Source organism: Cytophagales bacterium (assembly GCA_019456305.1).
Taxonomy (GTDB): domain Bacteria; phylum Bacteroidota; class Bacteroidia; order Cytophagales; family VRUD01; genus VRUD01.
This window is the reverse complement of record VRUD01000006.1, coordinates 1-57,671: the sequence shown is the minus strand read 5'-3', so window position 1 is coordinate 57,671 and position 57,671 is coordinate 1. Positions and strand designations below refer to the sequence as shown.

47 protein-coding genes and 2 pseudogenes are annotated in these 57,671 nt (G+C 39.0%); 27 read left to right on the top strand and 22 right to left on the bottom strand.

The window, feature by feature from the left end; all coding sequences use genetic code 11:
* Positions 1-50: 50 nt before the first annotated feature.
* The 14 genes from FVQ77_02270 to FVQ77_02205 form a co-directional block, all read right to left on the bottom strand.
* Positions 51-1,217, bottom strand: coding sequence for a GNAT family N-acetyltransferase (locus FVQ77_02270; protein ID MBW8049166.1), 1,167 nt, complete (start codon positions 1,215-1,217; stop codon positions 51-53).
* Entirely contained in the window at positions 1,204-1,590 is a 387-nt protein-coding gene (locus FVQ77_02265; GenBank protein ID MBW8049165.1) for a hypothetical protein, read from the bottom strand. Before FVQ77_02265 ends, FVQ77_02270 begins: the two co-directional genes overlap by 14 nt.
* Complete coding sequence (locus FVQ77_02260; protein MBW8049164.1) at positions 1,587-1,832, bottom strand: hypothetical protein; 246 nt, start codon at positions 1,830-1,832, stop codon at positions 1,587-1,589. The genes FVQ77_02265 and FVQ77_02260 overlap by 4 nt, the downstream gene beginning before the upstream one ends.
* Positions 1,833-1,851: 19 nt before the next feature.
* A complete protein-coding gene (locus FVQ77_02255; protein ID MBW8049163.1) occupies positions 1,852-2,055 on the bottom strand; it encodes a hypothetical protein in 204 nt (67 codons plus the stop codon).
* A gap of 78 nt (positions 2,056-2,133) precedes the next feature.
* The gene (locus tag FVQ77_02250) at positions 2,134-3,915 is read right to left on the bottom strand and encodes a long-chain fatty acid--CoA ligase (protein MBW8049162.1); all 1,782 of its coding nucleotides are present in this window, start codon (positions 3,913-3,915) and stop codon (positions 2,134-2,136) included.
* 2 nt (positions 3,916-3,917) lie between these two features.
* Entirely contained in the window at positions 3,918-4,253 is a 336-nt protein-coding gene (locus FVQ77_02245; GenBank protein MBW8049161.1) for a type II toxin-antitoxin system HicB family antitoxin, read from the bottom strand.
* Between the two features lie 4 nt (positions 4,254-4,257).
* Positions 4,258-5,031 (bottom strand): 4'-phosphopantetheinyl transferase superfamily protein, encoded by a 774-nt coding sequence (locus tag FVQ77_02240; GenBank protein MBW8049160.1) that lies wholly within the window; start codon positions 5,029-5,031, stop codon positions 4,258-4,260.
* A gap of 41 nt (positions 5,032-5,072) precedes the next feature.
* Complete coding sequence (locus tag FVQ77_02235) at positions 5,073-8,936, bottom strand: amino acid adenylation domain-containing protein (protein ID MBW8049159.1); 3,864 nt, start codon at positions 8,934-8,936, stop codon at positions 5,073-5,075.
* Positions 8,937-8,945: 9 nt separating this feature from the next.
* Positions 8,946-11,090, bottom strand: a complete 2,145-nt coding sequence (locus FVQ77_02230; protein ID MBW8049158.1) for an MMPL family transporter — start codon at positions 11,088-11,090, stop codon at positions 8,946-8,948.
* Positions 11,091-11,159: 69 nt separating this feature from the next.
* Positions 11,160-12,560, bottom strand: a complete 1,401-nt coding sequence (locus FVQ77_02225; GenBank protein ID MBW8049157.1) for a hypothetical protein — start codon at positions 12,558-12,560, stop codon at positions 11,160-11,162.
* A 788-nt stretch (positions 12,561-13,348) separates the two neighbouring features.
* Entirely contained in the window at positions 13,349-13,702 is a 354-nt protein-coding gene (locus FVQ77_02220) for a hypothetical protein (GenBank protein ID MBW8049156.1), read from the bottom strand.
* A complete protein-coding gene (locus tag FVQ77_02215) occupies positions 13,699-13,947 on the bottom strand; it encodes a proteinase inhibitor I4 serpin (GenBank protein MBW8049155.1) in 249 nt (82 codons plus the stop codon). Before FVQ77_02215 ends, FVQ77_02220 begins: the two co-directional genes overlap by 4 nt.
* Positions 13,948-14,133: 186 nt before the next feature.
* Positions 14,134-14,613: a tyrosine-type recombinase/integrase gene (locus FVQ77_02210; protein ID MBW8049154.1), complete on the bottom strand. Its 480-nt coding sequence runs from the start codon at positions 14,611-14,613 to the stop codon at positions 14,134-14,136.
* Between the two features lie 11 nt (positions 14,614-14,624).
* Entirely contained in the window at positions 14,625-23,036 is an 8,412-nt protein-coding gene (locus tag FVQ77_02205; GenBank protein ID MBW8049153.1) for an SDR family NAD(P)-dependent oxidoreductase, read from the bottom strand.
* Between the two features lie 379 nt (positions 23,037-23,415).
* Between FVQ77_02205 and FVQ77_02200 the strand changes: the two genes are divergently transcribed.
* From FVQ77_02200 to FVQ77_02145, 12 genes are all read left to right on the top strand, one after another.
* Entirely contained in the window at positions 23,416-24,486 is a 1,071-nt protein-coding gene (locus tag FVQ77_02200) for a cytochrome c (GenBank protein MBW8049152.1), read from the top strand.
* A gap of 91 nt (positions 24,487-24,577) precedes the next feature.
* A complete protein-coding gene (locus tag FVQ77_02195; GenBank protein MBW8049151.1) occupies positions 24,578-28,192 on the top strand; it encodes a nitrate reductase subunit alpha in 3,615 nt (1,204 codons plus the stop codon).
* A 95-nt stretch (positions 28,193-28,287) separates the two neighbouring features.
* Positions 28,288-29,838, top strand: coding sequence for a nitrate reductase subunit beta (gene narH / locus FVQ77_02190; protein MBW8049150.1), 1,551 nt, complete (start codon positions 28,288-28,290; stop codon positions 29,836-29,838).
* Positions 29,839-29,904: 66 nt separating this feature from the next.
* Positions 29,905-30,564 (top strand): hypothetical protein, encoded by a 660-nt coding sequence (locus FVQ77_02185; GenBank protein MBW8049149.1) that lies wholly within the window; start codon positions 29,905-29,907, stop codon positions 30,562-30,564.
* An 18-nt stretch (positions 30,565-30,582) separates the two neighbouring features.
* Positions 30,583-31,311 (top strand): respiratory nitrate reductase subunit gamma, encoded by a 729-nt coding sequence (gene narI, locus FVQ77_02180; GenBank protein MBW8049148.1) that lies wholly within the window; start codon positions 30,583-30,585, stop codon positions 31,309-31,311.
* An 82-nt stretch (positions 31,312-31,393) separates the two neighbouring features.
* Complete coding sequence (locus tag FVQ77_02175) at positions 31,394-32,887, top strand: NarK/NasA family nitrate transporter (GenBank protein ID MBW8049147.1); 1,494 nt, start codon at positions 31,394-31,396, stop codon at positions 32,885-32,887.
* 74 nt (positions 32,888-32,961) lie between these two features.
* Positions 32,962-34,563 carry a NarK/NasA family nitrate transporter gene (locus FVQ77_02170; GenBank protein MBW8049146.1) on the top strand — a complete coding sequence of 534 codons (1,602 nt, stop codon included), beginning with the start codon at positions 32,962-32,964 and terminating at the stop codon, positions 34,561-34,563.
* Between the two features lie 9 nt (positions 34,564-34,572).
* Positions 34,573-35,925 (top strand): hypothetical protein, encoded by a 1,353-nt coding sequence (locus FVQ77_02165; protein MBW8049145.1) that lies wholly within the window; start codon positions 34,573-34,575, stop codon positions 35,923-35,925.
* Between the two features lie 230 nt (positions 35,926-36,155).
* Entirely contained in the window at positions 36,156-36,845 is a 690-nt protein-coding gene (locus tag FVQ77_02160) for a hemerythrin domain-containing protein (protein ID MBW8049144.1), read from the top strand.
* Positions 36,846-36,856: 11 nt separating this feature from the next.
* The gene (gene moaA, locus FVQ77_02155; GenBank protein MBW8049143.1) at positions 36,857-37,858 is read left to right on the top strand and encodes a GTP 3',8-cyclase MoaA; all 1,002 of its coding nucleotides are present in this window, start codon (positions 36,857-36,859) and stop codon (positions 37,856-37,858) included.
* Positions 37,859-37,890: 32 nt separating this feature from the next.
* A complete protein-coding gene (ric, locus tag FVQ77_02150) occupies positions 37,891-38,613 on the top strand; it encodes an iron-sulfur cluster repair di-iron protein (GenBank protein ID MBW8049142.1) in 723 nt (240 codons plus the stop codon).
* Between the two features lie 126 nt (positions 38,614-38,739).
* Entirely contained in the window at positions 38,740-39,489 is a 750-nt protein-coding gene (locus tag FVQ77_02145) for a Crp/Fnr family transcriptional regulator (protein MBW8049141.1), read from the top strand.
* Between the two features lie 157 nt (positions 39,490-39,646).
* On the opposite strand, the gene FVQ77_02140 is transcribed toward FVQ77_02145, so the two are convergent.
* Entirely contained in the window at positions 39,647-40,954 is a 1,308-nt protein-coding gene (locus FVQ77_02140) for a B12-binding domain-containing radical SAM protein (GenBank protein MBW8049140.1), read from the bottom strand.
* A gap of 266 nt (positions 40,955-41,220) precedes the next feature.
* Between FVQ77_02140 and FVQ77_02135 the strand changes: the two genes are divergently transcribed.
* The 3 genes from FVQ77_02135 to FVQ77_02125 all read left to right on the top strand — a co-directional run bounded on the left by FVQ77_02135 (position 41,221) and on the right by FVQ77_02125 (position 44,254).
* Positions 41,221-41,592: a hypothetical protein gene (locus tag FVQ77_02135; GenBank protein MBW8049139.1), complete on the top strand. Its 372-nt coding sequence runs from the start codon at positions 41,221-41,223 to the stop codon at positions 41,590-41,592.
* Positions 41,593-41,747: 155 nt separating this feature from the next.
* Positions 41,748-43,055 (top strand): PAS domain S-box protein, encoded by a 1,308-nt coding sequence (locus tag FVQ77_02130; protein ID MBW8049138.1) that lies wholly within the window; start codon positions 41,748-41,750, stop codon positions 43,053-43,055.
* A 140-nt stretch (positions 43,056-43,195) separates the two neighbouring features.
* Positions 43,196-44,254, top strand: a complete 1,059-nt coding sequence (locus FVQ77_02125; protein MBW8049137.1) for a response regulator — start codon at positions 43,196-43,198, stop codon at positions 44,252-44,254.
* Positions 44,255-44,527: 273 nt separating this feature from the next.
* On the opposite strand, the pseudogene FVQ77_02120 reads toward FVQ77_02125, so the two are convergent.
* Positions 44,528-44,608, bottom strand: a pseudogene (locus FVQ77_02120) (transposase).
* Positions 44,609-44,847: 239 nt separating this feature from the next.
* On the opposite strand from FVQ77_02120, the gene FVQ77_02115 reads away from it, so the two are divergent.
* The 5 genes from FVQ77_02115 (at position 44,848) to FVQ77_02095 (ending at position 48,016) form a co-directional block, all read left to right on the top strand.
* Positions 44,848-45,282, top strand: coding sequence for a cytochrome c (locus FVQ77_02115; protein MBW8049136.1), 435 nt, complete (start codon positions 44,848-44,850; stop codon positions 45,280-45,282).
* 5 nt (positions 45,283-45,287) lie between these two features.
* Positions 45,288-46,574 carry a hypothetical protein gene (locus FVQ77_02110; protein ID MBW8049135.1) on the top strand — a complete coding sequence of 429 codons (1,287 nt, stop codon included), beginning with the start codon at positions 45,288-45,290 and terminating at the stop codon, positions 46,572-46,574.
* 22 nt (positions 46,575-46,596) lie between these two features.
* Complete coding sequence (locus FVQ77_02105; protein ID MBW8049134.1) at positions 46,597-46,866, top strand: cytochrome c; 270 nt, start codon at positions 46,597-46,599, stop codon at positions 46,864-46,866.
* A gap of 65 nt (positions 46,867-46,931) precedes the next feature.
* On the top strand, positions 46,932-47,303 hold the full coding sequence (locus FVQ77_02100; GenBank protein ID MBW8049133.1) for a carboxypeptidase regulatory-like domain-containing protein: 372 nt from the start codon (positions 46,932-46,934) through the stop codon (positions 47,301-47,303).
* A 119-nt stretch (positions 47,304-47,422) separates the two neighbouring features.
* Positions 47,423-48,016 (top strand): cytochrome c, encoded by a 594-nt coding sequence (locus tag FVQ77_02095; GenBank protein MBW8049132.1) that lies wholly within the window; start codon positions 47,423-47,425, stop codon positions 48,014-48,016.
* Between the two features lie 184 nt (positions 48,017-48,200).
* On the opposite strand, the gene FVQ77_02090 is transcribed toward FVQ77_02095, so the two are convergent.
* The 4 genes from FVQ77_02090 to FVQ77_02075 form a co-directional block, all read right to left on the bottom strand.
* Positions 48,201-49,145: a bifunctional molybdenum cofactor biosynthesis protein MoaC/MoaB gene (locus tag FVQ77_02090; GenBank protein ID MBW8049131.1), complete on the bottom strand. Its 945-nt coding sequence runs from the start codon at positions 49,143-49,145 to the stop codon at positions 48,201-48,203.
* A gap of 119 nt (positions 49,146-49,264) precedes the next feature.
* The gene (locus FVQ77_02085) at positions 49,265-49,705 is read right to left on the bottom strand and encodes a molybdenum cofactor biosynthesis protein MoaE (GenBank protein MBW8049130.1); all 441 of its coding nucleotides are present in this window, start codon (positions 49,703-49,705) and stop codon (positions 49,265-49,267) included.
* Positions 49,706-49,879: 174 nt separating this feature from the next.
* A complete protein-coding gene (locus FVQ77_02080; protein ID MBW8049129.1) occupies positions 49,880-50,122 on the bottom strand; it encodes a MoaD/ThiS family protein in 243 nt (80 codons plus the stop codon).
* A complete protein-coding gene (locus FVQ77_02075) occupies positions 50,112-50,699 on the bottom strand; it encodes a molybdenum cofactor guanylyltransferase (GenBank protein MBW8049128.1) in 588 nt (195 codons plus the stop codon). Before FVQ77_02075 ends, FVQ77_02080 begins: the two co-directional genes overlap by 11 nt.
* 55 nt (positions 50,700-50,754) lie before the next feature.
* Here FVQ77_02075 and FVQ77_02070 point away from each other — a divergent pair.
* Positions 50,755-50,937: pseudogene (locus FVQ77_02070) on the top strand (hypothetical protein).
* A gap of 4 nt (positions 50,938-50,941) precedes the next feature.
* Here the strand turns inward: FVQ77_02070 and FVQ77_02065 are convergent.
* Positions 50,942-52,282 carry a molybdopterin molybdotransferase MoeA gene (locus FVQ77_02065; protein ID MBW8049127.1) on the bottom strand — a complete coding sequence of 447 codons (1,341 nt, stop codon included), beginning with the start codon at positions 52,280-52,282 and terminating at the stop codon, positions 50,942-50,944.
* The gene (locus FVQ77_02060; protein ID MBW8049126.1) at positions 52,279-53,013 is read right to left on the bottom strand and encodes a sulfite exporter TauE/SafE family protein; all 735 of its coding nucleotides are present in this window, start codon (positions 53,011-53,013) and stop codon (positions 52,279-52,281) included. The genes FVQ77_02065 and FVQ77_02060 overlap by 4 nt, the downstream gene beginning before the upstream one ends.
* 144 nt (positions 53,014-53,157) lie before the next feature.
* Here FVQ77_02060 and FVQ77_02055 point away from each other — a divergent pair, with 144 nt between their 5' ends.
* The 6 genes from FVQ77_02055 (at position 53,158) to FVQ77_02030 (ending at position 57,554) form a co-directional block, all read left to right on the top strand.
* Entirely contained in the window at positions 53,158-53,643 is a 486-nt protein-coding gene (locus FVQ77_02055) for a hypothetical protein (protein MBW8049125.1), read from the top strand.
* A gap of 545 nt (positions 53,644-54,188) precedes the next feature.
* Positions 54,189-54,908 (top strand): Crp/Fnr family transcriptional regulator, encoded by a 720-nt coding sequence (locus FVQ77_02050; protein ID MBW8049124.1) that lies wholly within the window; start codon positions 54,189-54,191, stop codon positions 54,906-54,908.
* Positions 54,909-55,152: 244 nt separating this feature from the next.
* Positions 55,153-55,686 (top strand): cytochrome c, encoded by a 534-nt coding sequence (locus FVQ77_02045; protein ID MBW8049123.1) that lies wholly within the window; start codon positions 55,153-55,155, stop codon positions 55,684-55,686.
* A 12-nt stretch (positions 55,687-55,698) separates the two neighbouring features.
* A complete protein-coding gene (locus FVQ77_02040; GenBank protein MBW8049122.1) occupies positions 55,699-56,085 on the top strand; it encodes a hypothetical protein in 387 nt (128 codons plus the stop codon).
* Positions 56,057-56,965, top strand: coding sequence for a hypothetical protein (locus FVQ77_02035; protein MBW8049121.1), 909 nt, complete (start codon positions 56,057-56,059; stop codon positions 56,963-56,965). Before FVQ77_02040 ends, FVQ77_02035 begins: the two co-directional genes overlap by 29 nt.
* 184 nt (positions 56,966-57,149) lie before the next feature.
* Complete coding sequence (locus FVQ77_02030; GenBank protein ID MBW8049120.1) at positions 57,150-57,554, top strand: hypothetical protein; 405 nt, start codon at positions 57,150-57,152, stop codon at positions 57,552-57,554.
* Positions 57,555-57,671 lie beyond the last annotated feature (117 nt).

Genomic DNA, 57,671 nt, shown 5'->3' with positions numbered 1-57,671 from the left:
ATTTGTCAGCCCTATGACAAATCAATGGAATAATGATAAGAAAAAGGGAGCTATTCAGGTATAGGGTATCGTTTAAATTCGGCATTGCGGTCAAACAGGTAGCGGTATGTTATGTATTGCTTTGCTGAAACTGCTTCAACAGATTCCCATAATTTACGCATGGGCGGATTATAATCCCCAACCCAGGAAAACTCCAATTCAGTATAATGCGGCATTTGTTTTAGCGCCTGGTCAATATGCCACATAAATGCGGATTCAATGCCTTTTCCCTGGAATTTGGGTATGACGCCCATGAGGACTCCGCGTGCCCTGGTCATGGTTCTTTCCCGTTTTAAATATAAAAATCTTAACATATTCCAGAGATTAAGTTTGCCATTGAAATATTTGAATATTTGATTCACATCAGGGTACATCAAATAAATGGCGATCGGTTTTCCTTTGTAATAGGCAAACCAGGTAAATTTTTCTTCAATAATGGGTTTTGCCTTGGTTATAAATACTTTGATATATTCAGGAGACATGGGCTCAAAGTCCTCCTTTTTGAACGAAGCCCAAGCCTCATTATATACTTCGGCAAAGTCGTGAACATATTTATCTAATTCTTTATAGGTAAAATGCCTAAAGCTATAATCCGGCTTTTTAGCAACCCACTCGGCAATCTTCCAGAACCGCTCGGGAAATTTTTTTGTCAAATCAAGGTGAAATCCCTCCTGTTTGTAATAGGTCTTAAAACCATAAGATTCAAAAAGGTTTCTGTAATATCGCTTATTATAGGCAATTTTATATGCCGGATGCGTGAATCCTTCCACAAGCAATCCCCAGAAACTATCCGTTTCGCCAAAGTTGATCGGCCCGTCCATCGCTTCCATCCCTTTTTCCCGGAGCCATTTTTTTGCCGCATCAAAGAGCTTATGAGCCGCATTTTCATCATCAATACATTCAAAAAAACCAATCCCTCCCGTAGGGTGTTCGGAGGCATTGATTGTCTTATTGTTTATAAATGCAGCGATCCTGCCAATTACTTTTCCCACTTCATCCCTTACTATCCATCGGGTTGCTTCACCATGTGTAAAATAAACATTCTCGTTGGGATCAAAAACATCATTAATGTCTTTGTCTAAAGGACAAACCCAGACATTATCATCTTTATATATGCTGCGGGCAATATTTAAAAAATTGTTTTTGGATTGTTTATCTTTAACCTCAATAATTTCCATACTCTATTTGTTTTATAACATCAAGCATTATATCCTTGATTTCAGGTTTAGTACATTCCAATACTTTACTGCCAATATGCAAATGATCAGGAAATGATGTTAGTTTATGAAAATGAGGTGCATTATCCCACCTTTTTATCAGTTTGTTATTTTTACCCTGGTAATGATAACGATACTTTTCGATATGAGAAGTATCCTTTACTATTTTAACCAATTCAAACAAGTACAACCGGGAACTATCGAAGAAAGTAATTCTTGATTTGAAATACCCGAAGTTTATGTCAATGACCTCAGTATGAAAATCAATAGAAATGACAAGAGGAGTGGAATGAAGTTCGCTTTCGACAGTTTGAAAATAATCACGTACATTCATACTTTTTCGAGATTCAATAACTTATTTTCCCAGTGTTTTTTTCCTTTAAAGATGGCCAACCACTCAAAAAAATCCTGGTCGTCTCCCATATCTCCTTTTTCAAACCGCTTCACAAAAACAGTTGTTTTGATTTTATATTTTTTTTCAAACTGTTTAAGTTTTTCCAAATATCTTTGAATCAAATATTTTCCTAAGAATATTTCTTTTTCTATAGCTTCACTTATTTCTTGACTTACACTCATGGTTGGATGTTTTATGTTATCATTGACATAGTTCTTTTAATGATTTAACAACTGTGGTATTACCTTTTTTAAATTCATGGTCACCTTTACTAATTTTCATAAAAGCATCTCGTATTTCTTCAAGATGTTTTAACAAATAATCATACTCCTGTTTACGAACAACTAACAGTTCTTCACCGTTAGTTATATTTTTTGGAATGGTTATTTTTGGGATAGATTTCATCTTATCTTTATATTGGAACTTAATTTTTCACAAAAGTATCATAAAAATTTCATCTGACACAGTGATTCACGATATTACTTAACTGTCATGACGATATATTTGTTTTACCAAATCCTCATATTTTGCATTGATGACCCTGCGTTTTAATTTCAATGTCGGAGAAAGTTCTCCGGAATCGGGGCTCCAATCATCACTGATTAATTTGAATCGCTTTATCTGCTCATCCTTGTCGAGAGATTTATTAAAACCCTTCACAATTGTTTGATAGTGACTAAACACTTCCTGGTGTTTGATCATTTCTTCCTTATTCTCCGTTGAGATATTATTTGAAGTACACCATTCGCGCAATGCCTCAAAGTTCGGGGCAATCAAAGCGCTGGCAAACTTCTCACTTTCACCGACAACCATCAGTTGCTCTATAAATACAGATTCTTTGAAGAGATTTTCCACAACTTGCGGTGCAACATATTTACCGTTCGATAACTTAAAGATCTCCTTTTTGCGGTCTGTTATTTTCAGGCATTTGCCATCTTCCAGAATTCCAACATCACCGGTGTGGAACCATCCGTCTGCATCCAGTTCTTTTTTTGTGGATTCATCATCTTTGTAGTAACCTAACATCACATTAGGCCCTTTGCAGAGTATCTCTCCGTCTTCAGCAATTTTAACTTCCACATCCTCTATCACTGCACCGACAGTGCCTAACCTGAGGTCGGGAGCTATACTTCGGTTTATTGTGATAATAGGTGATGTTTCTGTTAATCCATACATGTTAAGCAGTTTTATCCCCGCAGCCCAAAAGACCTTCTCTAACCGTGGCTGCAGAGCTGCACCGCCAACACCGATTGATGTGATATTTCCGCCTAATGCCTCTCTCCATTTGCTGAAAATGATCTTATCGGCAATTTTCAGTTGAAGCTCATACCACCAGCCATTTTCGCTATTTAATTTGTATCTTAACCCAAGGTCAACAGCCCAGAAAAATAATTTTTTCTTAATTCCGGTCAACTGTTCTCCTTTGGCAATGATTTTATCATATACCTTTTCTAATATCCTCGGCACAGCCCCGAAGCCATGGGGGGATATTTCCTTCATATTGGCGGCAATGGTTCCCAGGTTTTCAGCATAATAAATGCTGCAGCCGCTGTATTGGGTTTGGTAATTACCCATGCGCTCACCTACATGGCAGATGGGCAATATACTCAGGTATCGCTGATCGGGCTTTAACTTAAACACCCCTGCTGCGGCAATAGCATTGCTTACGAGGTTTTTGTGAGACAACATCACTCCTTTGGCATTGCCTGTAGTACCCGATGTGTAGATTAACGTGACAAAATCATCAGGAGCTATCCCGCTTTTTATTTTTTCAACTTCTTCTTTGTATTGTTCTTCGTTTTTTTTCCCCAACTCAACGATTTCTGTCCAGTTTTTAGCTCCTTCAATCTCGTTGAAAGTATATATTTCTTCAAGACCTTCTATTTTACTAACAAGTGGCTTGATCTTGTCATACAGGTTTTTGTCTGAGACAAAAACGAATTTGGCTTCCGAATGACTTAAAATATGCTCATAGCCGCTTGTTTCCAGGGTTGTAAACAGGGGTACATGAACCACACCTATTTGTGCCATTCCCATATCAACAAAGTTCCATTCGGGGCGGTTGTTTGTTATGGTCGCTACTTTATCTCCCTTTTTCAACCCGAGAGTTAGTAAACCATAGCTGATGTGGTTTGAATAGTCAATGTATTGGCGGGAGGTGTATTTTACCCATTTCCCGTCTTTTTTCCCGGCCAAGGCGTCTTCCTTATCGCCAAATTTTTCCTGGTACCTTTGGAGGAAGTCGAAAGTTCTTGTTATATTCATTTTTAAGGTGTTATTGAATTAGATATGGCTTTTTTCACAAAATCATTTAAGGTCATATTGTTCTTTAAGGCATTGATTACAGCTAATTTATGAAGCCGTGAAGTTAACCTTACATTAAAACTCCCTTTGTAGGTCTTATCAGGAGATTTACCCAATATCTTGCAAGTTTTGAAGTAATCATTTATAGAGGCGCGAAAAGCATTTTTCAGTTCGCTAATTGATTGTCCTTCAAACGTAACCAAATCGTTGATGCCATGTATCTTTCCATAAAATACATTATCTTCCGCACTGTAATGAACAGTTCCTATATATCCTTTATATATCATAGTATTATTCATCTTTTTATAACTTATTCCAAAATTCTTTAATTTTAATTCCTTCCCCCTGGTATGCCAAAGCCCCTGTATAATCTTCTGCCGGCAAAAATACTGAAAAATTCCAATCTTCTGTTTCAAATATCCCATTAATTCCCTGTAATTTAATTGTCTCTCCTTCAACGGTAAACTCCAGCTTATCAGGCGTCAGGCGCATTCCCTCACCTATGGCTTTTAAATAAGATTCTTTAAAAGTCCAGAACTGGAAAAATCTATTTAACTTATTTCCAGGATTTTGAGTGATCAATGAAATTTCTTTTGCGGTAAAATTTTTTTGTATTAGCTCGTCAAGATCGGGCAATTCCCTTATTTGTTCCAGGTCAATACCAATTTCTCCATCTGCTGAAAAGGCGTAAACACATATATTGCCCGAATTAGACATATTAAAATACAATGATGGGGCATCCGGAACAAAGGGTTTTCCTTTTTTATGCCTTTCAATTTGAATTGTATGAGGGGTTTTGTTCATGTAGCGGGATAATAAATACCTTAAAACACCCCAGCTGATGATAAAATTATTTTGGACTTTCTCAAATTTAAAATAGGAGATCCTTTGTTTTTCTTTTTCTGACAAGAACGATTTGCACTGTTCTATTAATTGCCCAGTAAGATCAAGGGATATGCCCCAAAGGTGAACTTCTCCTTTTAAAAGCGGGGGGCAATTAAGCTCCTGGATCTTTGTTATTGTATCTGGCATGAGTTTGGGTGTATTATTTTCTCTAAATTTAAATTTATTTGGCATCAAAGTTAATCAATATGAGCCTATTTATATGTTGAATTCCATTAAAAAACGTAGCTCACTCCTCCCGTTGTTAATCCATCACCAAATTCAATGATTATTAATATTGTTTTTTGTTTATAACCACTCATGCGGTTTACATATTGATTTAAGCGGTAAATGATTGATGACGACCCTAGGTCTTCATCATTTTTTTCCGGCACATAGAAAGTATTAATGTCAACACCTACATTTTTAGATATTTCATCTAATAATATTCCCTGAACACCGGATAAAACTACTGTGTCAACATTTTCAACTTCTATTTTGTTCTTGTCAAGTGTCCCTTTTATACATTTTGTTATGGCACTAATTATCTGATTATCTGATGTTGTATACAGGGTTTCCTTATTGAGGAATGTTTCTGAATTCAAACTATCAGCGTAAACTTTCTTTTCTATAGGGTGACTCGGAGAAGAATGATTAACAAATTTACCCATACCAGAATTGGTTGAATCATCTCTACTTAATAGCAGAGCCGACCCCATCTCATTTGGAGAAGCTCGAGGGTGATCATTATCTTTATTATAGTCTATTTCAGATGCAACCACTAATGCATTTTTAGTTTTCCCTGTGCGGATATATTCTGAAGCTATTTGTATTGCATTAAAAGTTCCAATATTGCCATTTAATACATCAAAACAAAAGGTAGATTGACCATCCGGATTATACCCTGAAACATTTATTTTCAGATCACCAGCAATAGTAGCTGCCAAAGCTGGTTCTGTTATAAAGTCATCCCGTATTACCCCACTATAAATAATTAATTCAAGATCATTTTTTTCTAAGTCTGACTCAGCAAGACACTTCAAAACAGCTTTCTTGTTCATTATTTTCGTAGTACTCTCTGATGATTCTCTCGGGTAATACACGGACATGGCTTCAATTTTGACTCCGTATCTTAAAGGATCAACATCATTATTGATTGTTTTATTCTCAATCCTATTGTGTTTGTTCGGTGAATTCATTTTATCAGGCAAATCATCCATTTTAAAAAGCGCTGTACCAAGTACTCTTCCAGATCCGTTTATCGGAAAAACAATTTTACAATTACTCTTTATCCTTTTATTCATAATATTATCGTACAAGGCCAGAAACTGACAGCTTGCCCCTGTGTTACCACGATTTTCGAGATTAATAACTACGTTTTTTTCGCTGACGATTTCTTCCCCAGCTTGTATATTGATTTCCCTCATGGAGTTTTGAATAGTAGTTAATGAGGTTTGATGCATGATGAAATGATCTACGCTATTTAGACTCCAATTTTTAGATTTAAGTGTATGAAAAACGTGCTCAATTCCTGGAGTAATTCCTGCTGCGGCTGCTTTCACAGAATCGTTGTACATTATTGGACCACCGTGACCAACTCTTTCAATTTTTCCAATACATAGGTCGTTCAATTCTCCCATTGTTAACATTTTAATGTACTCAAAGCCATTTCCATCTGCCGTTTGATCCAATGTAATTGCTACACCAGCATCCCCCACAGTTAGGCAGGCCAAGCGATTGTCAAACTTGTCATTAACCAACTCGAGCTGAGCACTTCTTATTACGGGCGTGTTATGTTCCCCACTAACTATTAGAGTATTTTTAATAGTTCCATTCTTCATCATTACATCTGCTATTTCGATGACTGTAAACATACCAGCACAAGCATTATTGACATCAAACGAAATGGCGTTCTGAAAATTGAATTTTTTTTTATACATTAACGCAAATGAAGGATCGAAAAGTCCACATTTAGATCCAAGACTTCTGACTGTGTTACAACATATAAGAAGGTCAATATCATCGGCACCGAGCTTAGAATTGTTCATACAGTCAGCTATTGCTTTTTGTCCAATTTCAAAGCTTGATTCATCGGAGCTTGCTACTGGTCGAGATTTAATCCCTGTAAATCTTTCAATTGGGAAAGTGATTTCATTAACACATCCAGCCATTACTTCTTTAGTCGTCACAAAGTTCTCAGGAATATAAGCTCCCATAGATTCAATCCTTATCCTATTCTTTGGCGGGTTTTTGTCTTCAGTTTTTTTTGTTTCAATGGACAATGGCTCGTTTGGAATTTGGGCTTCGTCATTCATGGCGGTAGGATTTTCAGGTTCTACTTCATTAGCCACGTTGGCCAATTCAGTAACTGTCGGGTGCAGGTAAACATCAATTGGCTCAATTCGAATGCCTCTTTTAAGAAGTTTGTTAACTAAGAGAATGCTTTGAATTGATCCACCACCTAAGTTAATAAAATTGTCATCGACAGTAACTTGCTGGATTTCAAATATTTCTTTCCAAGCTTCGATGATTTTACGTTCTATTGAGGTCGTAATAGCACTCTTCTGTGTTGATAATGTAACATTATTTTCTAAAAGTGACAACAGTTTTAATTTATCTTGCTTTCCTGATAAAAGCATCGGAAAGTCTTTCACTTGAATGATTTTATTTGGTATCATATAATATGGCAAAATTGTTTTTAGATGCGTTTTAAGCATCTCATCAGAATCGTCACGGCTATCATTTGAGATAAATTCTACAAAAGCTATAATCTGATTCTTATTAGACGGATTCAATTCGACAGAACAATTTTTTACCTTAGTGATGTCTTTAATTACCATTTCAATTTCAAGCAATTCAATCCGATATCCATTAATTTTTATTTGAGAATCTTTTCGTCCTAGGAATTCATAGTAGTTTTCGGCATTACGTCTACCATAATCACCCGTTAAAAATATACGTTTATCAGTCTTCGACTTTCCCTTTGATAGGAATTTTACGTTTGTCAATGACGGATCATTAAAATATCCCGGAGAAAGACCTAGTCCTGCTATTGCTATTTCACCTTCATTGCCGTCTTCAACCCTATTTTTATTCTTATCCAAAATAAATATTTCGTATCCAGGAAGTGCTGATCCAATTGGAATTGGGTTAGGCACAGTATTATCTTTCCCAGACATAATATGCATAATGGCGTTAACCGTTGATTCGGTTGGCCCATACATATTGACTATTTTATTGACTGTTAGTTTAGCTCTGATTTTGCTTAGTAGAGTTGATGGAAAAAGTTCAGCACCCAACAGTATATAGTCAAATGAAATACCTTTTAAATTTAATGGTGACTCCAATAAGGCGTTTAAAAGGGACGGAATAGTATAGAGTATGTTTATCTTTTTTTTAATTATATAATCCCAAAACAAAATCGGGTTATTTTGTTCCTCTTTGTTTATAATATGAAGAGTCGATCCATTGGTAAGAGGTAGAAATATTTGTCCAATGCTTGCGTCAAAAGCTATAGACGCAAGTAGAATGAAATTGTGAGAAGGGTTAAAATTCAACTTAGGATTGAAGCGAGAAATTTTATTAAACAAAGACCTATGTAATATAGGAATTCCCTTAGGCATACCAGTTGTACCAGAAGTAAAGATAATGTAAGCGATTTCATCTTCACTGATATTAATACTAAGTGGACTATTAGGTAATTTTGATAAAGCCGATTTTATTTGGTCAATAGGAATTACGTTTTGGTCATTCTTAAACTTTGATAAATTATTTTCATCAGTGATTATAAGTTTAGGCTTAGTTATTTCAACAATCTTATCAATTCTGACTTGTGGTGTTGAAGAATCTATAGGTACATATGTGTTGCCTGATTTTAAAATTCCTACAATGGCAATAATCGTCCAATCAGACCTGTCCAAACATATAACCACATTTTCCTGTGATGCAATGTTATTGATGTAATGAGCAATCTGGTTTCCCGATTTTTCTAAATCAGAATAATTCCAACTATTCACCTGCCCTTCAATTGCACATGAATCAGGATATAATTCGGCAGTCTTTTCCAATAAATCTATAATCGTTGTAAAGTTCATTAACATAATTCTACATTAAGTTTTTAGCCTAGGGTATAGCATCAATAATAGAACTGGAAGCAGATACAGATCTGCAACTAAGGCAATAATCAATGATATACTTACAAGAAATCCCAAATAGTACATGGTGAAAAAATTTGAAAACATGAGAATGACAAATCCACTGCTAAGAACCAGGGTAGTTAAAAATATGGCTTTGCCAGTTGACAAATATGTTCTTCTCATAGCTAATATTAGATTTACCCCTTTAGACATTTCGATTTTAAGCCTGCTTAGGAAATGAATTGTGTCATCAACTGAAATACCAAAAGCTATTGTGAATATTATACTCATTGAAACTTTAAATTCTTGTCCGGTAAGTCCTAAGAGCCCTCCCAGTATTATCAAGGGAAATATATTTGGTACCATGGCTATTATTAGCATTTTCAATGACCGGAACATCATGGCCATTAAAATACTGATAGTAATAAATGCAAAAACAAGTCCTTTGATCATATTTGTTGCAATCCTTGAATTATTCTTATCTAGTAGATAGGCCGTTCCTGTTTGCTTTGGATTAATCAGGTTAGTATTGATATTCTCCCGAATGAAATTTTCCAAATCATTATTACGTTTTAAAAAATATCGACTTCCCCAATCTCCTACCATGCCTTTAATTCTTCCAGTCTTTAATGTAGAATCACTCAATGTATTAATTGTCGAGTTCGATTTATTTAGCGCTAAGGATAAATTTAACTTTCCTTGAAAAGGTGAACCGGCTGTTGTTAAATAAGCAAGGGATGAAGGCGAGGTAACATTTTTCACCCCATAAGTATTTATAAGATAACTCTCAAGTTTTTCTAATTCAGAGATGACATCTTGGTGCAGAAGATTTTTCGTAGTATCCACTACTTTTACATTCATCTCAAATGGACGCACACCCGAAAATTCATTTTCGAAAAAAGTAAAATCCACTTTAATTGGATTGTCAGTTTTAAGATCTTCCAGGATGTAATCGTTTTGATGAATTTTTGAAATAAAATACACACTTATTACAATCAAGGTTAATGATGATAACAGAATGAGTCTTGGATTCCTGATAGTGAATAGAAAATTATTATCTAAAAACTTTTTCCAATCAAGTTTTTTGGCATTTCGATAAGAATAAGTTTTAAAGAGCACTAATGAAGATGGTAATACTATTATTGTAACCAGATAAGTAATCATTACTGAAATAGAAGTATATAAACCAAATGTGCGTATTGGAATTACATCTGAGAATAATAGAGCAAGGAATCCGATAGAGGTAGTTACTGACGTTAAAAATGTAGCCCACCCCACATCTCTAAAAGATAGTTTTATACATTCAAGTTTTGATTTACCGGAGTTTTTCTCTTCTATGAATCTGGAAACAAAATGAATCACATCTGAAATTCCAACTACAAATATGATCGTCGGCAGTATAGTCAGGATTAGGTTTATTGGTTCACCCGTCAATGCAATTATGCCCAACACCCAGATGACGCTTATGAGAATAATACTGATAGGAATTGCTACGCCCCAGAAAGATCGATAAATCGAGAAAAGGAAAAGTAGCAGAAAAATTATTGAAAGTCTGAAAAAAAATGACATGTCTGATTGCATGAGTTTTAGATATCCGGATTGTCCGATACATCTTCCAGCAAGATGTATTTTGCCGAATTCAGTTTGACCTACTAATTCCTGAAGATGTTCTGATAATTTGGTGCACTCTAAATTTGACAGCTCATTTTCAGTTTTGATATAAAGCGCAATGGAATTACTATCTGAACTAATTAAGTTCTCTGCATTAAGGATGCTTGAGTTTGCGGAGAATGGTGAGACAACATTTATTACATTTTTTATTTTGTATAGTTTATTGATCAAACTGTCAACTTTCCTTCTGAAAATGTTATCTATGACTCCACCTCTATTATTAATGCCAAGCAAAACGAAATCATTTTCAGTACCAAATTCTCTCCTGTGCTCAAAAAACAGCTTGGTTTCTTCGTCATCTTTTGGGAAAAGCGTTTCAAAAGTACTATCTAGTTTAAGATTAGTTATTGCAGCATACAGTAAACCCACCGTAATCAAAAAGATCATGATTAATGCTATTTGAGAGCTTTTTTTTGCTATTTGATCATTGAATTCTGGCAATTTCATATAACTAAGTTGAGATATGAAATTATCTCACAGGGTCAATTTACACAGTTAAGTTCTTAATTTACAACACTATTTTTGCAGGTTTAAATAATCCCTCTTTCCTTTTTCAATTGTTTTTACAATATCCTCCCGCTGATTGATCAATCTTGTAATCAGAGAACTCTTCCGGTAAAACAAGAATAGGAACAGCCATCGGCCGCGAATTTTCTCCAGGTATCTCCAGTAGTAAAGTGAAATAATCCCGGTTATGGGAAGCGAAACTGCATAAGCAATAGTAATCCACCATCCCGACTCACCGGGGGTAAACGAAGCAACTAACCAGATTTGCAGGGAATAAAATACTATAAAGGTAACCATGCCTGTAGCCATGGTAATTGAACCATAAAAATCGGGACGGGACGAAAGAGAGGCAAGAAAATCTGGAATTTTGTAGGCGATGAAATTATTGATCACACCAAAAAGAAAAAAGGGAAAACCAACTATAATAGTTGCCAATGTTTTAAGACCATCAAATATAAAAGAACCACGGTTTGAGCTTTTAGTGAATAAGTGATCTTTGAGATTAAGCCGTTCTATATCATTCACATAACGTACAATCTTTTTTTGTAAGGTTTGAACACGTTGAGGGGCATGTTTGTGAAAATGAAAAACCACTTCCACGATCTCTTTGGTCACCATAAATTCTTGTTCTTTCTCTGACAAGTCAAGTTCTCTCTCTAATTTGCTTTTATATTCTATGTTCTTTGACAAGCCAAGTTCTCTCTTTAGTTTGCTTTTATATATGGTCTCTATGTTTTTAACCAACTCATCCAATTCTTTATTCTCAATTGCAATGGTATGCTGCTCAAGACATTCTTTGAGATGCTCAGTAATCGCAACGATCCCTTTATGTTTGTTCGTTTGAAACAGTTCAAAAAAGCGGGAAACATCAATGGGTTGGGCAAAATTAATAAATAACTCGCTTTGAAACCTGTGAGGATTGGAATAATTGAGGCCAGCCGGCACAATAAGCACTCCTAATTCAAAGTTGTTTGCTGCCTCTGCCCCAAGGGCAATTCTCGCTGCTCCTGTTTTAATTTCCCGCAATCTTCGTTCTGTTTTGCTAAGGCCCTCGGGAAATAGGATAAGCGCTCCCTTTTTGGCAAGCAATTGATAACATTTTTCAAAAACCTCTTTGTTTTTCAACATCAGTTCAGGCGTTTTATCTTTACGATAAATCGGGATCAAATGGAGGTAGTCAAATAACCATCGTTTAAATGCCGTGTTGAACGACTCCCCCCTCATGATGAAATGAAGTTTATGCTTTATAAATGAGACTACAACCATGATGTCCATGAAAGAGCTGGGATGATTGGGAGCAATGATCAATGGAACACCTTTGGGAATGAGCTCAGCATTGTGGACATTGATCTTCCTGAAATAAACCCACACGATGATCCTCACAATTGTTCTTATAAATGAATAGAGCATGGTAATTTACGATTAATGATATACTATGTTATTACATCTTTTTCAATTTGTTCGTAGTCAGGTTTGTCATATCGTAGCAGGATTATTGAGCAGTTAGCTCGTCAGCCGCTTTTGCATTAAGCCCCGTGTTATGCAAAGTGCGTTTTTACTTTTGTCTTGATTTTGTATTTTCGTCTGATTTTTTGCAAGTCGGAAATTTCCAAGTTGGGATTTTCCAAATAGCGTTTAGTCAATTTGTCTCTGATGTCTCGCATCATTTTTACTGCGTCAAATTTTTTTTTCTTCATTGTAAATTCTCATTTGTCAATTTTGTTATGAAGATAGTCATTTCGTTGTCGTGTTCGCATTTTGCTAACGGTCAATGCTATGTGCCGTTGCGGTTTAAGAACTACGTAACTGTCCCCGAAAACAACCGCTTGTTGAAAACACTAAAGTACGAATATTCTCGTCAACCGCAATGGCATATAGCATATGTGTGTGCCCAGCATGGGCAGAACACGTACCGCAAAGGTACGAAAGTTCTTTGAATTATCTTGAAGTAGATTGAAATTTGATAAGGAGGTTTAAACCTCGAGTTTACCAGCCTTACCTCAAAGTAATGAAAAGCTACTGCCGTTGAAAAGAGCGGCTTTAGTATGCTTAACGAACCGCCAAGTACGAGAACCGTACGCTTGGTGGTGTGAGAGCCTCACCCCGTCAGTTTTTGGCGGGGCGGGCTACTCGATTAGCGGTTCGTTGTTTTTTGTCGTGTCGTGAATTGTCAGCCATATTAGTCAAGGTGCGTGTTCTTAATTGTCTTGCCAAATTAGTTTTTCATTTGTCGTGGCTTTGTAGAAAGTGTCTCCGTTGCAGAGTATGTTTCCTGAAATTCCTCCAAGCCAACAAATAGTATTACAGTTGTCGTCAACGACCTCACCTGTCAAGTCAGCACCACAGTTTTGTGGACTGAAAGAATAAACTGTCTGTCCCTGAAAACTGTATTGATAAACTGTTTTAACAGAAGGGCAGTCCTCCTTTAATAATTTTCTGATTTTCTTTTTTATGCAGGTAGGCGTGTCATTTGGCACATCAATTTTTTTACACCCCGCCAGTGTCAATGCGAAAAAAATTATTAGAAGTAGATATGGTTTTAGTTTTTTCATTTGCAGTCGCATTGTTTTTCACATTCTTCCATAGTGTCAAACGGAACAACACCGCCACAACCGCCCCAAGTAAATTGTTTACATTTTTTGTCTTTTTTGTCGTAGTAGTATTTGGGTATTGCAGCCATACAAAATCCTGCATTGGGTTCTAAATTACATCGGTCAGATTTTATACAGTCCTTTTTGCATTGTGTCAGCAAAAGAATTGTCGCAAATGTCAGTGATATTGAGATGATTGTTTTCATTGTCTTTGTTTTTTATACTTGTCCAACCGCAATAAGTGTCAAAATTGGTAGATACCTGTCTGCCGCGATACAATAACCGCTAACTTGTAAATAGCCGCAATACTGACCATTAACTACTTGACATCCAAATCTGTTTTGTGCGTTTTTTGAATATCACTATTCTTTGCTATACAAAAAACGCAAGTGCTAAATGTTATCTAAAGGACTTTTAATTTTACCCAAGTCCTTCTTACTTACATGAGTGTAGCGCATAGTAGTAGCAATATTAGTATGACCCAATAAATCCTGAATGTGTTTTATATCTATCCCTTGTTCGTGCAGGTGGGTGGCAAAACTATGTCTCAAACTATGGATGCCTACGCTTTTATGTATTCCGGCTTTTCGTTTAGCATTGGCAAATAATTGTTGAGCGGTGCGAATACTTATAGCGCCTCCAAACTGTCCTTCAAACAAATAATCTTTCGGATGATGACTTTTAAAAGCAGATAATATTTTTTTTACATCTTGTTGGTCTATTACTTTAGGAAGTATTTTTTTTCGTTTTGGCCGGGGCAAATCAAAAAACAATTTGGGTTGCTTACTTACTTTTTCGTAATAGAATTTAATACAGGTAGAAAATTTGTTGCTATACGTTGCGCGATGATGTATTTTTCTAATCTCTAACATATCTTGGCAGCTTACGCCTCAACAAGTTCGCCCAATTCATGCGTTAATATTTCAAGAAGTTCTTCTTTATTGTCTCTGCAGAAGAGGTGGCTGCCGTTTATTGTTATGAAGTTGAATTCTGCGGAAGTATGTTTTTTCCATGCTTTTAACTCCTTTTCCGTAAAAACCGTGTCATTTTTTCCTGCAATAGCCATGAGCGGACAGCTTAGCGGTTTGTCTTCGTAATATTTATATCTTTTACCGAGCAATATATCGGCACGCAATGACGGAAGCATCTCGTTGATCAACTCTTTGTTTTGAAGAACGGCATCGGGAATTTCCAACGATCTTAAATGGTTGATGATATTAGGGATGTTCTTTTCTTCGTAAACTTCGTCATCTTTTATAGCATCCAGGAATTTGAACGGGCTTACGAGATGTGGCGCTTTCCAGCCACCGACAATAAATTTAACCGGCTCAATTCCTTTTTCTTTTCTCAGGTATCTCGCTAATTCCAGTCCCACGCCTGCTCCGGCGCTGTGATTGTAAAAAGCGAAAGGACGGTCTAATAACGGTTCCATGGCGTCTGCCATCGCTTTGATTAGGTCAGCAACATCACTAAAGGGTTTCTCATTAGACCGTTCCTCCCTGCCGGGATATTGAATAGCACAAACCTCTATATCGTCCGGCAGCAGCTCATGCCAGCCATTGTAAGCAGAGGCGCCTCCGGCAAAATACGGCAGGCAGAACAGGCGCAGTCTCGGATCATCAACTTTTTTGGTGCGAATGATCCATTTATCCAGCTCATTGCTTTGTTCCTGTTGCTGTTCCTGTCCATTTGACTGACCTTCAAATTCACTTAATATCTGAACTGTCATCTCTTCTATTGTCGGGCCTTTCATAATGCGCATCATGGAGTAGTCAACAGATACGTTGCTTTGTATCCAGTTCCGGATCTGGTTAGCCATCAATGAATCCAGTCCATATTTTGTAACCGGTTCAATAACGTCCACTTTATCAGAAGTGGTGCCCAGTACCCTGGCAAAAGTATCTTTTAACTGATCAATTAAAATATCATATTGCTCTTCGGGGCTTGATTCAAGCAACGTTGATTTAAGCGCTCCGTCCCCGGAGCCAGCTCCTGAAGAGGCGGTTAATTTCTTTTCTTTGATAAGGTTGCCAAAACGACTTGTCTTAGCAGAATGAGGATAAAATTCTCCTATCATTTCCCAGTCAGAATCCGTTGCAACCCTTTGCACGGGGTTGTTTAACAGTATTTGCTCAAATATACTGGTTGCCTGGTCCAGGGTAAAGGCTTTCCAGCCCTGCTTGTATAATAATCCACCGACATTACCGCTTCTCGCTACAAACCCTACATCACCGATCACGCCCCAATTGATGGTCGTAGCGGGCAATCCCTGCGATCTTCTGAAAGATGAGAAATTGTCAAGGAAACTGTTGGCGCCCACATAGCTTACCTGGCCGGGATTACCATAAACAGCCGAAATCGAAGAATATGAAATGAAGTGGTCGAGATCCAGGTCTTTCGTGGCAAGATGAAGCAGCCAGCATCCCAATACTTTTGGTTTAAAGACCTTCATATAGCGTTCGTGATCTATCTCGGGTATGCCTCCGTCATCCAATACCATTGCTGCGTGTTGTATGCCGGCAACCGGGGGCATGTTATTTTTTATGTCGCTTACCACCCTGAGAACATCTTGTTTTTTAGATACATCTCCCATTGCCAGCATGACGTTCACGCCTTTTTCCCTCATTTTTTCAACTATTGCCTTTTCTTCATCTGTTTTAGGGCCGGTTCTGCTCCCCAACACGAGGTGCCTGGCTCCCTTGGTTGTCATCCAATTGGCAATTGCCAGTCCGAAACCCGAAGCACCGCCTGTGATCACGTAAGTGCGGTCTTTTTTAAATTGTATCTCTTCCGGTGGCGCTACCTTCACGTCTCCCTCCATGGAGATGATAATCTTGCCAATATGCCTGGCTCCCGCCATATATTGAAAGGCATCGGCAATCTTTAAGATAGGAAATGTCTTGATGGGATGAACGGGAAATTTATTTTTCACAAAGAAATCAATGGATTCCTGGAAAAGCTCACCGCCAAATTTTTCCTTTTGCTTGAAAAGCCGGTCAACATCCACCCCGAAATAGGATAAGTTGTTTCCGAACGGCTGCAAGCCCAGTTTGCTGTTTCTGTAAATATCTGTCTTGCCGATTTCCACGAACCTGCCATAAGGGGCTAAACACCTTACACTTTTATAGATGGCTTCTCCTGAAAGTGAGTTAAGTACAATGTCAACACCTTTGCCATCGGTAAGCTCCATGATCCGGTCGGCAAACTCCAAGGTACGTGAGTTCAATATATTTCCAGGCTTAACACCGATGCTTTCGATGTATTTTCTTTTTTCCGGGCTGCCTACTGTTGCGTAAACTTCTGCCCCTACTGCATTGGCAATATGAATTGCAGCAATGCCAACGCCTCCTGCGGCAGCATGGATAAGCACTTTTTCTCCCTTTCGCATGCGGCAATGATGTATCAGGGAATAATAAGCAGTAACATAAACCACTGGCAAGCATGCTGCCTCTTCAAAACTGATGTTTTTTGGTTTTCTAACTATATGACAGCCCTTTGGGTAAGCAAAACCGCTTAAACAAGAGGGTGCGGTAGCCATCACCTCATCACCGACCTTAACGTCTTTGACGTCTTTTCCTATAGCAGTGATAATGCCGGAACATTCAAGGCCGAAGTTCCTGCCGAAAAGGCCACCTTCAATCGCCAGATCCGGAAGCAATCCCATAGCCAGCATAATATCACGGAAGTTGAGAGTGGCAGCTTTTATTTTAACTTCTACTTCATCATCGCCAGGTACTATTCGGGGAGTTTCACGGATAATAAGATTGTCGAGCACACCGTATTCTGAAATGGAGGTAGTGTAGCTTGAACCCTCTGCCGGAACTGTTTTCATAGCCCGTTGTGCTATGCTGTCAGTCGAAATTCTCTCTAACCGGTTTATATAACGTTTCTTGCCTCTGAAAGCGATCTCATCCTCCCTGTCGTTGGCAAGGATCTCTTCTATGAATGCCTCGATCTCATCATCCTGAACAGGACTGCCAAAATCAACCAGGGTTGAGTTGAAAACCGGGAATTCATTCATAGCAACCTTACTGACGCCTCTTAGTCCCGTTTGGGAAAGGTTCAGGGTTTTGGGAGTACCACCGACAGTTTGAGCGCCACTGAAAATGATCCATATCTCAGGATTTTTCTCATAGTTTGTATCGTTCAGTTTCCTCATGATATTCATCAACGTGATTGTTGAATTCTCTTCTGAACGGATAATATTTTCAACATTGAGTTTTTTGTTATCAACGGAATCCAGACCCCACAGGAAGATAATCCCCTGGAATTTTTTCCTGCCGGCAACCAGATCAATGACCTTGTCAGTCCCTTCCTGTGCCAATGGGTCTATTTCAAACTCCGTATCACTTATTTTCTTGAAATCTTGTCCGCGTTTAATGACAAAGCATTGCTTGTCAATCGCTTTTAATCTCTTTTGTATCTTATCAGCAACACCGGTGCTGTCGGCAAATATCAGCCAGTCGGCTTCACCCAGCTTAGGCGATTCTTCTATTGTTTTATTGACCAGCTCCAATTTTTTACCGCGCGCAAGGATAACGCTTTGGCAGGAAGAGTCGTTTTTCTCAAAATCGGTGTAAACGGCCACATCGGAATATTCAAGGTTTTCCAATACCTTTTTCCACTTATCCGGGCTCATGGTCGCATGATCGGGCCGGATATTCGTATCTTCAAACAACCACCATCCTTCAGTCATGCCAAAGATGAAATCTAAGTAAACCGGTGAATTTGTTACCTCTAACATCATCAATACACCTTCTGAAGCGAGCAGTTTTTGGACATTGCCAAGCGTGGTTTTCAACTCGCGTGTTGCATGAATGACATCCGAAGCAACGATGATGTCGAAGGAGTTCAGGTCAAGTCCCTGCTCTGCAGGGTCTTTCTCAATGTCTAAGACCTTATACTGAACAAAAGGATACCTGGCAAACCTCTGTTGTGCCTTCATCATGAACATGTTGGAAATATCAGTATAAATATATTCTGTCCTTTCAGGAGGTAACAGGGGAAGGACGGCCTGGGTCATTCCGCCCGTGCCGGCACCAATTTCAAGCACCCTTATTGTTTGATCTTCGGGAATGTCTTTCAACAGCTCTGATACCGCCTTTGCCGCAATATCATTGTATTTTTTAAAGGCGAATCCCTCCACATAATATTTGACAATGGCATCCCATTGATCTTCGGGGAAAATTAAAAGTATGGGATCAACATTTCCTGTCAATACTCCTGTTAACTCAGGCCCGCAGCGGCCCAGCAAGGTTGATTCATGATGAAACTGGGGGTATTTGTTATTCAGCTCTTCCATCCATGAATTGACATCTCTTAGATCAGGAGTTTTTATTATTTCATACTTACCGGCCTCCCCTTTAACGATACCTGCATTTTTCAGGAGATGAAACATGTGGTTAAAAAGGCGATGATGCTCCTCAACTATTTCAAACTCTTTTATTAATTTCCCGGTATTGATTTTAGTTCCTGCCTTAAAAGACATACCCATCTCCTTCAAAGAATTGCAGATATATCCTATTGTGAGCTGGTATTGCTCCGGTTCGTATTGCTTGTAATATTCGTCCTGTTCTTTTCGTTTAACAATTTCTTTTATAGTTTCCTGAACGCCTTTTTTAATGGAGTTTGGTGATGGAATATATTCTCCCGGATTGCGAACCAGCTCCTGGTCTGTCCTGGTTTTCATGTTCCAGTTGAATTCATAAAACCATTTGTCTTGCTCACCACCTGCTTCTCCTCTCGAGCCCTTCAGGTATTGAGACCGGAAACCGTGAAATTCTGCAACGAGCTCTCCGTCTTCATTGAAGATCCACAATTCGCCCAAAACATATTCATCTGTCCATTCCCTTAACTTGCCATGCACATATAACTTATGCGAATTGGGTTTTTGATAGAATTTAACCCGGTCAATATGGACGGGGATATAAACTCCCATTTTTTTACTTGCATCAAATCTTTCGTTAAAAATCCCGAAAACTGTTTGAAAGCAGCTATCCAACACTCCCGGGTGGAGGTTGAACTGGAAGAATTCCGAGCGAATAGTTTCATCTACTTCTATCTCACTCAGCGCTTCCCAAAGCCCGTCACTTCTCCAAAGGTTTTTGATATTTTTGAAAGAAGGCCCCAGGTAAAGTCCACTTTCCAGCAGCTCCTCATGCATTTTTTTAACTTCCACCGGAATATTCACTCTCTTGCGGATGTCTTTAAGATCGACCTTTATGGATTTAAAATCATCTCCAATGTGATTTATTTTCCCGTTGGAGCACATCGCCCAGGAGGCATCCTGGCTCCTGGGTTTGGTATAGATGAAATAGTCGCCTCCGTCATGAGATATATCCATCTGGATATGAGGTGGCTCTCCCTCATCAGGTAAGAATAACGCACTTGTGAAATTGAGGTTTTGCAAAAATTCGAATTTTTCTCCAAAAGATGCCCGGGCTGCAGAAATGGCAAGCTCAACATGCCCTGCCCCGGGAAATACGATTGGTCCCTGAACTTTATGATCTTCAATATAGGGATAAGTTCTCTTATCTAATGTGATATCCCATAGTATGTTATTGCTTTCTCTTGCGGAAGATGTCTTGCGTGTTAAATGAGGATGTTCATAAGAACCCAACCGTTTTTTAGTTCCTTCTTCGGTTTCTATCCAATATCTCTCTTTTTGCCATGGGTATTTAGGTAATGAAACAAAATTATTATCATCGCCAAAGTATGTTTTCCAATCCACTTTGCATCCCCAGGTATGTAGTGATCCAACGGATGAAAGGAAGGTGCGTTTTTCATCTTCTTTTCTCCTCAGGGACGGGACAACCAGACCATCTTTCTTTTTAACAGAAAACAGGTCATTAATACCGATAGCATGAATAGGATGCGGGCCTAATTCAATGAATGTATCGAACCCGTCATTAATCATTTCCTCAATAGCAGTAATGAAAAGTACGGGTTTTCTGACATTATGGAACCAATACATCGAATCCAGTTTTTTGCCTTCGATCTTTTTACCTTCAACGGTTGAATAAAATGGAATTTTAGTGGCAGATGGTTTTATGCTTTTTAATGAACTAAGAAGTTCTTCTTTGAGCGGTTCCATGTGGTGACTATGGAAAGGTACTCTCACTTCTAGCATGCGATTGAAAATATCCTTTTTTTCAAGATCTTTAGCTATTTTTTCAATAACATCAGTGTCTCCTGACAGGGCTACCATGGCAGGGCCGTTCACAGCGCCAACTGAAACTTTACCTTCCAGGCCATTGATAATACCCTTAGCTTCTTCATAAGGTAATCCTACTGCCAGCATTTTTCCCTTATCTGTAGCCTTGAATTGGACACGGCTTCTGTGAAAAATCAGCATAACGGCTTGCTCAAGAGTCAATGCTCCGGAGGCATAGCCGGCCCCCACCTCTCCGATGCTATGTCCAACAACAGCGTCAGGAGTGATTCCAACTGCTTTCCACATTTCATAAAGCGCTATCTGGATCGCAAATATGGCAGGTTGAGCAATATTCGTTTCGCTGATACGTGATGTTTTTTCATCCTTATTAAGCTCTTCAATTATCGACCAATCCGCATATTTGCTGAGCATGACATCTAACTTTTTAATATTTTTCCTGAACAGGGGTTCGTTTTCCAGCAGTTGCCTGCCCATCCCCCACCATTGAGGGCCTTGTCCTGAAAAGACAAACACTATTTTGTCCTTTTTTAAGTCAGCACGCCCGGAAGAGATGCCTGTCACTGTTTCACCACTTAAAAAGACCTGTAAGTTTTCCGCTAATTCTTTTTTAGATCCGGCAACGACCGTCAAACGATTGTTGTGATGAGTGCGCCTTACTCCTGCCGAATAGCAGATATCATTCAAACTTACTTTGTTTTCCTTATCATTTAAGAAATCTATATATAATTTAGCGTAATCATTGATAGCTTCAGGACTTCTTGCAGATACGGTGAAAAGCTGCAGGTCTTTTTTCTTCCTGGTTTTGGGTTTATGATCATTGTCCGACAAACCTTCAAGGACTACATGGACATTAGAGCCGCCAAAACCGAAAGAATTTACTCCGGCAAAACGACCCTCCCTATGATTCGGCCACTTCTCTATTTTAGTTGGCACTTTTAGTTTCAGCTCTTCAAAAGGGATCTCAGGATTAGGAGTTTCATAGTGTATGTTTGGCGGAATGATCCCATGTTTCAGTGCGAGAGCCAGTTTAGTAAATCCTGCCACACCGGAAGCGGGTTCAAGGTGTCCTATATTAGATTTTATAGAGCCAATATAACAAATATCATCTCTATTTGTCCCAATAACTGTACCGATAGCTGTGGATTCGATAGGGTCTCCTACTAGTGTTCCGGTTCCGTGGGCTTCTACATATTGAACTTTATGCGGGTCAATCCCGGCATCCTTATATGCGTCTTTCAGCATTTCTGTTTGGGCATCCTGGCTGGGAACGGAGATACCCTTTGTGGCCCCATCCTGGTTGATAGCAGAACCATGGATAACTGCATAGATCCGGTCATTATCTTTCTTTGCCTGAGAGAGAGGTTTGAGAAAAACAAATCCTGCTCCTTCGCTGCGTATGTATCCGTTTGCCTTTGCATCAAAAGACCTGCATACACTATCCGGAGAGAGAAAACCACCTTTGCTGAATCCTATTTGCGGCTCGGGTTTTAATATTGCATTTACGCCTCCAGCAAAGCCAAAGTCCGATTCTCCTGACCAAATGCTCCGGCAAGCCAGATGGATTGCATGTAAAGAGGAAGAACAAGCAGTATCAATAGACAAGCTCGGCCCTTTTAAATTAAATGTATAGGAGATGCGGTTGGCCGAAATGCACAATGCTGAACCAACGTTTGTGTGTGCTCCGATGTTCACTTGCTCTAATGGTGAATTTTGAATATCACCATAATCATGAGAGGAAATACCGGTAAATACACATGTGCGTGAACCCGAAAGATCTTCGAGGCATATTCCTGCATCTTCAATGGCATGGTATGCTACTTCAAGCAGCATCCGGTGCTGAGGATCCATACGTGATGCCTCAAGGGGGGAAATGCCGAAGAATCCCGGGTCAAACTTGTCAATTTCTTTTACAAAGCCCCCTTTCTTAACATTCATTTTACCGGGCCGGTTGAAATCAGGTGCGTATAAAGCTTCAATATCCCAACGGTCTGGTGGAATATCACAAATTGCGTCTGTTTTTTCACATATAAGTTTCCAAAACTCTTCCGGAGTATTTGAACCTCCGGGAAATTTGCAGCCGATTCCTATTATGGCTATAGGGTCTCTGTTTTTGTTTTTCATATAGACCAGGTTAAATAGAAGTAATTCGTATTGTAAACTTAGTTAAAATATATGGTAATTAATTGTATCGGAATTTCAATAATTTTCACCGCAAAGACGCTATGACGCAAAGTTTAAAATTTATTATTTCTATTTTTTTCTTTGCGTCATAGCGCCTTTGCGGTGAATTATTTTTTTAATCAATTTACGAAGTTATGTTCTTTATGCAAAATGGAGTGCAAAGATACGGTTTATATTTTACTATGCAAAAAGAGATTTAAAAAGTTTTACCCCTTAAATCAAAACCTGACAAAGATCATATATAACTCCTGACAAAAATCATTTTTTAGAGGATCAATACAGGCAACCTTTGGGCATGATTTATTAAAATTCATTCATCATGAAGAAAATTTTAATGCGTGCCAGCTTATTGATCTGTATAATATTTGCTGGGATCCCTTCACTTTCACGACTTGTCGGGACAGGCTCTTCAGGACAGGCATATCTATACAAACAAGCAGCAGTAGGCAGCGGCAGTTGGCAGTCCTGCCTCCTGCTGCTGCCGCTGCCAACTCTAACTTTCGGAAACCTGTCTCCCTTTACTCCATTAGCTCAGGATCAGGGTGAAACGCTATTCAAAGATTATTGTTCCGCCTGCCATACAGTCAATGAAGGAAAACTGGTTGGTCCTGATTTGGCCAACGTCCATAAAAGGCATACAGAAGAATGGATCGTCAATTTTGTAAGATCGTCTCAAACTATGATCAAAAGCGGAGATGCTGATGCTGTTGCCCTTTTTGAGGAATTCAATAAAATAACAATGCCCGATCCGGGCATCTCTGATGAGGAAATAAAAATAATCATCGGCTATATCATCAGTCAAAGTTTCGAAGAAGCGCCCACCGAAGCAATAGCCAAACAAACAGGCGAAATAAAAGATCAGGAAACTGATTCATTAACCTATTATTTAAAAAAGGTAGCAAAAGAAAAAAAAGAACAACCCGCTGTAGAGATCACTGAAGCAAATATCCTAAACGGACAAAATCTTTTTGTGGGAATAAACCGTTTTAAAAACGGTGGCCCCTCTTGCAATTCCTGTCATCATATAAAGAATGATGCCATCCTTGCAGGAGGTGTTCTGGCAAAAGATCTGACAACAGCTTTTTCAAGGTTGAATGAAGCAGGAGTAAAAGCAATATTGAACAACACTCCATTCCTTGTTATGAAGCAGGCATATCGAAATAACCGGTTAACAGAACAGGAGATATTAGATATATCAGGATTCTTAAAATATGCCGATGAACAACATATTTACCAGCACACAAGGAATTATGGTATGGTGATGCTCTATGGAGGCATTCCCGGAGCGATCACCCTGTTAGGATTCTTTTATTTCTTCTGGTTTAACAGGAAAAAAAGAAGCGTGAATCACGAAATCTATGAGAGACAAATTAAATCAGTTGACATTTGAAAACAGTTGACAATATTCGAAACTCGAAACTCGAAATTCGAAACTCGAAAGACAATAGAACAATATCTAAAATCATAAATCGTAAATAAAAATGAGTTGGATAGAAGACATTATATCGCCACAAACACGTGAATGGGAAGAATTTTACAGGAACCGTTTTCAACACGACAGGATTGTCAGAAGCACACATGGTGTAAACTGCACCGGGGGTTGTTCCTGGCAAATACACGTTAAAGACGGTATCGTAGTATGGGAGACCCAGCAATTAGACTATCCATTATTGGAAAGTTCTCTCCCACCCTATGAACCCAGAGGTTGCCAGAGAGGTATCTCATATTCATGGTATCTGTACAGCCCATTGCGTATTAAATATCCTCTAATAAGAGGTGCATTGCTTGATGCATACAGGGAGGAGAAAGAAAAAGTGGGCGATCCCCTGAAGGCATGGGAAAACCTTCAAAACAATGACACAAAACGAAGAGCATACCAAAAAGCAAGAGGTAAGGGCGGCTTTAGGAGAGCAAGCTGGGAGGAGGCTATGGAGATCATGGCAGCGGCAAACATTTATACCGCCAAAAAATATGGTCCTGACAGGGTGTTCGGTTTCTCGCCTATTCCTGCAATGTCAATGATGAGTTATGCTTCTGGCGCCAGGTTTTTACAGTTATTTGGAGGAGTTTGCCTAAGTTTCTATGACTGGTACTGCGACCTGCCCACTGCATTTCCCGAGCTTTGGGGTGAGCAGACCGATGTGTGCGAAAGTGCCGACTGGTATAACTCCAAGATGATAGCCGATATGGGCGCATGCCTCAATATGACGAGGACTCCCGACTGCCACTTCTTTGCCGAATCACGCCATAATGGGACCAAGGCAGTGGTCTTCTCTCCAGACTTCAGCCAGGTGTGTAAATACGCTGATCAATGGGTGCCTTTGCATGCTGGAAGTGACGGTGCGTTTTGGATGGCTGTTTCACACATCATATTGAAAGAATTCCATCACGAAAAACAAACGCCTTACTTTATTGATTATGTAAAGAGATATACCGATAGTCCATACCTGGTTAAATTGGAAAAAGATGGCAAGCATTTCAAGCCTGGCAGACTGGTTCGGGCAAACACTATATCAAAATTTAAAAATATAGAAAATGGTGACTGGAAATTTTTAAATATTGATGAGAAAACCGGAAAACTGGTAATTCCTAAAGGAAGCATGGGCTTCAGGTGGGATAAAAATGGCGGCAAATGGAATATGAAGCATGAAGATGGTGAGACCGATAAGTCCTATAACCCTGTACTTACGCTCTTAAATGACAATGATGAAGTGCTGCAAACGGAATTCACTGAATTTGGCTTAGACAATCACCCGCTCAGAGGTGTTCCCGTTAAATACATCGAAACTACCAAAGGAAAAATACCCGTTGCAACCATTTACGATTTGATCATGGCACAATACGGTGTGGACAGGGGACTGGCTGGTGATTATCCAAAAGATTATAATGACAAAGATGCTGCTTACACGCCCGCCTGGCAGGAGATATTTACCGGGGTTGCTTCCAAAACCGTCCTGCAATTTGCCAGGGAATGGGCAAATACCGCCAACATTACAGAAGGCAAATGCATGATCATTGTTGGTGCAGGCATTAACCACTGGTATCACCAGAACCTGATGTATCGTGCAGGAGCTATGGCGCTGATGCTTAGCGGATGTGTAGGCAAAAACGGAGGGGGCTTGAATCACTACGTGGGACAGGAAAAACTGGCACCGATGGATTCATGGAGCAGCATTGCTTTTGCCAAGGACTGGCTGGATACGATCCGTTTGCAGCAGGCACCTCTCTGGCATTATATCAACACCTGCCAATACCGGTATGATGGGCAGTTCTCAAAGTATAATACCGTTCCCGATAATAAATGGACAAAACAGCACACGGCTGACACCATCTATCAATCGGTGCGAATGGGATGGATGCCTTTTTATCCGCAATTCAATCAAAATACACTTGAGCTGTGCAAGGAGGCAATCAGTAACGGGGCAAAAGATGATGAGGGAATAAAAAAATATGTGCTCGAAAAATTAAAATCAAAAAAGCTGAAATATTCCGTAAGCGACCCGGAGGCAGAAGAGAACTTCCCAAGAGTATGGTACATCTGGAGGGGAAATGCCATTATGGGAAGTATGAAAGGACATGAATATTGTTTGAAACATTATTTAGGCACACATTCCAACGCTATTGCCAAAGATGCTGATGAGCACACCAAAGAAGTGAAATGGCACGAGGTCGCTCCGAAAGGAAAGATGGACCTTGTAGTGGATCTCAATTTCCGTATGGACTCCTCTGCACTGTACTCTGATATTGTCTTGCCTGCCGCTTCATGGTATGAAAAAGCAGATCTGAACAGCACTGACCTGCATTCATTCATTCATCCTTTAGGGCAGGCAGTTGCCCCGGTTTGGGAATCCAAGACTGACTGGGATATTTTTAAACTTCTTGCCAAGGTAACCAGTGAGCTTGCCAAACAGCATCTTGCTGAGCCGCAGAAAGATATTATTTCAGCCCCCCTGGCACATGATACCGCAGATGAAATAACCCAGCCCGAAATTAAAGACTGGTACAAAGGAGAGTGTGAAGCCATACCCGGCAAAACAACGCACAAGCTGGCAATAGTTGACAGGGATTATACTCAAATATATGAGAAGTACATCACTTTGGGAGACAATATCAGGAAAAAAGGACTTGGAGCACATGGCAACCATTATATGTGCGAAGGGGAATATGATGAGATGATAGAGTCCAACCATTTCCCCGTGAGAAAGTTTAACGGAAAAACCCTGCCTTCTATTGAAGAAGACGAATGGGCTTGCAATGCTGTACTGCATTTATCTTCATTAACCAATGGGGAATTGACTGTTAGGGCTTACAAAAACATGGAGAAGAAAACCGGCATGGCGCTGGCAGATTTAGCAGAAGGAAGCAAGGACGTTAAAATCAGGTATGCCGACCTGCTGGCTCAGCCGAGAAGGTACAATACTTCCCCGCTTTGGTCAGGATTGATGAATGACGGCAGGGCTTATGCTGCTTATACTTATAATGTAGAAAGATTGGTTCCCTGGAGAACATTAACGGGACGGCAGCATTTTTACCTCGATCATGAAATGTATATCGCCTATGGTGAGCACCTGCCTACTTACAAGCCATCCCCCAAACCGGAAGTTTATGGCGAGTTCAGGGAAACATTGAAAAACGGGAAAGCAAAAGTGCTCAACTGCCTTACCCCTCACGGTAAATGGCATATCCATTCCACTTACATGGAAAACCTGAGGATGCTCACTCTCTCTAGAGGCTGCGAACCCTGCTGGATCAGTGAAGTGGACGCTGAAGAATTGGGCATTAAAGACAACGATTGGGTGGAAGTATATAATGACCACGGAGTATATTGCACCAGGGCGGTAGTGAGTTCAAGGATACCACGAGGCGTGTGCATCGTTTATCACGTTCCTGAAAGAACGGTGGGGATACCCAAATCGCAGGTAAGGGGTAATAAACGTGCAGGCGGGCACAACAGCTTTACCCGCATCCACCTGAAACCCAATTATTTATGCGGAGGTTACGGGCAGTTCAGCTATCACTTTAATTACTGGGGGCCTGTGGCTCCCCAACGGGATACGCATGTGATCGTTAAGAAAATGGAGAAGTTGGTTTGGTGATCATAGTAGCTCAACATTTATGTTGAGGCAATAGACAATAGACAATACATAATACATAATATCTAATATCTAATTATTCTAAATTGTAAATAATCATGGACATCAGATCTCAAATATCAATGGTCTTTCACCTGGACAAATGCATCGGCTGCCATACCTGCTCAATTGCCTGTAAAAATATCTGGACAGACAGGAAAGGAGCCGAATACCAATGGTGGAACAACGTAGAAACAAAACCGGGCACTGGCTATCCTACAAAGTGGGAGAACCAGGACATCTATAAAGGTGGCTGGGAAAAGAAAAACGGCAGTATTGGCCTTAAAGGAGCAGGTAAGAAAAAGGGGCTGCTGAACATATTCCATAACCCACACCTGCCCGTGATAGATGATTATTATGAACCCTTCACCTATAAATATCTTGACCTGATAGAGTCTCCCGAAAAAGACGACCAGCCCACGGCCCGTCCCATATCCCTAATAACGGGTAAACCAATTGATATTAAAATGGGCCCCAACTGGGATGATGACTTGAGCGGAACTCCTGATTATGCGCGTAATGACCCCAATTTAAAACACCTTTCCCCGGCAGAACGTGAAGCAATGTTCCAACTGGAACGTATGGCATTCTTCTACCTGCCGAGAATCTGTAACCATTGTCTTAATCCTGCATGTATAGCTTCCTGCCCTTCAGGAGCTATTTACAAGAGAGGAGAGGACGGTGTTGTATTGATTAATCAAAAAGTTTGCCGTGCCTGGAGGATGTGCATAACTGCCTGCCCTTATAAAAAAACATATTACAACTGGCATACCGGTAAATCAGAGAAATGTATTCTTTGTTATCCCCGTATAGAAGCCGGGTATGCACCTGCCTGTATGCATTCCTGTGTCGGGAGGATAAGGTACCTGGGTGTGATATTATACGATGCTGATAAAATACAGGAAACTGCCTCTGAAGATTGTAAGGACCTCGTTGATCGTCAGTTAGAACTACTTTTAGACCCATTTGATCCTAAGGTGATTGAGGCAGCTAAGAAAAATGGTGTTGCTGACTCTACCATTAAAGCAGCCCAATATTCACCTGTATACAAGTTTGTAAAAAAGTGGGGTTTAGCGCTGCCCCTGCATCCTGAGTTCCGAACGCTGCCGATGTTATTCTATGTACCGCCCATGTTACCGGTCATGGCAACATTGAGCGAAGCAAACAATACTGAGCAGGCAAAGAAAATGGACCCTATTGCCAAATTCTGGAATGACAACTGGCTTTATGACACCAGTACGCAGGAATTGTGGGGAACTATTGAACAGGCAAGATTCCCGTTAAAATACATGGCAAGCTTATTTAGTGCCGGTGATGAAGATAAAATTAAAAATGTTCTCAAAAAGCTACTTGCCGTGAGAATTCATCGCAGGCGAAAAACCGTAGGAGATATTTCTGACGAAAAAGCGGAAACGGTTCTGAAAGATGTAGGGTTGACTGCTGAAACGGCTGATGACATTTATTACCTCACATCACTTGCAAAATTTGATGATCGCTTTGTAATACCTGCAGCCCATCGCGAACAGGCAATAGAGATGCTTGAATTTACAGGCGATACAAAAGGATCTGTTGGATTTGGATTTAAGGAAAAACCGGCAAGAGGAGTTTGAAAAAGTAGGCAGTAGGCAGTAAGCAGTATGCAGAAACCAGAAACCAGAAACCAGTAACCAGTAACAATGAAACAATTAATATCAATTGATCACTACCAAAAACTTGCAGGCTTATTTTATTATCCTGATTTGGCTTTCCCTGAAAGGGTGAAACAAATACAGCAATTTCTTGATAAGCATTATCCGCCAGCAGGTGCAGAGCTTAGAGGATTTACGGATTTTACTTCCAAAGCTACCTTGAAAGAGATGGAAGAGTTGTTCACCCGTTCATTTGATGTGCAGGCAACTACTACGCTTGACATAGGATATTTGCTCTTTGGAGATGATTATAAACGCGCTGAACTACTTGTGAACCTAAACAGGGAACACAACGAGGTTGGCAATGATTGCCATCATGAACTGTCTGATCATCTTCCTAATGTGTTGCGTTTGCTTCCAAAAATGAAAAAACAGGAGCTTGTTGAAGAGTTGGCAGATAAGGTGGTCGGACATGCATTGAGAAAAATGATCGGTGAATTTGACCCTGAAAAATTAAAAGAAAAAAATAAAGTATATAAAAGGCACCACAAAACATTGATCGAAAGGTCTGAAAAATATGGCGCTATTTATCAAAAGCCGCTTTTGGCGCTATACAAAGTTTTGCAGCAAGATTTTAAAATAGACCTAAAACCGGAGCAGACTCCTGATTTTTTGAAATCTATAGGAACCGAGATGGAAATTGATTAACAATTAATTTTTAAAATTATGAATGCTATAGACAACTTTCTTTTTGTTGCACTACCTTACATAGCCTTGGCAGTTTTTCTGGTTGGCTCGATATACAGGTATCGCTCAACAAGTTTCAAATTTTCATCCTTATCCTCACAATTCCTGGAGGGAAGGAGATTATTCTGGGGATCAATTCCGTTTCACTGGGGAATACTGTTTCTCTTTTTCGGGCATTTGACTGCATTTTTAATCCCCCAGGGAGTACTGGCATGGAACAGCCATCCCTTACGTTTGATCATACTTGAAGTAACCGCCTTTATTTTTGCAATAAGCGTATTGACAGGATTGGTAAATCTTATTATCCGGAGGACTACGCATCCCCGCCTGAAGGTGGTTTCCAATTATATGGATATAGTGATCTTGTTGCTGCTGCTTCTGGAGGTAGTTACCGGTCTGGGGATTGCTTATGGACTCAGGTGGGGATCTTCATGGTTTGCTGCCGTGCTTACCCCTTATCTGCGTTCAGTTTTTGTGTTACAACCAGAGATTGAAGCTGTAAGCGCTATGCCCTGGCCTGTAAAATTACATATAGCAGGCGCTTTTACGATCGTACTGTTGATCCCTTTTTCAAGGTTGGTACATTTTTTAGTTCCGCCTATTAATTATGCATGGCGCTCCTACCAGGTTGTAATTTGGTATTGGGGAAGAAAGAAAGTACGTAACCCTAAAACAGCATGGACAATGACACAGCCTAAAAATACCTGATACTGGTAGCTGGGTGCTGGCTGCTATTGTAACGAAGTACAGAAGCCAGAAACCAGAAACCAGTAACCAGAAACCAGTAACAGTGGAATCACAAGTAACTCCTAAAGCCCATAAAATATTATTCTTCAACACCTTTGCCTTTACTATATGCTTTGCCTGCTGGATGTTGAATGGCGTATTGGTGACCTTCCTGGTTGAGAACCAGGTCTTTGACTGGGGGCCTGTGGAAATTGGATGGTTAATGGGCATCCCCGTATTAACGGGAGCTCTTTTCAGGTTGCCTGCAGGGTTGCTTACCGACAGGTTTGGCGGCAGGCCTGTTTATTCGCTTTTATTGGTTTTTTGCTCCATCCCAATGTTTTTGCTTTCCTATGCTAACAGTTTTACGAGTTTTGCATTATGCAGCCTTGGTTTTGGGTTAACAGGAATCAGCTTTGCCATTGGCATTGCTTATACGTCCTATTGGTATCCCAAAAATTGGCAAGGAACAGCTCTTGGTATCTTTGGTGCAGGAAATGCCGGAGCAGCATTAACTACTCTTTTTGCTCCAACACTCCTTAATAACTTAACAGATAATGGAACAGATCTGGAAGCCTGGAGAACTTTACCCCAAATTTATGCAAGCGTTTTGTTACTAACGGGAATATTATTTTTCCTATTTACCACTAATAAAAAACCAGAGACCAGTCAAAAAACTTTAAAAAGCCAGTTAGCTCCTTTGAAAAACATCAGGGTATGGAGGTTTGGATTATATTATTTCCTTGTGTTCGGGATGTTCGTTTCATTCTCCCAATGGCTTGTTCCGTACTTTGTAAATGTTTACTACCTCCCGTTGGTTACAGCCGGTATTCTTGCTGCTCTTTTCAGCTTTCCGTCAGGTGTGATCCGGGCTTTGGGCGGATGGATGTCAGATAGATGGGGAGCCCGGTCTGTAATGTATTGGGTATTGCTATCATCCGTAATTATCTGCTTAATGATGAGTGTTCCCAAGATGGATGTTTCAACACCCGGCAATGGTGTTATGGCTAAAGGAAAAGGTAAAATAACCTTAGTTACTGAAACACTAATAAAAGTAGGAGAAAAGGAATATTTAATTATTCAAAGGCCGCCAGAGGTTCAGGAGGATTTAGATGAATTCCACATTTTCCCTGTAAAAAAGATGTGGCAGATCCCTGTAGTAAAGGTTGGTCAGGAGGTTAAGAGAAAAGAACTTTTAGCGAAAGGGGAAACACATATCATGTTCCAGGCGAACGTTTGGATATTTGCCATTCTCGCCATTATTATTGGCAGCATCTGGGGTATAGGCAAAGCCGGTGTATATAAACACATTCCTGACTATTTTCCTGAAGAAGTTGGTGTAGTAGGCGGGATGGTTGGCTTGTTAGGTGGGTTAGGGGGCTTTTTCGGCCCTGTGATATTTGGTTACCTTTTGAAAGGAACCGGCCTTTGGACCTCATGCTGGATGTTTATGCTTCTGCTGTCAGCTCTTTGTCTGTGGTGGATGCAACGCGTGATACAGAAGATGATGTACAAAGAAGTGCCTGAACTGATGAGGGAAATTGAAGCTAAGGATTAATCAATTTGTAGAGACGTTGCATGCAACGTCTCTACAAATTTGTAACTAAAAACTAACAACAAAAAACTAAAATCATGGCTAAAGTAAATATTGAAAAATGGGACGTTGAAGATGAACACTTCTGGGAATCCACAGGAAAAAAAATAGCAACAAAAAATCTATTGATATCTATTCCTGCATTATTATTAGCATTTGCTGTATGGATCATGTGGGGCATTATTGCTACACAATTAAAAAAGTATGGATATAACTTTGGTATGATCACGGATGGCATGAGTCCCGATCAAATTACTGAAAAATTAAAAGAGATAAATTCGTTGTACTATACTTTGCCTGCAATTGCCGGACTTGCCGGAGCAACGCTGCGCATTCCTAACTCATTTCTGATTGCAATTGGGGGTGGACGTAACGTTATTTTCGTAACAACCTCTTTATTAATAATGCCGGTTATGGGTGTTGGTTTTGCTTTACAGGACATAAATACATCCTATATGACATTTGCAATATATGCAGTGCTTTCAGGTTTTGGAGGCGGAAACTTTGCATCTTCCATGAGTAATATTAGTTATTTCTTTCCTAAGAAAGTTCAGGGTACATCACTTGGGTTAAATGCAGGAATTGGCAATCTCGGTGTCGGTATTATGCAAAAAACCATCCCATGGGTTACTGGTATATTCATATTTAGCGCTATTGGAGAGGGTGGCAAGAAAATAATAGGGGAAGCATTAAGTGGAGTTCAAAATGCCGGATGGGTATGGGTTCCGGTGTTAATAATATCGGCAATCGCTGCCTTTTTCGGGATGAATAATGTTGTAACAGGTACACCCAAACTTCCAGGTACAGTTCAGGGCATAGGTAAAACCTTATTTTTAATTATGTTGGGCCTTATCTCGGCATTTACCGGTGCATATTTGTTGGTGGGCTTGGGTATTAACATGTGGATAGTATTACCTGTCGTTGTTATACTTACCGTTATGTTAATGAAATATTTGTCTCCCGGAGAGATAAAGGAAAGCTTAAAGAAACAGTTTTCAATTTTCAGTGAAAAGCATAACTGGGTAATGACCATAATCTATACAATGACCTTTGGTTCTTTTATCGGTTTCTCTGCAGCATTCCCTAAGCTTTGCCAGGATGTGTTTGTTTACTCAAATTCTGCTGACCCTACCTATATTAATCCAAACGCACCCAACTTTCTCGCTTGGGTATTTATTGGTCCGGCATTAGGAGCATTGGTTCGCCCGGTAGGCGGCTGGTTATCAGATAAAACAGGCAGCGGTTCAAGAGTTACCGCTTATAGTACTGGCGCTCAGATAATAGCTGCTCTGGCTGTTGCCTACTTCGTTTTACAAGCAAAAGAAAGTGCAACCCCCGAAACGTACTGGTGGCCGTTTTTTGGCTGTTTTATGATCTTGTTCATTACAACAGGCATTGGAAATGGATCAACATTTAGAAGCATACCCTATATCTTTAGTAAAGAACAAGCAGGACCTGTTCTAGGCTGGACATCTGCCATTGCTGCTTATGGCGCTTTTATTATTCCCAAGGTCTTCGGACAGCAGATACAGGCCGGTACTCCTGAATTAGCTTTGTATGGTTTTGCAATGTATTATGTCATTTGCCTGATATTAAATTGGTGGTATTATGATAGAAAAAATTCCGGAATTGATTGTTAATACAAATTTATGAAAAACTTTATAACAAACAAACAAATAACATATAACAAATTCATAAAGTTTATCAAAACAAGTATTGTTGCTGTAATATTGGCAATACCTGTTGCAGCAACTTATGGGCAGTTTACATTAACAGGTGAGATCAGGCCGCGTACAGAATACCGCCACGGCTACAAAGCCCTTGCAGATTCTGCTCAGGATGCTGCCTTCTTTACCGATCAAAGAACCAGGTTGAATTTAAATTACAAGGATGAAAATTTCAAAGTTGGTATAACAATCCAGGATGTAAGAACCTGGGGCAGTCAAAAGCAATTAAATGTCGCAGATGGTTTGATCTCAATTCACCAGGCATGGGCAGAAGTCTTATTTTCTGATAAATTCTCTTTGAAAGCAGGCAGGCAGGAATTGGTGTATGATGACCATAGAATTTTTGGAGATGTAGGATGGGTGCAACAGGCAAGAAGCCATGATCTGGCATTGTTTAAATATAACGGTTTTATCAAAGCACATTTAGGGTTAGCTTATAACCAGGACGAATCTGCTTCTGCAGGCAATTTTTATACCGTAGCAAATTATAAAGTAATGCAATTTTTATGGCTGCACAAATCATTTGATTCTTTAAATACTAAGGTAGGCTTTTTGTTTTTGAATAATGGTTTGCAGGGAACAAAAATAACCCAAATTGATTCTTTAAATTATGACACAACTAATCAAGTTAATTTTAGCCAGACAATAGGCCCGAGGATTTCATATAAAAAAGATAAGTTAGCTGCAAATGGAGCCTTCTACTACCAAATGGGTAAAGGTGGAAAAGGTGCAGGGCAAAATATTAGCGCTTACGACTTACAATTAGATGTATCCTATAAAATTATAGATAAATTGACTTTAACTGCCGGTTTTGAATTATTATCCGGAACCAGCCAAACCGACACAAGCAATAAAGTTAACAACTCATTCACCCCTTTCTATGGCACCAATCATAAATTTAACGGCTACATGGATTATTTCTATGTTGGGAACCATATTGGCAGTGTGGGTTTACAAGATATTTTTTTTAAGGCAAAATATAAAACAAATAAGTATTTTCTGGGCGCTGACCTGCATTTTTTCTCTGCTGCTGCCGATATACTTGACAGTAAGGAGTTAGCAAACAGCGGTAAATATACTGCAATGAAGGTAGGTCTGGGTACTGAAATTGACCTTACCGCTGGATATATTATTGCCAAAAGCGTAGTTCTAAAAGCCGGTTATTCTCAAATGTTTGGGACCAATTCTCTTGTTGCATTAAAAGGTGGAAAAACCAATGTGATCAGTAACTGGGGCTGGGTGATGCTGGTGGTGAACCCTCACTTCAAAATCTGACGAATATCATAGTTTGTTAGTTGACGCTGTGGATATTTGCATAAGAATCATTGGTAAGCGTTCACAGTAAAGATTATTTTCTCGCAAAGCCGCAAAGAACGCAAAGTTTTTTTTATTTTTTTTTCTTTGCGCCCTTTAAACCCTTTGCGGCTTTGCGAGAAGTTTTATTGCGTCTTTTGACACTGTGAACGGTTACAATCATTGTAACTAATCAACCGAATATTTCAAAAATGAAACATGTACCTGACAAATCAAACTTAAAAAATCTCAACAATATTGATCCTCTGAAAAAGATGGTTGAAAAGCAAACGGAGCAGGAAGAATTTTCGCCCATGGATCCGCCTGATGCGTATTCACCACCCAATGATGAAGCCGTGCCGTATGAGGAAATGCCTCCTTTCCTGCAGAAGCTAATGAGTGAGCATAAAGTATGTTCAAATGAATTAAAAGAATTTGAAGAAATACTGACACAAATTCAGAAAAAGGGAATTAATAAAGAAGTTAACTACGGATTAGCTGAATTTTTTAAATTACTGGATAACAAAAAATTACATCACAATACAAAAGAGGAAAAAATTTTATTTCCCTTATTAAACAAACGACTCATTGAAAAAGGGGAACACAGTAAGGGGCTTTTCCATAAAACTGCTGTGGATATGCTGGAAGATGATCACAGTAAAATATTGCAGCTTGCTGCTGTAACATTTAACTTTTTTGGATTAGCTGCACGCCTTCCGGATCATACATCACGTGTTGTAGTGTTGGATGCCGCCATAGAACAGGGCAAGGCCTTGGTAGAATTGATACACTTACATATTTTCCGTGAAGACACAATCGTCTTCTCGCTTGCACATAAATATATTACACAGAGTGAATTTGATGAGATGGAGGAGCAATTGCCGCGGTTTGATCATTATTAATAATACTCAAGATGTTAAAGGACGCATTCGGAAGGCCCCACGATTATCTGCGCATTTCTCTGACTGATAAATGCAATTTCAAGTGTGTGTATTGCATGCCTGAAAATAGTTGCTTTCTTCCCCATGATCAATTACTCACCCGGGATGAAATACTTGAAATAGCAAAAGTTTTTGTCGAACTGGGTATAAAGAAGATCCGGCTGACCGGTGGTGAGCCGCTTGTACGAAAGGATGCTGCTCATATTATTGAACAATTGGGAAAACTGCCGGTAGAACTTGCTATTACTACAAATGGCTATCTGTTGGATAGCTACCTCAATACATTTAAAAAAGCCGGTACTAAATCGGTGAACGTAAGTTTGGATACGCTTAATGAGGACAAGTTCCTGACAATTACCAAAAGGGACTGCTTTTATAAAACACTTGCCAACATCCACCTTTTTATCAATGAGGGGTTTCATGTAAAAGTTAATACAGTGGTGATCAAGGGAATGAATGAAAATGAGATAGTTGATTTCGTAAAGTGGACAAGGAACAGCAACATCCACGTACGTTTTATTGAATTCATGCCTTTTAACGGGAATCAATGGCAACGGGACAAAATTGTACCGTTTAAGGAAATGCTCGGCAGGATTAAAGATATTTATACCATAGAGAAATTACAGGATGCTCCTAACAGCACTTCTAAAAGTTACCGTGTAAAAGGGTTTGACGGAACCTTTGCAGTTATCAGTTCCGTTACAGCGCCTTTCTGCAATGACTGTAACCGCATTCGCCTGACGGCTGACGGTAAATTAAAGAATTGTCTTTTCTCTAATGATGAAGCTGATCTATTGCAAGCATTGAGAAATGGGAAGGATATAAAACCGATTATCATTGAATGTATTGCCCGTAAATATAAAGAAAGAGGAGGATTGAAACAATTTGATTTGAAGGCCCCGAATACTTGGGATGACCGCGCCTTCAAACATGATTATGAGCGAGGAAGATGTATGACTGCCATTGGCGGTTAAAGAGTTTTTTGCAGAATTATACAATAACTACTATGAACAATAAGACAATCGCTGAATTGGTATCCAATGATTACCGCAAAGCCGAAGTTTTCAGGAGTTTCGGTATTGACTTTTGCTGTGGGGGCAAAAGAACAGTGGAAGAAGTTTGTGAAAAAAAGAAAATTAATTACGATGACCTGAAAGATAAACTCCGTAAGATTGAACAGAAAAGCCCCCCGCCTGAACAGATAAATTTCAAGGATTGGAACATGGACTTGCTGGTTGATTATATTGTCAATGAGCATCACAAATATGTTAGAGATAACATACCACTTTTGCTGGAATATACTCAAAAAGTTGCAAAAGTACATGGAAATGCCAACCCTGAAGTGGTACAGATTGCTGAATTGTTCAAAGAGATCGCTGAAGAACTCGATCAACACATGATGAAAGAAGAGAGTATATTGTTTCCTTATATTAAACAGTTGGCTGAGGCTGAAACAAATTGTACCCCAATCGATCATCCTCCCTTCGGTACAGTGCAGAACCCGATAAGAATGATGGAACTGGAGCATGACCATGCAGGAGAGGTCATAAAAGAGATCAGAAAGTTAAGCAACGGGTATATCCCACCTGACTATGCGTGCAATACTTACCAGGTTTCTTATTTCAAATTAAAGGAGTTTGAAGAAGATCTGCACCGGCATATCCATTTAGAGAATAATATCCTTTTTCCCAAGGCAATTACCCTGGAAACCAGGTTTACGAATCCTTAGAGAATGGTAGGTTAGGGAAGGTAATGATTTTTTTGTAAATACAATGAGTATTGGATATAAGCGCAAAGCGTATAGCGTATAACAAAGGCCAAAGCATTGAACCCCGAGTATTCGGGGCTACGTTCTATGCGCGTTCATATATTAGCATCGGGTATGAAAATAGCAGATATACCAAAGTGCGAAACCTGTCTTAACAAGAGCTGTTTCATAAACAGATACTGTTCATCTAAATGGTATTCTGAAATGGATACGAATAAAAGTTGTTTATTATATAAAAAGGGAGAGAAAATAATACAAGAGGGAAATGCTGTTATGGGTATTTATTTTATTTATTCCGGTAAGGTAAAAGTTTATAAAGAAGGGATCGTGGATATGTTCAGAGAACAAATTATCCGGCTCGCCAAACCAGGTGATATTGTAGGACACAGGGGATATGGCGAGCATCTGATTTATTCAATATCAGTTGTTGCATTAGAAGGCGCCAACCTTTGTTTTATAGAAAATCAGTTTTTTTTCAATATTTTAAGATCTAATCCTGATTTGATGTTTCACCTGCTGATGTTCTATGCCGAAGAACTAAAAAGAATTGAAAAAAGGCTGAGAAATATGGCCCAGATGTCAGTGAGAGAAAAGGTGGCAGACGCCTTGCTGTTTATAGCAGAAGCATATGGTACTACAGATAATTCAATAATAAATGCCGGTCTAACAAGGCAGGAAATAGCCAGCATTGCGGGTACTGTTCCTGAACAGGTTATCCGCCAATTAACCAATTTTGCAAATGAAGGTCTGATCACTAAAATCGAAAAAAAGATCAAAATTTTAGATCTGGAAAAGATCCGGGAAATTATAAGGCCGTCTAATGTTTATGATCCTTGAAGAAATACTTAAAATGCCTATCCCGAGTACTCGGGATAGGCATTTTAAGTATTTTAGGCTAAATTTCATTTTGATGTGCTACGTGAAATAATTATACTACAATAATAAAAGTAATCCCCAGCACATCAAAATGAGATTTAGCCGTATTTTAGGCATTTCAAATCAGTATCTCCTCCATTCTCTTATACAAACCATTTGCTAATTTCTTATTAGCAGCTCTGCCACCAAAATTCATTGCTAAGTAAAGTAATGGGTGGCTTAAATTCCCCGGAAATCTTTCTGCTATAGAGCTAAACCTGTAAAGTTCCTGCCTCATTTTAAGATGGCCTTCGGCAAGTTGCATAGGAGTCATGTTTTTGGGTTTAAACACGACTGTATTGTGGTCATAATATTTCCAGTTTTCGGTAAGAAGCCGCCTTTCTTTTTTAAACCGTTTGTATATCTGTGTACCGGGATACGGGGTTAGAACATTGTATGAACCGGTTCCTATTTTATTCCTCATAAGAAATTCCAGGGTCTCGTCAAAGATGGCCTCAGTATCGTCATCAAATCCAAAGACCATGGAGGCATGGAAGTGAATGCCCAGGTCTTTTACTCTTTTAATTGCCTCTTCAATATCAGATATATCTTTTATGCTTTTTCTCATCTTCTTCAACTGAGTTGTGGAAACAGATTCCACGCCAAAGAAAAGCCCCCCGCAGCCGCTTTCTCTTGCCAATTTCATAAGCTCTGTATCTTTTACAAAAGAGACGGATGCCTGCCCTACCCATTTTATATTCAGGTGGGCAATCGCCCGAAAGAGCTCTTTGGCATACTTAGGATGGCCAATGATATTATCATCTAAAAACAAGAACATTTTTCCTTTAGATACAATAATATCTTCAACTACTCTGGCAGGCGGTATATGACGCAATTTGGTTCCATAAAATTCAGTAACACAGCAGAATTCACAGTTATATGGGCAGCCTCTTGTTGTTAGTATGGGTTTCACATCAAACAACCCTTTTTTCCTTGTCATATCTCGCTTTGGCAAAGGATAATTGGATACATTGGGTTGAAAATTGCTGTAGGTAGGTTTCAGTTCGCCCTCCAGGTAGTCTGCCAAAAGATTCTCCCATGCCCCTTCTGCTTCACCTATCACAACAGTATCTCCATATTGAAGCGCTTCATCAGGCAAAACAGTAGGGTGCATTCCTCCAAAAACAACCGTCTTACCTCTTTTCTTAAATTCTTTGCCCACTTCATAAGCACGGGGAGCATTAGCCGTCATACAGCTAATACCTACAATATCACATGCTGTATCAAAGTCAATATCTTCAAGCTCCTCCTCAATTATCTCCACTTCAAATTCTTTTGGAGTGAACGCAGCGATCATACAAAGAGCAATTTCAGGAATTCTTAAAGCAAATGGGGTACGTGTTTTAGGGGATATACCCGGAGAGATGAGTAATATCTTTTTTTGCATGGTTCATTTTTAAAGAAAAATGCAAGTGTAGTGGGTCCAGGAATAATATAATATGACATAAGTCAATAAAATCCTTGATTGTGAGATTTTCCGGTAAATAAAAAAGACTTGTTAGACGAAGTGATGAAATTAAAATACTGATAAAGATCAGTTTTTTGATTGATAGGCATCATATTATCCTATTTACCTTCATTCCACATTTGCATCATTCAGATTTTCCGTTTTTTCTCGCCAAGACGCTAAATCATTATTAAATCTGAAAATTAATGGACACAAAACAACATATATATTATGCTTTAGGACGGCTGGCTTATGCGGTTGCCAGAGCCGATGACCAAATCCAAAAAGAAGATAAGAAAAAGCTGCACGATATTATAACAGAAGAAGTCAGGAAACATAACATTGACTTCGACTATTCTGAAATTATTTTTAATATTTTAAAAAAGAATAAGAAAGATTTTGAAACTACCTACAACTGGGCAATTCATTCTATGAAACTTGGTAGTCAGCATTTTACCAGCGAAATGAAGCAGCAATTTATTGATGTGATAAAAATGGTAATAGAAACATTCCCCCCTGTAATAATTAAACCGGAGGAAGTTATTGAAAGATTTAAAAAAGATATGGAAGCTATCTGATAATGTATAATGCTAATATACGAATTTATACTAATGATACGAATGTTTTTATCCTGCTTTTAGTATACATTTCTTTTTTATTAGTATAATTAGTATTTATTAGTATATTAGCATTTTTTTATTAGTATCCTATAAATTTTAATTCCCCTACTTAAATGGATTCAAAGTCTAATATTCAAAGGGAGAAAAAAGAAGATTTGGAAAACATTTGCCAGGTACTTTTCGAATCAGCAGCGGAAGGTTTAATAGTACTTGATAAAAAAGGAACGATCAGGATGTTCAATCCCAGGATAGAAGAAATGTTCGGTTACACCACAAATGAATTGACCGGGCAAAAGGTGGAAATGCTCATGCCTCAACAATACAGGAATAAACATATCTCCCTGCGGGAAGAATACAGCAAAAATCCCAGAAAACGGTCAATGGGAATAGATATGGACTTGTCTGCAATTCGAAAAGATGGAACTACATTTCCTGTGGAGATCAGCCTGAATCATTTTGACCTGGATGATGGGAAGTTTGTAATGGCGCTTATTACCGACATTACCGAACGCAAAAAAGTAAGAGATAATCTTGAACAGCTTAATAAAGAGTTAGAATCACGGGTTGAGGAGCGTACTCAGGAATTGAGCAAAGCGATCAGCGCCTTGAGGTACAGCAACGAAGATCTCCAGGAAGAAATAAGATCAAGAACATTAGCCGAAAAAGAGACAAAAAGAGCATTGGAAAAAGAAAAAGAGCTGAATAAGCTGAAATCCCGGTTTGTTTCAATAGCATCACACGAATTCAGAACACCTCTTAGTACGATACTTTCTTCGGTTGCATTGATCTCAAAGTACAACCAACCTGCCGTTGAAGACAAACGAAACAAGCATATTGAGCGGATCAGATCTTCAGTTAATAACCTCGTTAGCATTTTAAATGATTTTCTTTCATTAGACAAGTTAGAAGAAGGAATAATAGAAAACAAACCTGTGTCATTTGACCTTATCGAATTTGCTGAAGACATTGTAGAGGAAATGCAAGCCGTTGCAAAAACAAAACAGCATATTGTTTACAAACACTCAGGAAATAAAGGGGAGGTTAATCTGGACAAGCAATTTTTAAAGAATATCATCAATAACCTTTTGTCAAACGCCATTAAATACTCTGCTGAAGGGGAAAGAATTGATTTTACAACCCAATATAAAAACGCACACTTAATGATTTCAGTAAAAGACAGGGGAATTGGCATTCCGGATACAGATAAAACGCATATGTTTGAACGATTCTTCAGAGCACGCAACTCTATCAATATTGGCGGCACAGGTTTGGGGTTAAACATTGTAAAAAAATATGTTGAATTAATGAATGGTTCTGTAGAATTTATTAGCAAGGAAAATAAAGGAACCACATTTATGATTAAATTGCCGCTTGCTATTCAGCAGCCGGAAGACCTTGCCACAAAGACACGAAGACACTAAGTTACACAAAGTATTTTATAAAACCATTTTTGTAATTCCGTTCTTTATTAATGATACATTAAAATTATCTTTGTGACCCTTTGTGCCTTGGTGTCTTTGTGACATTATTTGTGGCAAAAAATTAAAAATCCGATACTAATATGAAAACCATTTTACTGATAGAAGATAACCTGGAAATGCGGGAAAATACCGCTGAAATTCTTGAGCTAGCAAATTATAAAGTTATAACTGCCGATGGGGGAAAAGTTGGCGTTGAGCTGGCAAAGAAGTCAAAACCCGATCTGATCATTTGCGATATAATGATGCCGGAATTAGACGGATACGGTGTTTTGTACCTGCTGAGTAAAAACATGGCAACCGCAGGTGTCCCATTCATATTCCTCACTGCAAAGGCGGAAAAAAGCGATCAGCGAAAAGGAATGAACCTTGGAGCTGATGATTATATAACCAAACCTTTTGATGAAATGGAATTGCTTAACGCAATCGAAAGCCGTTTAAAGAGAAGCGAGATCTTTAAAGGTGAATTTAGCAATAACATTGAGGGATTAAATGAATTTATTGACGGAGCCAGGGGTTTGGAAGAATTAAGTAAACTATCTGAAGATAGAAAGCTCAGACCCTACAAAAAGAAAGAGACCATCTATTATGAAGGCGATTTTCCTAATGGGATGTTCTTTATCAATAAAGGCAAGGTAAAAACCTATAGAATGAATGAAGATGGAAAAGAGTATGTTACAGGTTTATACAAGAAAGGTGATTTTTTCGGCTACATGGCTTTATTGCAGGATTGTGATTATACAGAAACAGCAGCGGCATTGGAAGATGTTGAAATTTACAAGATACCAAAGCAGGATTTTCTTTCATTGTTCCAAAACAATCGCGATGTCTCACACAAGTTCATCAAGATGTTATCCGGAAGCTTGCTCGAAAAAGAAGAACAATTATTAAATCTTGCTTATAATACGGTGAGAAAGAGGGTAGCCGAAGCATTGTTACTCGTGCAAAAACGTTACCGGGAAGAAAATAATGAAAATTTCAATATATCCATTTCAAGAAATGACCTGGCAAGCATTGCAGGTACGGCTACAGAAACAGTCATCAGAACATTATCTGAATTTAAAGAAGATAAACTAATTGAAATTAAAGGGAAAAATATTACTATTCTTGACGCAGGTAAGTTGTCAAATATCAGATACTAATGACACCTAAAAATCTAAATTAAAAAAAACAACTTAAATTGTAATCATTATTAACATCATGCATCAAATTATCAGTTACTGGATGCTGGTTACTGGGCGCTGGTTGACCCTATTATTATTAATTTTGGCTCTATTCTAAAAAGTTGTTGATAGTTAAATATTTTATAAATATTCTCAAAAAAAGCCCTGAAAGGGCGTGAGGTGTAAACACAGGGTGTAGCCCTGTGTTATTCTCTAGCTCTGATGATTAGCCCTGAAAGGGCGAAACAGGCATCAGTCCCATACATAACGTTCGTCATACTCCACATTATACTTCTTCAATAGCGCCCTGTATTCTTCCTGAAAAGTAATCTTTAACAAACGTATTTTATGCTTGCCTGTCCCGATTACCATCGGGGCGCACCGACATTCATGTAAACACCGAAAATGAAACCACGAATTACACGAATTACACTAATTTAATTTGTGTAATTCGTGTAATTCGTGGTTTCAAATAACAACAATCATAATTTTTTATGACGGCAGACATCGTGTACAATATCTGTGATAGATACTTTTGCATATGAAGAATTAATTTATCAAAACAATAGATCATGAAAAAGCCAAAAAACACTCGTCACATTAAGTTAGCGTTTCCATTAGCTGCTTTAATAGTTACTTCGATCTTTATATCAGGTACTAAATCAGGCAGCATTAATGATGATGACTGGGTAGCGCCCAAATCTGTTGACTTATTGAAAAATCCTTATAAAGGTAAAGCAGAAGCTACTGCTGAAGGGAAAAAACTTTACCTCAAACTTTGCAAAATCTGTCATGGCGACAGAGGTAAAGGTGACGGTATTGCAGGTTTAAGCTTGAAACCAAGGCCCAAAGATTTCACTTCAGAAAAATTGCAAAGCCAGACAGATGGCGCCATTTTCTGGAAGCTTACCACAGGCAAGCCACCCATGGCAGCTTATGAGAAAATATTGAAAGAAGAACAGCGGTGGAAATTGGTAAATTATATCAGGGTACTGGGTAAAAAATAATAACCATGAAAAAACAAACGATCATATTATTAATGATAGCGCTGACAGCGTCATCATTCAAGGCAAATGCTCAAACCGACACGGCTTTGGCAAAAGAACTTGAAGCTCTAAAAACTGCCAACAGCACATTGAGCGAAAGGCTTAATGCACTAAAGCCCGGCAGCAATAAATTCCGTATGACAGGTTTTGCAGATTTTGCCTATCACCAGGATCTGGAGGATCTTGATATTTCACGTTTTGACCATGCGGGTTTTGCACCGATCATGATCTGGAAACCCACAGATAAACTCTTTTTTGAAAGTGAATTACATATTGAGCTGGAAGGGGGCGTTCATGGTGGAGAAACCGGGGGGCATGGACATGGTGGTGGCGGGCATGGAGGAGGCCAGGAAGGCATTTCACATGAAGGTGGCACCCATTTTGACCTGGGTTACGCAAGTATCGGTTATTTTGTGAATGACTGGCTCACATTAGTAGGTGGCAAGTTTTTATCGCCTTTTGGAACTTTCAATGAACGCTTTCATCCTTCATGGATCAACAAGCTGCCCAGCGCCCCTTTAGGTTTCGGTCATGGAGGGGCAACCCCTACCGATGAATTAGGCATACAGGCGAGAGGCGGGCTGCAGTTAGGTAAATCTAAATTGTATTATGCAGTGTATGTTTCCAACGGGCCGGTATTGGAAGATGGCAAAGGCAATCCCGAAAATGCAGGCGCTTTGATCTACAGCAACTTCCGTGACAACAACGCAAACAAAGCAATAGGAGGAAGATTAGGATTTTTGCCCTTCTCCAATTCATCTTTGGAAATAGGCGTTTCAGGACAATACGCAGGAAAAACAGGCGACCTGGGTACCGAACATGAAAATGTAAGCGCTCTGCTCTATGCTCTTGATTTGTCCTACAATAAGGATTTTAGCTCTATAAAAGGCGATATCCGGCTGGTTGGACAATTCAGCTTTGTTAATATAGGTGATGCTTATTATCTGAATGACAGTATGGATGTTGCGATGGGTGAAGATTCGCTTTATACATTCAACAACCAAAGCAAGATATATTATGCCCAGCTTTCTTACCGCCCCTCCAAATCCGGCAAAGAGCTGATCCGCAACCTGGAATTTGTGGTTCGGTATGACGCTGCTCAATTAGCAGAGGGGGCGAAATGGGAATTTAATGATGCAAGGTGGTCGCTGGGTTTGAACTACTGGATACACGCACGCTCAGCGTTCAAATTTGAAATGCGAATAGGTAAATTAGAGAGCATAGCCATGCTCCAATGGACAATAGGATTTTAAAAACATTTAAAAAACAATCATTATGAAAAAGTTAAAAATCATAGCAATGACATTAGGTGCTGCAATAATGCTCAATGCTTATCTGTCGGGTTGTAAGGTGTCCGAAGAAATACAGGCAAAGAGCGGAGCACAGTTGTGGGGCGAGAATTGTTCACGCTGCCATAACGTGCCTTCGCCTGCCGATTTCAGCGACCCTCAATGGGAGTTGATCGGATCGCACATGAGAATGCGCGCAAACCTCACGGCTCGTGAAACAGAGAAGATCATCGAATTTTTAAAAGCAGCAAATTAAATTTATGTTTAACTAACCCCGGTGAAATAATAAAAAATTTCACCTACAAAAAAGGAGGTACCAAAATGAAAACACTAAGATTAACATCCGTAATTACCGCTGCAGCATTTTTAATACTGTTGCCAGCGTGTAAAAAAGAGCCAGGCCCTGGTGGTAAAGCACACATCCACGGCCACGTTCATTATGAAGCCAATGATGAAACGATACCCAATGCAACGGTCAGCATTTGGTATGGCGAAACATCTGCCAACGGTGATGTTGATGACAACACTACCACAGACGCAGCAGGTGAATTTGAATTTGAGAATTTGCAAAAAGGTAATTACTACCTTTTGGCAATGGGGAGCGACAGCTCCGGAGCAGTTAGGGGAGGCGGACTTGCTGTAACAATCAACAAAAAATCCGAAGAAGTGGATGCAGATATTGATGTGGAGTGATCACAAAACGGTTATTAACTCTTCACCTCTGCCCCCTCTCCATCCCGGCTATAACCGGGAGAGAGGGGGAATTGAGGTGAATAAAATAAAATACAGCTAACCTAAAAATATTTTGAATTATGATACCGGTTAAGTTCCTAATTATATCAACAGCTTTATTGCTTTTATCAAAAGAAAATTATTCGCAGGTTGACGGTGAAATGATCTTCATGGAAAACTGCATAGCATGTCATACAATAGGAGGAGGCCAATTGGTAGGACCTGACCTGGCTGGTGTGCAAAGCAGGCATGATGAGCAGTGGTTGAAAGATTTTATTAAATCTTCACAAACAATGATCCAGGCAGGCGATGAAAAGGCGGTAACATTATTTAATGAGAACAATATGATCGTAATGCCCGACCAACCACTTGCTGATGAAGAAATAACCGCTCTGCTTGCGTACATTAACAGCAGCAGTCAACAAAGTTCATCCACAGTTGAAACGGTAACTTTATCGGGCAATGAAATGACTGACAATCAAGAAACTACAGAAAGTGCCAATAATAATATACAAGATAGCTCAAAAGGAAACGATCTTATTTTGACGTTTATTCTTAACCCCTTATCCTGGATAATGGGTTTGTTACTTGTGATTGTTATTGTATTGATATATACTGTCAGGGTTTTAGCGGAATTAAATATAAGAACTAAAAGGTATGGGCAAAGAAGATGAATTTTGTTTTTCTTCTAATTGCTGTATTGTTTTATTAACAATACAGCAATTGGTAAAAAACTGAAGAATTACTCCTCTTTCATTAATTCATAGCAACTTTTTTAAAACAGCCTATTAATAAATATAGGAACTGGTATTAGGTTGAGGATTACAAGGTACTGAATTACATAAATGACAAAAGTCATTACAATCCCTTATTGTGAGATTTAGTTCCCTCCAACTCATGCCTGTAACCTTTTTCCAGCACTTTAAAAATATGCAATACATTTGGGAAAAGAGCATCCATTGTTTCTGCAGCGCCTCGTGAGGAGCCTGGCAGCGCGAGTATTAAAGTCCTGTTTTTGAGCCCGGCAATACTGCGGGAAAGCATGGCATAAGGTGTTCTGTTTTGTCCGTAGCTTCTGGCAGCTTCCATAATACCGGGAATCTCGGTATCAATCAGCGGCTTTAAAGATTCCGGGGTGTGATCCCTGGGCGAAAGGCCTGTTCCTCCTGTGGTGATGACAATGTCAATTTCCTGCTCACAATATTTTTCTACGTTTTTGCGAATCTCCCCAGGTTCATCAGGGATGATAATATAATCATTAATAACTATATCAAATGTTTCTAATTTTTTGATTATTGATTTTCCGGCTTTATCATGTTTGCTGCCTGCTGCGACAGAGTCAGAGACAACGATCACTGCAGCTTGCAATGAACCGGGAAATCTATCTTTAAAATCAGATTTACCCCCACTCTTTTCTTCTAATTTAATCGTGCTAATTTCAATATTTTTATCAATGGGTTTTATCATGTCGTAGATGGTTAATGCCACAACAGATGCACCGTGTAATGCCTCCATCTCGCAGCCGGTTTTATAACAGGTCTTTACTTCAACATCAATCCTTACTGTATCATCCTTTAGGTCGTATGCTATATTAACCGCTTCTATCGGGAGAGGATGACAATGAGGAATGGTATTGCCGGTGTTTTTTACTGCCAGATATCCTGCTGCCCGGGCGATTGCCAGTACATCCTTTTTGGGTGTAGCATTGTTCTTTATAGCATCAATACTATCCCCGCTCATTTTCATCATTGCGCTTGCACGTGCAATGCGTAATGTTTTTATTTTACTGCTGATGTCACGCATAATTTATTGTATCAGAATTTCACTTAATTTTAAGCGATTTCATTTTTTAGTGCTTCGTCAATCCATCTATGTAGAAGCGGCAGTAGGCAGTCGGGGCAAACACTGCCTCCTGCTGCTGCCTACTGCCAACTTGATGTACCATCTTCAAATATTTCTTTTTTCCAGATAGGCGCCCGGTGTTTTATTTGTTCAACAATAAATTCCAACGCTGAAAAAGTATCTTGCCTATGTGCTGTCGAAACCATCACAAAAAGTGATACTTCTCCTACCTTCACTTCTCCCAAACTATGATAAATGTGTAAACAACTTATATCATACTTTTCAAAAGTTTTTTCCCTGATATTTGCAATTTCTTTCTCGGCCATTTCCGCATAAGCTGAGTATTCAATGGCAATAACCCGTTTCTGATCAATTTCATCAGCCCTCACCTGCCCGAGAAAAAACGTATGGGCGCCTATGTCTGTTTTCTTTTGGTGATTCTGTACTTGTGTTGATATAAGTTCGGGAGAAATACTACCCTCGATCAAATATTTTAGTTTTTCCTTTGTTGTGGTACTCATTTTTTGATTTATTCTCTTGCAACATATAAGAGCTTTTAGCTGTTAGCGGTTAATTTCAGTGTAATAATGAAACTGTTGATCATGCGTTGCTCTTCTAAAAGCTGTTAGCTATTAGCTATTAGCTAATAGCTAACAGCTAACAGCTAAAAGCTAACAACTAAATGTTGCATTACATTATCCACCCGCAAAAGGAGGCATCAGCGCTATTTCATCCCCTTCATTGAGTTTGATATTTTTCCTTGTTATTTGTTGATTTGCTGCTATTATGTATTTCATTTCTTTTAAAAAGGGGTATTTACTCTCAAGGTAATTTTTCAGACCTGCCAAATCTACCATGCCTTCAGCATCTTCTATTATAAGTGTGCGAGTACCTGTCTTATCCGCTAACATACCGAATAGTAAAACTTTAACTCTCATTTTTTATTAGTATCAATTCAAGATCTTCACGGGTATTGATATTAAAAAACGAGCGGGGATCGTAAAAGTCCAGCGCTTCGTTCATTATAACATATTTCGCATCTAGCTGCCTTATGACTTGCCGCATTTGCAGGTTCCCGTTTTTCAGAAATTTTCCCATCAGGTTTAGACAATTTTTAGTGTACAATGCACATAACGGCTGAAGCTGATCATTTGCTGCTGGAACAATCACATCTTTATTATTAAGGTGGCCAATTAAATATTCCAGCAATTCTGTGGAAATAAAAGGCATATCACAACCCACCACTAAGTTGTTGAACGTGTTGGAATAAGTAAGTCCTGTATAGATGCCTGCCAAAGGACCGCTATTCTCTACCAGGTCACGGTAAACCGGTATGCCCAGCTTTTCATAACCTGGTTGGTTGGAGATTATCACAATATCCTGGCACATGGTTTTCACTACCCCGTAAATATTTTCAACAAATGTTTTGCCATTAAAATTAAGCAATCCTTTATCCGCTCCGATCCTTTTGCTTTTACCTCCTGCCAGTATGATGCCTGTAATATCTTTACTCATAAAAAGTATAAATAGAGAAAAGTCGGCAATCTACAGTCCCCAGTCGGCAAAAAAACAATTGCCGACTGCCGGCTGTGGACTGCCAACTTCCGACTTCCGACTTCCGACTTCCGACTTCCGACTTCCGACTGCCGACTGCCGACTGCCGACTGCCGACTGCCGACTGTGGACTGCCAACTGCCAACTGCCAACTGCCAACTGCCAACTGCCGACTGCCAACTGCCGACTGCCGACTGCTTTGTTTATTTAGGTAATAAATATACCCGCACTTTCTCACCTTTTAAAAAGTGCTCTTTGTTTCCCGGTAATTCTATAACCGCATTTGCCTCTGAGAATGATTGCAGCATGTGCGAACCCTGCCCGTCTAAAATCCTGATGCCATTTTCGTTGAATTGAGCAGCAAGAAAATGTGCTCTTTCACTCTTCTTTTCATAATCCTCTGATAGTGGCAATTGTATAGTTGGTAGAAAAGGGTCTCTACTTCCCATAATTGCCCTGATAAAAGGGAATACGTACTCATAAAAGCATACGAATACAGCGCGGGGGTTGCCTGGCAAACCAAATGCAGTTTTCTTTCCCTTTTTGGCAAAGAGAATTGGTTTCCCCGGTTTCTGGGAAACCTTATGAAAAACTATTTCAAAACCAATATCTTCAAGAGCTGTTTTTGTGAAGTCATATTTCCCTACCGAAACTCCACCGGTGATTATAATAATATCGTTTAGATCAGATTCCTTTTGTAAAAGGGCTTTTAATTTTGCGGGATCATCCTCACATCTTTCATATTCACTCTTAATGCCCACCTGCTGCAAAAGAGATTGGAGCATTATGCCGTTAGATTCATAAATTTTGCCTGCTTCTACTTCTCCCCTGGGGTCTTTCATTCTAGCCTTCCTCCTCTCTCCATTTGTGTGAAAGGGCTGAGGATGAGATAAAAGGGAGTTTTGAGGCAAGGTAAATTCATTTCCTGTGACAACAATTCCTACTTTAGGCAAACAGGCAACTTTTACTGAACCAATACCTAACGATGCCAGGAATCCTATGCCGGCAGGATTTAATGTTGTTCCTTTTGACAATGCCAACGCACCTTTACGGATCTGCTCCCCTTTCTTTCTGATATTAGCTCCTTTCGTATAAACAATGTCATTACTCATAGCGATGACATCATCACTTACTGGCTCCACAAATTCCTGCATCACTACCGTATCTGTACCAGGAGGCAGCGGAGCACCGGTAAAAATTCTTACTGTTTCGCCATTTTTTAGTCTGATACCCGGATGATCACCGGCTTTAATTTCTCCGATCACTTGTAGAGACGAGGTATGTAGAGACGTTGCATGCAACGTCTCTACATACCTCGTCTCTACATACCCCGTCTCTACATGAAGAATATCTTTATAACGAATCGCATAACCATCTACAGCAGACTGGTCAAACAAAGGATGAGAAATGGGCGCCCGAATATCTTCAGCCAGTATTCTCCCGCTTGCATTTTTTAGCGCACAGCTCTCTGCGCCCTGCTCTATGCGCTGTGCGCTATGCGCATGTTTTAATATCAGCTCTTGTGCTTTTTTAACATTTATCATAACGCTAATAGCTTAAAGCTTGCAAGGGTTAATACAAAGGCAAGCACACGTTTTAATTTCTTGTTGGTCAATCTTGAAGTTCCAACATAGCCACCCAATACGCCTCCTACAACTGCTGCAATAACCCATAAATAAATTTGAGAAGATGGCGTAATGTTGCCTGATGACCACAGGCCTGCTAACCCTGCGATAGAATTAACAAAAATAAATAATGCCGATACGGCAGCCGTTTCTTTCATCTTTGCCCAGTGAAATAACAGTATCACCGGACTTAAAATGATCCCGCCTCCTATACCGATCATTCCGGATACCAAACCAAGTACAGCTCCTATTACCAAGCCTGCATAAACGGGCAATTCTTTAATATTCTGACGCTCTTTACCAAATGCTCCCAGCATCCGCAAAATGGCAAAGATCAGGCAAATGCCTAATATTTTTTTATATACAGATGGATCAATACTTATTCCGGCTCCCAGAAATGCCATAGGAACCGATATCACGGCAAATGGGAGAAATAATCTCCATTTAAAAAATCCTTTCCTATAATATTGATAAAATGCAATGCCTGCAACAATCACGTTGAGCATCAATGCAGACGACCTTAACAGTTGCGGCTCAAAGCCAAATACAGCCATCAAAGCAAGGTACCCGCTGGCTCCGCCATGCCCGACCAAGGCATATAAAAAGGCGATTATCAGAATTAGAAATAATAATAAAGTTTCAATATTCATCTGGAAATTTCAACATACCCTGTTGGATAGAAGAAATCCCACGGGGTAAAAATGTTAAGATACAAAGATATAGAAAACTGAAAAAAAGAAAAATGACGAAGATCATTTTTCAGTTAAATTAATTAACTCTTTTTTGTTCTTGTAATGAAGCATTCCTTAAAAACAGGGCTCAGCTTTGGGCTAACATCAGGAATAATCACCACATTGGGAGTAATTGTAGGACTGGAAGCCGGGACTCATTCAAAATATATTGTTCTTGTAGGTATATTAACAATTGCAGTAGCAGATTCCTTTTCAGATGCATTGGGTATTCATATAGCTGAAGAATCTGAGGGCTCCCATACAGCAAAGGAGATCTGGGAAGCCACTTTTTCTGCTTTCGTATCAAAATTAGCTACCGCTTTAACCTTTATATTGCCTATCCTGGTATTTCATTCCAAAACAGCAATAATTATCAGTGTGATATGGGGGTTTTTGCTATTAGGAGTTTTAAGTTATTTTATTGGTAAAGGTCCAAAAATCAAGCGGTGGAAAGCCGTTTCAGAACACTGGTTTATTGCCATAATTGTAATCATTATTACACATTTTATCGGAGTTTGGATCAACTCTAAATTTGCCGGCTATCTCTAAATCAGAATTCGAAATTGTAAAATAAGTCTATTATTTTGAATTGAAGTGCAGATAGTTTCCCATTATACTCTTCAATCTTTTAAGTATCATTTTGCCTCAATTCAATCTATTCCCAATCCATAGTTTTATAAGAAAATATGGATTAACAATTCATAGATTTATACAAATTTAAGCATTTTATCAACTTTTGTTGTTATAAAAAAATCATACCTTAAACTGCTGCAGGTCATTTTAAGGGGGTTGCTCCTTAGTGACGAAAAATGTTATCCCTACCTTTATTGCAAATCATCTCCAAACTTGCGAAAACGTAGTTGATTCCCTGCGAAAAAACATTAAATGATGTGAGTTCAATCATTTTATAACCTTTTCATTCACAGTTCTTTTGCTGCTGATAATTATGCCTGTTAGACATATTTTACATATTCTCGTTGTACAGGCAACTATTAAGAATAGTATGCCCTGTGTACAAGTTAAGCCAAGTGGCTGAAAATGTAATATCATAACAACTAAATCAGATTCATATTTTCAATAAACAAAATACTACAATGAATATGTACCAACTAAACATCAAATGCAAGGACTGTTCTCTTAAACAATGCTTTATAAAGAAATATTGTTCAACAGATGAACAGCATTTGGTTAATCAGTTTAAAAGCACTCTTATCTATAAAAAAGGTCAACAAATTATTCATGAAGGAAGTTTATTTGTTGGAATTTATTGTGTCTTTTCAGGTAAGGTTAAAATTTTTATTGAGGGAATAAATTATAAGAGGCAGATCATTTATTTTTTGAAACCGGGGGAGCTTCTTGGTTATGAGGATACGGAAAATGTAAATAAAACGGTTTATCATCTTTCGGCTACAACAATTGAAGATTCAGTTATATGCTTTATTGAGAAAGATGTTTTCTTAAAAGTGTTAAAGTCTAATCCTGATTTCTCCTTTCAATTGCTAAAGTACTATTTGAAAAAGTTGCAAAAAAATGAAATCCATTTAAAGAAAATGGCACAGATGAATGTAAGAGAGAAAGTGGCAGATGCTTTACTTACAATGTATGAAACTTTTGGGATGGATGAAACTGGAGTTATTAATGTAGAATTGAGAAGATTGGAGATAGCCAGTATAGTGGATACCTCTGCCGAATTGGTCACCCGGCTGTTTCATGAGTTTAAAAGGGATAAAATAATTGACTTTGAGGAAAGAAAAAACAAAATAACTATTTCTTGCCTGGAAAAGTTAAAAAAGGAAGCTAATGTAACTGTGTGAGGCTACGTCTATTAAAGATAATTTGATCTTGAGTACTGGGATAAACCCAATTACCAAATTAACACATTTTATTCTTTAATTATCATACTCTCAAAAACCTCGTCTGTATCAGTTTATAATCAGATTAATCTCATAATCAAACCTCCCCAAAAACAAATTTGCAACTAACCGATGTCATTGTTGGAAAATATTGGCTGAAATACCTTTGCCTTGACTTAAATAACTAATTATAAAAGTTTTTATGATGAAAAGAAAAAGCAGCCTTGTTGTATTCGAAAACACCATTACGATTTTGTTTGTAATAATTTCATTGGTTCTCTTTATTTCAATCTCTTTATCCTGCCTTTCCAAGACAGCCAAAGGCAGCTCATTTAATCAGACGATCACACATCCGGACAATATTTCTCCGGAGCCATACCATGCCATAGGTAAGGATAGCATAGGAAAGGATGAGTGGAAAGCCCCTGCCTGGACAGATACCTTGACTAATCCTTTTGCAAATGATGTAGAAGTGGTAGAAAAAGGCAAAAAGGTATATAACAAAATGTGCTGGACCTGTCATGGAAAATCAGGGAAAGGGGATGGACCAGCAGGCGCCAGCCTAAATCCTAAACCAAAAGACCATACCAGTGATAAAGTTCAACAGCAAAGTGATGGCGCTCTGTTCTGGAAGATCACCACAGGAGATTCTCCTATGGCATCTTATGAAAAAATATTGACAAAAGAAGAACGCTGGCAATTGGTTAGTTACATCCGAACTCTTGGCAGCAACAAATAAAGAACAGTAAAAATGAAAGACAAAGAAGGTAACTCAACAACTTGCCCCGCCTGTCCCGAGCCATTTGGGGAGAATTCAGAATTTATGTTGAGACAATTAAAGGTGACATACCTCTTACCAGTTAACTTATTTATGATAATGTCTTTTTGCTGGATGATATTCAGTTTAAGCAGTTGCAGTCTGACAAGCATTAATTTAGTACAAAACCAAAGAGTGAATGATAAGTTTATTTGCCCGGTGTGTGACAGGGAGATACCATTAGCATCTGAGGCTTTCTCATATAAATATAATGGCAAGGAAAAGAAATATTTATTTGGAACTTATGAATGTAGGGAGGTTTTTAAGAGAAACCCTGAAAAATTTATTAAAAATGATACAACCGCAATACTTACAAAATAGGTGGATAAAGCATCTGTTTTTTTGCAGCGCACTGGTTTTGATCCAGGTATTCGGGGCCTATGCCCAGGAGGTACAGAAAAAAAGTTACATAACAAATACCTTTACTGATAAGCAGCTTATTAATAATCAAACAACAGAAATTCCCAGCGGCCTTGAGTTTAGAATTCAGCACAGGTTTGGTGGAATTGGTTTTAATGAGGACATCATAAAGGAGTTTTTAGGACTTGACCTTCCTGCCAATATACGGTTCTCCCTTGCATATCCATTCATCAAAGAAAGGCTTTACATAGCAATTGGCAGGACAAAGTTTGATAAAGTGTGGGATTTTCAAGTCAAGTATTTATGGTTAAGACAAACAGAGAAAAATGAGATGCCCTTATCAGTTGCCATTTACCACAATACGGCTATTAATAGTGATGCCTTCCGGACAATTCCTGATAATGCCTTTTTCAACGACAGTACTACTGCATTTAAAAATAAATTAGCTCATAGGGTAAGCTACAACACGCAAATAATCATTGCAAGAAAATTTAGTGAAAAGCTGTCTTTCCAGGTATCCCCGGTGATGATCTACCAAAATTTAGCAGCACCCGGCAGGGAGAACCTGACCTTTGCCTTACCTGTTGGCGGTAGGTATAAATTTTCCCGCAACTCTGCTGTTGTTATTGAATACGCCTTCATATTTAATAACCGGACAGATGGGACAATCAATCCTTTATCATTAGGGGTTGAATTTGGCACTGCCGGTCACGTATTCCAGTTTTTTATGACTTCAAGCAATCGTATTCTTGAGCAGCATATTTATACGAAGAATTTATTTGACTATACAGAAGGCTTTTTTGCCCTGGGTTTTAATATTAGAAGAACGTGGTGGTTTTAACATTATGAAAGAATGCCACAAAGACACGAAGACTCAAAGAAACACAAAGATATAATATTATGTAAAATGGAAGATGGAAGATGGAAGATGGAAAAAAAAGAGAAAACGATTCCTCTCATCTTCCATTAAACATCTTACATATTTTGTGTCTTAGTGTCTTTGAGGCAGAAATTTTTATTTTCCCATGAAAAACCTGATAAAATACATGATATCCATGGCAATAATTAGTGTCCTGATCTACGGAACTTCCTGTACAAAAGATGTAGGGCCGATAATTATTGAGCCATCAGGAAATAACGGACCCCCGGTAAGTTTTGCAAATGACATACAGCCCATATTTAATCAGGATTGTACAGGATGTCATGACGATACACATCCCAAGCTGGATTTGCGTGAAGGATTTGCTTATGGTCAGTTATTAATTGGTGGCGCCAGCGCTCCTTATGTTGACACTCTAAATGCAGAACAAAGTCTTTTATACCAAAGAGTAACAAGCCCGTCAAATCCTATGCCTCCGAGTGGAGCATTACAAAATTTTCAAGCTCAAAAGATTTTAAAATGGATAGAACAAGGAGCAAAAAATAATTAAAATGAATGTAATAATGAATGTAATAATGAATGTAATAAATTCAAAGGTAAACGAGCGCGAGCGATCACCGCCTGTATAATTAATCATTCAGCACAATTAAGAAAGGTGAGTACGGTA

What these genes read in the sequence shown, in the direction of transcription:
- FVQ77_02270 (MBW8049166.1), bottom strand. Translation starts at nt 1,217, where the DNA reads ATGGAAATTATTGAGGTTAAAGATAAACAATCCAAAAACAATTTTTTA.
- FVQ77_02265 (MBW8049165.1), bottom strand. Translation starts at nt 1,590, where the DNA reads ATGAATGTACGTGATTATTTTCAAACTGTCGAAAGCGAACTTCATTCC.
- FVQ77_02260 (MBW8049164.1), bottom strand. Translation starts at nt 1,832, where the DNA reads ATGAGTGTAAGTCAAGAAATAAGTGAAGCTATAGAAAAAGAAATATTC.
- FVQ77_02255 (MBW8049163.1), bottom strand. Translation starts at nt 2,055, where the DNA reads ATGAAATCTATCCCAAAAATAACCATTCCAAAAAATATAACTAACGGT.
- FVQ77_02250 (MBW8049162.1), bottom strand. Translation starts at nt 3,915, where the DNA reads ATGAATATAACAAGAACTTTCGACTTCCTCCAAAGGTACCAGGAAAAA.
- FVQ77_02245 (MBW8049161.1), bottom strand. Translation starts at nt 4,253, where the DNA reads ATGAATAATACTATGATATATAAAGGATATATAGGAACTGTTCATTAC.
- FVQ77_02240 (MBW8049160.1), bottom strand. Translation starts at nt 5,031, where the DNA reads ATGCCAAATAAATTTAAATTTAGAGAAAATAATACACCCAAACTCATG.
- FVQ77_02235 (MBW8049159.1), bottom strand. Translation starts at nt 8,936, where the DNA reads ATGTTAATGAACTTTACAACGATTATAGATTTATTGGAAAAGACTGCC.
- FVQ77_02230 (MBW8049158.1), bottom strand. Translation starts at nt 11,090, where the DNA reads ATGAAATTGCCAGAATTCAATGATCAAATAGCAAAAAAAAGCTCTCAA.
- FVQ77_02225 (MBW8049157.1), bottom strand. Translation starts at nt 12,560, where the DNA reads ATGCTCTATTCATTTATAAGAACAATTGTGAGGATCATCGTGTGGGTT.
- FVQ77_02220 (MBW8049156.1), bottom strand. Translation starts at nt 13,702, where the DNA reads ATGAAAAAACTAAAACCATATCTACTTCTAATAATTTTTTTCGCATTG.
- FVQ77_02215 (MBW8049155.1), bottom strand. Translation starts at nt 13,947, where the DNA reads ATGAAAACAATCATCTCAATATCACTGACATTTGCGACAATTCTTTTG.
- FVQ77_02210 (MBW8049154.1), bottom strand. Translation starts at nt 14,613, where the DNA reads ATGTTAGAGATTAGAAAAATACATCATCGCGCAACGTATAGCAACAAA.
- FVQ77_02205 (MBW8049153.1), bottom strand. Translation starts at nt 23,036, where the DNA reads ATGAAAAACAAAAACAGAGACCCTATAGCCATAATAGGAATCGGCTGC.
- FVQ77_02200 (MBW8049152.1), top strand. Translation starts at nt 23,416, where the DNA reads ATGAAGAAAATTTTAATGCGTGCCAGCTTATTGATCTGTATAATATTT.
- FVQ77_02195 (MBW8049151.1), top strand. Translation starts at nt 24,578, where the DNA reads ATGAGTTGGATAGAAGACATTATATCGCCACAAACACGTGAATGGGAA.
- narH (MBW8049150.1), top strand. Translation starts at nt 28,288, where the DNA reads ATGGACATCAGATCTCAAATATCAATGGTCTTTCACCTGGACAAATGC.
- FVQ77_02185 (MBW8049149.1), top strand. Translation starts at nt 29,905, where the DNA reads ATGAAACAATTAATATCAATTGATCACTACCAAAAACTTGCAGGCTTA.
- narI (MBW8049148.1), top strand. Translation starts at nt 30,583, where the DNA reads ATGAATGCTATAGACAACTTTCTTTTTGTTGCACTACCTTACATAGCC.
- FVQ77_02170 (MBW8049146.1), top strand. Translation starts at nt 32,962, where the DNA reads ATGGCTAAAGTAAATATTGAAAAATGGGACGTTGAAGATGAACACTTC.
- FVQ77_02165 (MBW8049145.1), top strand. Translation starts at nt 34,573, where the DNA reads ATGAAAAACTTTATAACAAACAAACAAATAACATATAACAAATTCATA.
- FVQ77_02160 (MBW8049144.1), top strand. Translation starts at nt 36,156, where the DNA reads ATGAAACATGTACCTGACAAATCAAACTTAAAAAATCTCAACAATATT.
- moaA (MBW8049143.1), top strand. Translation starts at nt 36,857, where the DNA reads ATGTTAAAGGACGCATTCGGAAGGCCCCACGATTATCTGCGCATTTCT.
- ric (MBW8049142.1), top strand. Translation starts at nt 37,891, where the DNA reads ATGAACAATAAGACAATCGCTGAATTGGTATCCAATGATTACCGCAAA.
- FVQ77_02145 (MBW8049141.1), top strand. Translation starts at nt 38,740, where the DNA reads ATGCGCGTTCATATATTAGCATCGGGTATGAAAATAGCAGATATACCA.
- FVQ77_02140 (MBW8049140.1), bottom strand. Translation starts at nt 40,954, where the DNA reads ATGCAAAAAAAGATATTACTCATCTCTCCGGGTATATCCCCTAAAACA.
- FVQ77_02135 (MBW8049139.1), top strand. Translation starts at nt 41,221, where the DNA reads ATGGACACAAAACAACATATATATTATGCTTTAGGACGGCTGGCTTAT.
- FVQ77_02130 (MBW8049138.1), top strand. Translation starts at nt 41,748, where the DNA reads ATGGATTCAAAGTCTAATATTCAAAGGGAGAAAAAAGAAGATTTGGAA.
- FVQ77_02125 (MBW8049137.1), top strand. Translation starts at nt 43,196, where the DNA reads ATGAAAACCATTTTACTGATAGAAGATAACCTGGAAATGCGGGAAAAT.
- FVQ77_02115 (MBW8049136.1), top strand. Translation starts at nt 44,848, where the DNA reads ATGAAAAAGCCAAAAAACACTCGTCACATTAAGTTAGCGTTTCCATTA.
- FVQ77_02110 (MBW8049135.1), top strand. Translation starts at nt 45,288, where the DNA reads ATGAAAAAACAAACGATCATATTATTAATGATAGCGCTGACAGCGTCA.
- FVQ77_02105 (MBW8049134.1), top strand. Translation starts at nt 46,597, where the DNA reads ATGAAAAAGTTAAAAATCATAGCAATGACATTAGGTGCTGCAATAATG.
- FVQ77_02100 (MBW8049133.1), top strand. Translation starts at nt 46,932, where the DNA reads ATGAAAACACTAAGATTAACATCCGTAATTACCGCTGCAGCATTTTTA.
- FVQ77_02095 (MBW8049132.1), top strand. Translation starts at nt 47,423, where the DNA reads ATGATACCGGTTAAGTTCCTAATTATATCAACAGCTTTATTGCTTTTA.
- FVQ77_02090 (MBW8049131.1), bottom strand. Translation starts at nt 49,145, where the DNA reads ATGCGTGACATCAGCAGTAAAATAAAAACATTACGCATTGCACGTGCA.
- FVQ77_02085 (MBW8049130.1), bottom strand. Translation starts at nt 49,705, where the DNA reads ATGAGTACCACAACAAAGGAAAAACTAAAATATTTGATCGAGGGTAGT.
- FVQ77_02080 (MBW8049129.1), bottom strand. Translation starts at nt 50,122, where the DNA reads ATGAGAGTTAAAGTTTTACTATTCGGTATGTTAGCGGATAAGACAGGT.
- FVQ77_02075 (MBW8049128.1), bottom strand. Translation starts at nt 50,699, where the DNA reads ATGAGTAAAGATATTACAGGCATCATACTGGCAGGAGGTAAAAGCAAA.
- FVQ77_02065 (MBW8049127.1), bottom strand. Translation starts at nt 52,282, where the DNA reads ATGATAAATGTTAAAAAAGCACAAGAGCTGATATTAAAACATGCGCAT.
- FVQ77_02060 (MBW8049126.1), bottom strand. Translation starts at nt 53,013, where the DNA reads ATGAATATTGAAACTTTATTATTATTTCTAATTCTGATAATCGCCTTT.
- FVQ77_02055 (MBW8049125.1), top strand. Translation starts at nt 53,158, where the DNA reads ATGAAGCATTCCTTAAAAACAGGGCTCAGCTTTGGGCTAACATCAGGA.
- FVQ77_02050 (MBW8049124.1), top strand. Translation starts at nt 54,189, where the DNA reads ATGAATATGTACCAACTAAACATCAAATGCAAGGACTGTTCTCTTAAA.
- FVQ77_02045 (MBW8049123.1), top strand. Translation starts at nt 55,153, where the DNA reads ATGAAAAGAAAAAGCAGCCTTGTTGTATTCGAAAACACCATTACGATT.
- FVQ77_02040 (MBW8049122.1), top strand. Translation starts at nt 55,699, where the DNA reads ATGAAAGACAAAGAAGGTAACTCAACAACTTGCCCCGCCTGTCCCGAG.
- FVQ77_02035 (MBW8049121.1), top strand. Translation starts at nt 56,057, where the DNA reads ATGATACAACCGCAATACTTACAAAATAGGTGGATAAAGCATCTGTTT.
- FVQ77_02030 (MBW8049120.1), top strand. Translation starts at nt 57,150, where the DNA reads ATGAAAAACCTGATAAAATACATGATATCCATGGCAATAATTAGTGTC.